The following is a 57,671-nucleotide window of genomic DNA, read 5'->3' as shown; positions in this document are numbered from 1 at the left end:
ACAGGATCGTCGAGGTCGACTACGGACAATGGACCGGTCGAACCATCAAGGAGCTGCTGGCCGAGCCGCTGTGGAAGGTCGTTCAGCAGCATCCGTCCGCGGCGGTGTTCCCCGAAGGCGAAGGCTTGGCTACGGTGCAGCAACGCGCGGTCCAGGCGATACGGGAGCACGATGCGCGGCTGGCCGCCCACCACGGCCGGGATGTGCTGTGGGTGGCCTGCTCTCACGGGGATGTGATCAAGTCGGTGCTGTCCGATGCGATGGGTGCCCATCTCGATTCTTTCCAGCGGATCGTTGCCGATCCGGCGTCGATCAGCGTCGTGCGCTACACCTCGACTCGGCCGTTCGTGTTGCGGACCAACGACACCGGATCCGACTTGAGCGTGTTCGTGCCGAAGGCGGAAGAGCCGACGTCCGACGAAGCAGGCGCGAAACCCGACGTTGCAGACTCGTCCGATGCAGTGGTGGGCGGCGGCGCGGGCACCTAGAGATGCCGGTTCGCCGCCGATCTCCCGATCGGTGGCAGGCTGGAGGGCGAGCAATACCGTCCACGGTCGATCTGTGGCCGATAATGGAAGTTCGCGATTCGTTTCGCGGAGCTTTTCGAGTCGTTAGGAGGTGCAATGCCGCGCGCCATACACGTTTTTCGCACCCCTGATCGTTTCGTCGCCGGGACCGTAGGTGAGCCGGGTGACCGAACGTTCTTTCTCCAGGCGGTGCACGATGCCCGAGTGGTCTCGGTCGCGTTGGAGAAGCAGCAGGTACAGGTGCTGGCCGATCGAATGGGACTGCTGCTCGAGGAGGTGCAGCGTCGCTTCGGTACCGATGTGCCGACCGAGGAGGCCGAGACACTCGACACCAGCCCGTTGGTGACCCCGATCGACACCGAATTCAGGGTCGGCACGATGGGGTTGGGTTGGGACGCCGACGCCAATGCCGTCGTGGTGGAGTTGTTGGCCGTCAGTGAGGTCGAGGTCGACGAATCCGTCGTGCTCGACGACACCGACGAGGGCCCCGACGCGGTTCGAGTGTTTCTGACACCCGTTCAGGCTCGCGAGTTCGCAGCGCGGTCCGAGCTGGTCGTGGCAGCCGGCCGAGCGCCGTGCCCGCTGTGCGGCCTGCCGCTCGCCCCCGAGGGACACGTCTGCATCAGGACGAACGGCTACCGCCGCGGTGCCACCTTCGGTCCGGTGACAGAGGTCGACGAGTCTTGACCGTCGAACTACCTCCCTTCGAGGGCCGCGAGACCATGGAGACCGGCGAGCTGACTGTCGTCGGCCGGGTGGTTTCGGCGTCCAACGCCACCCTCGTGTGCGAGGCGGGCGACGGCGACTCGGCAGTGCGGTGCGTGTACAAACCCGTGCGCGGAGAGGTGCCGCTCTGGGACTTTCCCGACGGCACCCTCGCCGGGCGGGAGGTGGCGTCGTACGAGATCTCCGAGGCGCTCGGGTGGGGCGTGATTCCGCCCACGGTGCTGCGCGACGGTCCGTTCGGTCCCGGCATGGTGCAGAAGTGGATAGATACTCCCGAGGAGCGGGTCGAGGGCCGCGTGGACCTGGTCGACATCTGCCGTCCCGATCTCGTTCCGGCGGGCTGGATTCCGGTGTTGCAGGCCTACGACGGCGATGGCGAAGAGATCGCTCTGATCCATGCCGACGATCCACGCCTGCAGCGGATGGCGGTTCTCGACGTCATTCTCAACAATGCAGATCGCAAGGGTGGGCATGCCCTCGAAGGTCTCGACGGTTATGTCTACGGGGTGGATCACGGCATCTGCCTGCACGCCGAGAACAAGCTGCGCACGGTTCTCTGGGGGTGGGCAGGTCAGGCGGTCGACGATGCTCTGATGGCCGACGTCGTGCGGTTCGTCGAGACCTTCGACACCGTCATCGCTCCACGGCTGGTCGGCAAGATAACGCTGGCCGAAACCATTGCGGTATTGGATCGGGCCCAGCAGCTGATCGCGCGCCCGGTCATGCCGGAACCTCGATCGAGCAGACCGATACCGTGGCCCGCCTTCTGAACGGGCTCGGATAGGCTCGGCTGCATGCATTCTTGGTCCAGCCCGGAGATCCCGACAATCCCAGGACAGGGTCCAGCGCTTCGGTTGTTCGATACCGCAGATCGCCAGGTCCGTCCGGTCACCCCCGGTTCGACCGCTCGCATGTACGTCTGCGGAATCACCCCGTACGACGCCACCCACCTGGGACATGCGGCAACGTATCTGACGTTCGATCTGATCAACCGCTTGTGGCGTGATGCGGGTATCGACGTGCACTACGTGCAGAACGTCACCGATGTCGACGACCCGCTGTTCGAGCGCGCGAATCGCGACGGTGAGGATTGGCGCGATCTCGGTGCGCGCGAGATCGAGCTGTTCCGCGCCGACATGGAGGCTCTGCGGGTCGTGCCTCCGCACGACTACATCGGTGCCGTCGAGTCGGTGGAGGAAGTCGTCGAACTGGTGGAGAAGCTGGTGGCGTCCGGCGCTGCCTACGTCGTCGACGACGCCGAGTACCCCGACGTGTACTTCCGTGCCGACGCCACCGAGCAGTTCGGCTACGAATCCGGCTACGACCGTCCCACCATGGACACGTTCTTCGCCGAACGCGGCGGAGATCCCGATCGTGCGGGCAAGCGCGATTCACTCGATGCGCTGCTCTGGCGCGCGGTACGTCCCGGCGAACCGTCGTGGCCGTCGCCGTGGGGCCCCGGCCGACCGGGCTGGCACATCGAATGCGCTGCCATTGCACTCAATCGCATCGGAACCGGTTTCGACATCCAGGGCGGCGGAAGCGATCTCATCTTCCCGCACCACGAGTTCTCGGCGGCACACGCCGAGGCGGCAACCGGTGACCCTCGGTTCGCCCGGCACTACGTGCACACGGGAATGATCGGTCTCGACGGCGAGAAGATGTCCAAGAGCCGCGGCAACCTGGTGTTCGTCTCGAAGCTCCGCGCAGAGAACGTCGATCCGGCCGCAGTGCGGCTGGGCCTGCTCGCGGGCCACTACCGGCAGGATCGGCCGTGGTCCGACGAGGTCCTCGAGCGAGCCCACACCCGCCTCGCGCTGTGGCGTCGAGCAGCGGCGCTCGAGTCCGCAGCGTCGGCCGACGACGTCGTCAATCGCCTGCGTCAGCATCTGGCCGATGACCTCGACACGCCCAAGGCTCTCGACGCCCTCGACGCGTGGGCGAGTTTCGCAGTCGAGCGCGGTGGATCGGATGCGAGCGCACCCGGCACTTTCGCCGATGCGGTCGATGCGCTGCTCGGAGTTCCGCTGCGTTAGTCCGCGGGCCCCAGGCGTAGATCCGCCAGCAGATCCGGGATCAGGCGTTCTTCCATGACCGCTCGTCCCGAATCTCGCAGTGCAGCAGCCAGTTCCGGGTCCCACGGAGTGTCCGTGGGATGCCCCTTCAGTGGTTCCGAGTTGCGCGCGTCCAGTGCGCGGCGGTACGAGTCGATGTCCATTCGCCACGGCACCGCGTCGTACCGGGTGAGTGCGCGGGTCACCATGTGCATTCCGGCCCAGTCGAAGTCGGCACGCCATTCGATCGTGGTGCCGGGGGCGCGCGCAGCCAGCAGCCGATGCACTGCGGCCGAGGGCTGACCGTCGGTGCAGATCAAGCTGGCACAATTCGAGCCGAGAGAGCGGGCTGCGGCCGCGAGCACAGCGACGTTCTCGCACACGAACACGGTCGACGAGCTGTTGGTGAGAGGGCCGCGCGCGAGCATGTCCACGGTGACAGGAAAGGGCACGCCCTCGTCGGCTGCTTCGTTGAGCCAGCGAGCCACCGTGTGGGTCTCTACGACGCGGTAGCCGAGAACCAGTACCCGGCTCGACACGGCGTCGACCGACACTCCTGCCGTTTCCCACAGCGCTCTGATCCCCACTGGATCGACGGGTCGAGGCACGTTCTCGCGCAACGACAATGCATCGAGGACGAGTTTCGCGGCACCGCCGCCCGTGAGGGCCTTGGTATCACCGGTGGCCAGTTCCGCCAGCTCGGTGAGCGACATCCCGTCCACCGGAAGCAGCGCCAGGACCTGTGTTGCGACCCCGAGTGCGTCGACGGCGACGCGGCCGCCGAGGGTGCCGTCCTGATTGAGCAACGACGCGATCCAGTGCTCGATCCACTCGCGATCGGTACCACCGCCGAGCGCCGCACGCGCCCGGTCGAGCGCATCGGCGCGCACCTGAGCCTTGTCGGCCGCAATGCGCTTCTTGTCCTGCAACGGGGCCTGACCGGCGAGGGTGTCGATCAGACCGATACCGCCGTTGAGCGGATGGCTCAGCCATGCGTCGAACCGCTCGAGATCGAGCCGGGTGCTCCGTGCCCGAGAGTGCAGGCTGGAGTTGGACTTCGAGATGGCACTGCACAGACGCCACAGTTCCGGCGCATCACTCAGGTCGACGGTGATGTTACCGCCGACACGAAGCCAGTTGGACTCCAACTTCTTTCGCGCAGCGTCCAACAGCGCCGCCAATTCGACGCTGCCTCGCCACTCACTGTTACCGGCCAAACTCCAGCCCACCTTCGGTTCGGGTCGGCACCCGGCGGGTCAACGGTGATCCGAGGGCTGCTGCGAGGTCGGTGCCGTCGTGTTCGGCGAACAATTCACCGTTCTCCCACACCAGAAGTGCTGCGCTGACGGTGTTCTCGGCGGTCGAGTGCGCCAAATCGTAGTGTGCGCAACCGGGGACGTCCGCGTAGGTGATCCACAGGTCGTAACCGGTCATGAACAGATCCAGGTCGAATTGCACACTCAGTCCGAGCAATTCGCTACGACCGTTGTCGTCGACACCGGCGAACGCCTCGTCCAGCGCCAGCAGCCGCGGCGAATGCGGATCGGCGGACGAGAGCATAACGTGCGCCGCGGCGAACAGCGGCAAATGCAGCGACACCGATTGCTCACCGCCCGAGAGTGCACTGTGACGAGCGACGGTCAGACGATCCTCGTTGCCGTCGCCGCTGATGAGCGTGAACGCGAATACCCGCCACCGGCGATAGTCCAGTGTTGCGGACAGGATCTCGGGATACGACCGTTCCGGATGTGCCGCCCGAGCGATCCTGATCTCCGATGCGAAGTGTGCGCGCATCGCGGCCAGATCGTCCTGGCTCAGCGCCGAGGCATCGCGGTCGAGCAGCTTGGACACTGCCCGCGCACCGTCGTCGAGGTTGTCCGCGAGCACCCAGTGCACGCCGATCGTGTTGCCCGAGGACATACGGCGTTGCTTCATCTCGGCGGACATCTGTGCGATCAGCTCACGCGCGTCGACGGTGCGCTCGTGAATCTGCTGCGCCAACCCGGTCAGCAGCGCGTCTTCGAGAATTCGGCGTTCCTGCTCGGTCAAGAGCAGTTCCTGGTCGGCCCTGGCGGCACCGATGCGGTCGGCGAAGTCTCCGACCGAGGAATAGCCCTGCTCGTCCTGCACGCGTACCACCGTCAACCCGTCCGGTGCGTCCCACTGCAGGCGGTAGTCCTGACCGGAAGCGGCCAGTTGCGAGTCGAACTCCTGCAGTGCGCTCGTCAGCGCCGTTCGTGTCGACTTCCGGCTCGAGTCGGTCACTTTCACCGACGCCGTCGCCGCGTCGAGTGCCGAATGCAGCGCGAGCACCACCGGTGGAAGTACCGGGACGTCGTCGTCGGGGCCGGCGGCCTGCTGAACCCGATACAGGATCTGTTCGACCGTCAGCCACGCCGAGTCGCTGGCCGGCCACGTGTACGTCTCGTGCACGCCGAGGATGTGCAGCAGATCCTTGCGGGCGTACGGTGCCAGTCGGACAGCATCACCCAGGGTCTCGGTCACGGCAGCGCGCAGGCTCTCGAGCGCCGTGTTGCATGCACCCTCGGCCTTGCCGATCGCCTCGCCGGCTTCCTTGTCCGCCTTTCGGGCTGCTCGCTGCTCGGCTCGGCACTTCTCGATGCGATCGCGCGCGTTGTCCAGGTCGGTGTTGATCTGTTCGGCCGTAGCACCGAGTTTCTCGCTCAGCAATTCCAGACGCTGCAGCTGTTGCCGATAGCTCTCGTCGGCTATCGCGGCTTCCTCGGCGAGTTCCTCGGCCAGTCCGGTGGCCTCCTCGAGGCGGTTGGTGGCCTCGCGCGCCCGCTCGGTCTCGCGTGCGTGGTCGCTGCGTTTACGGATGACCGCTGCGCCCTGATGCTCGAAATGGCGAATCGCTGCGGCGAGGGCATCGACATCGCGGCCCAGGTGCGGGGTGCGATGGGCCACGGCGACGGAGCGCAGTTGTTTCTCTTTCGCGGACAGGTCGGCGATCGCTTGGTCGAATTCTCGATCTGCCGCTGCAGACGCATCTTTCGAGGTGCGCAGCGCGCCTGCGGCTGCCGTGACGGCACGTTGCGCCTTCACGATGGCCGAGACTCGGGGGAGCTGCTTGGCGGCCGCGTTCAACGCCTGCACCAGCTCGCGTGCCGCCAGCTCGGCGGCGGTCGCGGTCGCGAGTTCGGCTGTCGCGGAATCGATCGCAGCACCGAGCTCGGCGATGCGCTGCTCTCGCCGACGCGCCCGCGCCGTGGCACCGATGTACTCGGCATCCGGTTTTGCGTGGCGACCCTGCTGCACTCCCTGCCAGTACCGACCGTCGACGCCTATCGAGACAGAACTGTCCGAGAGGTCGTTTCGATCCTGCTGCAATGCAATCGAATTCAGTACATCGAGGATTCGCGATTCCTGGACGGCAGTACCGGGCTCGGGTTCCAGCACGGACGCGAGCGTCGAACCGGTCGGCCTCGCGGCCACCGGTAGCGGCGACAGATATTGCTCCGACGTCGCGTCGACGGGGGAGTCTGCGGTCGGATGAATCCACCCGTCGAGCAGGTTCGCGGCCTGCAGGGCGGATTCGATCCCCGCCGCGTCGGCAGAGGAGACCGCATCGGCAAACCGAACCAGTTGCCACAGTGGTGCGCCCGAGAGATCGGCACGGCTGTCGGTGCGCGCTGCGAACGGTGGTGGGGCATCGTCGTGTTCGGCTCGCACCAGGGACAGTTCGCCCCGCAGCGCCTTCACCTCGGCCTCGCGCGCGGCCACGTCGACGCGTGCCTGTGCCTGCCGGGCGCGAATCGCGTCGATACCGTCCGAGGTCTGCTCGGCGAGCACGGATTCCAGGCTCGGGGCGTCGTCGTCGCCGATGCCTGCCAGGGCTGCGTCGAGGGCCTCGAACACAGCGGAGGTGATGCCTGCGGAGGAGTAGAGCGACGAGTTGCTCGACCACCAGGCCCGCAGACCCGAAGCGAACTGCGCCTTCTCCAGGTCCACCGTCGCCTCGGCCTCGGTGACGGCAGCCGCGGCTGCTTCGAGCAACTCGCGCGCCTTCGTTGCGGCCTTCTCCGCGCGAGCGCGTTCCGTCGACGCCTTCTCGACGGTGGCCAGCGCCTCACGCACTGCACGTACGTCGCCGTCCCGTTCCTCGGCGTGCCCACGAAGCGCGGTACTGATCTGATCACTGCGCGCCGTGCCGGGCAATGGGGTCCACACGATGCCGGCATCCTCGGCCGCAGTCTGCAGCTCGTCCTCCGCGCGAGTCACCCCGGCAACGGAGTCCCGGAGTGCGGCGTCCGCGCGGGCAGCCTCGGCCGTGCGCTGCTCCAGTTCTGCTTGCGCTTTGCGTGCGCGATCGGCCTGCTGCGCCGTCGAGACCTCCAGCTTCGCAGCGGATTCGGCGAGATCGTCCAGTTGCTGCTTGCCCTCGTACGCGCTCGAGCGCTGCAGGGTCTCCCGGTCCGCGACGGCCTGATCGAGCGCACGCTCGGCCTCGTCGAATCGAGTCTCTGCGGCCGCCCGTTCCAGCAGACGCCGGTCCTTCAGGGCGGCGGCGGCGAAGTGTGCGGTGGTCGCGTGCGTCACGGCTTCGAGCCGACGCGAGACTTGTTCGACGTCCGAACGGGTTTGTACGCGAAGGTATTTGGAGTAGACCGACACGAAGTTCCTGGCCGCCTGATCGGCTTGGGCCAGTCCCTCCAGCGCGCGTCCGACTTCCTCCATGTCGCTGAAGGAACGTGCCGCCTCGAGCACCAGTTGCTCGTCGAGGGGACGCAGACCGTCGGTCAGCGCCTGGGACAACCCTTTCGGATCGAGATTCTTGGCCAACTGCGGACGGCGAAGTGTCAGAATCAGATTGATCAACTGGTCGTACCGTTGCGCGCCGAGCCCGAACATCCGGGCATCGATCGCGGCGCGGTAGTCGACCGGACGATCGGTCAGGGCATCGCTGCCGAGTTGTTCGGCCAACTGCTTCTTCGTCAGCGGCCGGTCGTCGGAGCCCAACAACGAGAAGTCGACGCCCACTCGGCCTTCGGCCACGAAGTACCAGCGGGTCACCTTGTCGTTGTGGCGGCTCGCCCGCATACCGATTCCGACGGTCACCGATTCGGGGTCCTCGCGCGAGCCGCGGCCGAACTCCATCCACACGTACGAATGCGCGCTTTCCTGCCCTCGGTAGAGCAGGTTGGACTTCATCGTTCTTTCTTCACCGGCGAACGGGTTGAGTCGGCGCGGCTCGATCCGGCCGTCGAGGACGAAGGGAAACAGCACTTCGAGCGCTTTGGTCTTGCCGGATCCGTTGGGTCCACGCAGCACCAATCGACCGTCGGCGAAGGAGAACTCCTGATCCCGGTAATCCCACAGGTTGACGATTCCGGCGCGCGTGGGCCTAAAGCGATTCGAGTGTGCGGTCATCTACTCAGGCCTCTACTTCGGATGGATCGGTACTGGGGGCTTGTTCGGTGCCGAAGAGCGAGTCCTGCGGGGCTCGGTCACGCACGCTGACCATCACGTCTCGGTACCGAGCGATCACCGGTAGCACCAACACGCCGCCGGATACGCTGTGTATCAAGCGAAGTCGATGCAACAGCGCTATCGCACGGATGCGCAGACCGTCCCGGTCGGTCTGCCACTGCGCCGCGAACGTGCGACCGAATCGGTCCACGAGATCGTCGACGACCGAGACCAGCCAACTGTCCTCGATCAACGGATACTGTGTGCGCTCCGCCGAGTTCTCGACCGTCGTCGGATCGGCGGGCAATCCGAAGTCGGCCAGGTCGCCGAAGATTCCGCCGCCGGGGATCGCGTCGTCCAGCTGTTCGACGAGTAGGTCGCTCGCAGGTAGCGGATGCGTTGTGAGCGCCGGAGCGTCGGGATCCACGACCCTATCGGAGATTTCTCCCGCGATGAGCAACGCAACCTGGGCGATCGTTCCGGTGCTGGGAAAGCGGTGGTCGGACAACCGTCCCGAGGTGTCGATGAGGGCCACACCCTCGGCGCGACGCTCGGCAACGAGACCGGTGAGCAACTCGACGTCGGCGACGGTCCGCGAGGCGGTCAGGGCGGTGCGTGCGTCGCCGTCGAGATCGTCGAGATAGACGACGGGGTGTTCGACCAACGCTCGGCGTACCGCACGCAGCGTTTCCTTCGGGTCTGCCTCACGCCCGGACTCGATGTGTCCGAGATCGGAATCCTCGGGGTCGATCGGGGCATCCGAGCCGGCCAGCAGGCCACGAATCGAACGCAGGTGCTGCACGGCACGCGGCGGCCGAAACATCGCGACGACCACCGATCGGTCGATGTCGTACAGAGCCTCACCGGCCGTCGGATTGTTCGCCCAGCCCGTGGCGTCGCCGTCGGCCAGCGAGATCGCACCACGGGTGGCCAGCCATCCGATCGCGTCGACGAATGCGTCTCGATCGCTCGCGCGGTCGGTCGTGAGTTCGACGCCGTCCACCTGACTCGACTCCGTCGCCACGTGATCGGCGAGTTCGGACAGAGTGATCTGGTTTCCGGCCCGACCGAGCGCGGCAAGCGCCAGCGCCAGATACGCATACCTACGGCGGTCGAACACCCGCTCGGAAGGCGTTCGCGCGGGTTGACTGTCGTCGAGACGATCGATCACGGGGAACAGACGCGCGGTCGTCTCGGTGACCTCGAACCGGTAGCCGAACAGCTCGAGGAGATCCTCACGCAGTTCGGTTGCCCACCTGCGCAGCAGCGGTAACGCGATTCGATCGGGGTACGTCGCGGTGACCAGGTGATTGGACAATGCGACTCGGGCAGCCCGCTGGTAGGAATCCAGAGCGAGCGAGGAGATTTCACGTGCTCTCACCGGCGCGCCACCTCACTGACGTCGAGGGCGAGGCGGTCCAGATGCAATCGGCCACGGCTGGTGCGCACGATCGTCGAACGATCGCTGTCGCTCAGCGTCAGGCGCACGCCACTGTCCGATCCGGACGAGTCCGAGGTGCGTCCGCTCACGCGTACCCGGGCAGTCAACGCGGCGTTGAGCAGGCTCAACAACACTTCGGTTTCCTGCTCGTTCAGAATACGGTCGTGGATTCCGGCCGAGGCGAGCGACTGCGCGGCGGCACTGCGCGATCGCTGCGACTCGAGTTGCTGCTCGCGCAGTCGTCTGATGCCGCCGTCGTTGCGCTGTACCCGCCCTGGAACGCCGGGGGTCGGAGTACGTCCGGTCTCGGCCAGCGTGCGCGAGATCTCGACCGGCGGTGCCTCCCACCATGATCGGGACATGGGGATGATGTCGGCGTCGGGATGGACCATCGACAGGTGCCGGGGTCGGCCGAGGCCGAACACGGCGTGAAACAGAGCATGTGCGCTGTCCTCGGTGGGGGCAGCAGCGAACCAGCCGGCGAGGTGACGCAGTTGGCTCTCGCGACTCACACCGCCCTTCCGAGTTTCGGTGACGCGCCGCAGCAGTGACAGCACAGCAGCGATCGCGCTCATCGTGCCCTCGCGGAGGCGCTCGGATTCGCTGAGCTCGGATTCGGCCGCGACGAACCAGTGCGACAACCCGGCCCATCGGTCGGTCCAGTCCGCTCGCCGTTCGTCGACGGAGAGAAAGACTCGTTCGTCGCTGATCGCGGCACGGTCGACGAGTTCCTCGATGCCGGTGCTCTCGACGAGTGCGATCGCTTCCGCCAATTTGGGGGCATAGCGGGTGAGATCGGAGCTGAACTCACGCATGTGCGTGAGCAGTGCATCCTTGTGCGCCAAGAACGATTCGGGCGTGATCTCGGTGGTGCGCACCAGGTCGCCCAGCACCAGATAGAAGTGGGCGGCGCGGGTCGCCATCTCCGACAACGTCGAATCGAGTCTGCTGAGCTTGCGGTAGATGCGGTCGCCGTCGGCCTGACGGTTCGCCTCGGCCAGCTCGTGCATGTCGGCCAGCAGCTCGGGGAGCACCAGCCGGGACAGCGAGGCGTCGTCCAGGCGCGCACCGAGCACGTCCTCGACCGCGCGGTAGGCCTTGTAGCCGGCCTGACCGAACTGGTAGACGAAGTGCCGGTTGCGGTATTCGGCGAGGGTCGCGGCGCGGGTGCCGTCGTAGCTGCGTTCGAGCAGACCCCAGGTGTGGAGTTGATCGAGCAGGGGTGCGATGTCCAGTGTGGTCAGCGCGTCGTGACGCCCGGGGCTACGAGCGATGAGATCGGCGACGTCGCCCGAGTGCAGCAACACCACGTAGTTCGCGCGAGCGGTGTCGAACGCCCGCAGTACTGCCAGGTATTCGGATCTTTTCTCGGCGACGGCGAACGAGAAGAGACCGAGACGGTCTTCCTCCACGAACGCATTCGCGGCACCCAGCCGTGCGTCCTCACCTGAATCGCTCACTGGAACAGGGTAGGGGGTGGCCGGTGCTCCCGTTGAACCACGCTGGGTACCGGCCATCGACCACGACAACTTCTGCCGGTCCGGTAGGAAGACATTGTCGGCCCGGCTTCACCTACCAGCCAGTCGTTCCCCCGTATTCGGCTACGTCCGGTCAGGGCTCGACTCCCCGTTCGGTGTCACTGTCCCGCTCCTGCAGCTGCCTACCGAACGCCGAACATGTGCTGTTCGTGCTCGGTACGGCCGGTGACGGTATACGACAGGGCATCGGTAATGAGTTGGTGATCGGAGTCCGTCCACCGATCGCGGTGTTGGCGCTGGAAGTCCTGCCAGGACGCCGTGGTGAACTGCTCGATACGCAGATCGGGATCGACACTGTCGCGGTACAGGCCCCACGAATAGCCGCCGGTCCTCCGACGGGCTTTCCCGACCGCGGCCATCGAACGGTCGAAGTCCGCCTGCTCGGCAGAAGCGACCCGATAGGTGACACTGACAACGACGGGCCCGTCCTCCGGGGCAGGTCCGAAGATGACCGTCGGTGTCGGCCACGCCGTCGAGACTCCACGAGGCAAGGTCCCTGTCGCTGGGTGCAGGGGCAACACAACGACACTTGCGCCGGCAAGCATCAAGAGGACTGCCGAGATGAGCAGTGCAACGCCGAAACCGGCGTGGGATGCGATCAGGCCCCAGATGAACGAGCCGAGCGCTTGCGAGCCCATGAAGACCAGTAGATAGATCGACATCCCACGGGCCCGCACCCAGTGGGCCAGTGACAGTTGGATCGAGGCATTGAGCGTCGTGAGTGTCGCGATCCAGGCGGCCCCCGCCACGAGCAGCAGTGGCAGAACGAACCAGATCGGCAGGTATGCAACAGCGACGGCCCCCAACGCGTAGGAGACGGCCGAGATGGACAGCAACGCGTTGGCCCCGAACCTCCTTCGCAGGGTGGGGAAGAGTGCAACGCCCGCCAGGGCACCGACGCCGAGCATGCCGAGAATGAGGCCGTACCCGGAGGCACCGAAGCGCAGATGTTGCGACGACGCGAGGGGCAGTAGTGCCCACAACGCCGACGCGGGGAAGGCGAACAGGGCGGATCTGAGGAGGATTCGACGGACGATCGACGCCGACTGCATGTAGTGCAGCCCGGTCATCATCGACCGGCCGAGACGCTCGCGGTCGATTCCCGGATCGTCGGCCGGACGACGCCACCAGGCGAGCGCGCCGAGGATCACTACGAACGTGACAGCGTTGAGTGCGAAGACGGCCGCCGGACCCGCGGCGGCAACGATGACGCCGCCGATCGCGGGGCCGATGGCCCTGGCGCCGTTGACCGTCACTCCGCCCAGCGCGGACGCGGCGGGGATTTGTTCTGCTGGAACCAATTCCGGCTGGATCGCCTGCCAGGCAGGGGCAGACAGGGCCGATCCGCAGCCGAGGAGGAAGGTCATGCCCAGCAACATGATGGGGGACAACACGTCGGTGTAGGCGAGGAACGTCGTCGTAGCGGCGACGAGGGCGGTGTACGTGCTCACGACGATGAGTAGTCGACGGCGATCGATCAGGTCGGCCAGTCCGCCCGCGGGCAGCGCCAGAAAGAGCGTCGGGAGCAGGCTCGCGGTCTGGACCAGTGCAACGATCGTGGCGCTGCTGTTGTGCTCGACAAGGAACCACTGTGACCCGACGGTCTGCATCCACAGGCCGATGTTCGAGACGAGCTGAGCAAGGAACAACGTTCGGTAGATCTTGCTGCGTAAGGGTGCCCAGGCCGAGACCTGTGGTGGCGCAACAGTGGTCATGCGGCTGTCCTTTCACGTGCGATCGAGGCGAACACACCCGCGGCAGACAAGCCGACTCCGATGCCGATTGCGGTGTCCAGCAGTCGAAGTAGGGGCTGCATCCATGCAGTCGACGGATCGCCCAGATCGGCGACGACGAGGACCACCGTCGAAGTGATGCCGGTGAGTACGGCGTCTTCTGTGTGCCCGAGCAACGCGGCAAGCAGACACCCGGCCCCGATCACGGCACCGATTCCGATGGCGGTGACCGGGAAGATCAGCAGGTAGGTCAGGCACACCGCCAGGCTCATCGCGGTGGCAAAAAGACGTGTCCTGGTGTCGGCGAGCCGAGCGTCGAGCGTTCCGCGGAAGACGAAGATGGTGGAGACCACCGCCCACATCGCACCGATCTCCGCGGACTCGTCCGACTCGTTCAGCGCTGGCCCGACCACATCGACGAGTAGGAAGTACACGGCGGCACTGGTGACGGCAAGGACGATCGCGGACGCAACCTCACGTCCGTCGACCGCGGACAGCTTCACGGTTCCACGGGGTACTGGGCAGTCCACATGGCGTCTTGGATCGCTTGCACGACGTCGGTGGGCGTGTGGGTAGCGAGGCCTTCGAGCACGGCCTGGTCGTAAACGGCGTGCGCGACGATCGCCGAGATCTCGCGGAGGTTGGACACGTCGGGTAACAGTGACGATCCGCGCTCGGACGCGTCGGTGTGCGAGGCGAGGGCCTTGGCAGCCGCGGCGAGAATTCCGTCGGTGACCCGGGTCGCCCCGCTGACGATGATGCCGAGCCCGATGCCGGGGAAGACGAGAAAGTTGTTCGCTTGGCCGACGTGGTACGTCACACCGTCGAACTCGATGGGGTCGACGGGTATGCCGGTGGCGACGAGGGCGGCACCTTCGGTCCAGGTGATGACGTCCTTGGGGTCGGCCTCGATCTTCTCTGTCGGGTTCGAGATCGGGAGAATGATCGGCCGTGGCGTCGACGCTGCCATGGCCTCGATCACGTCCTGCGTGAACGCACCGTGAGCGGTGGAGGTGCCCAACAGCACCGTAGGTTTCGCCGTCCGGATCGTCTCGAGCAGGCTGACGGTGGAACCAGCACCGGCGACTGCGGATCGCGGTTTCGCGTACACCTGTTGGAAGTTGCGAAGATCGTTCATGTCTTCGAACAACAGGCCCTGTTTGTCGACGAGCCAGATGCGGGAGATGGCGTCGGCCTCCGCGGCGCCGTCGGCGATCATGGCGTCGCGCAGCTGATCTGCGATGCCGACTCCCGCAGTGCCCGAACCGAACACGACGAGTGTCTGCTCGCGCATCGGGATGCCGGTGGCTGGGACGGCAGCATGCATTGCGGCCATGACGACGGCACCGGTGCCCTGCACGTCGTCGTTGAAGATCCGGTAGTCGCCGGAGTAAGTGGCCAGAATGTCGCGGGCATGCTCGGGGCCGAAGTCTTCGAAGTGCAACAGTGCGCCGGGGAACAGCCGCGTCGCCGTCTCGATGTACTTCTGGATGAACGTGTCGTAATCGGCTCCGCGACGGCGCGAGTGGCGATTGCCCAGGTACAGCGGGTCGTTGAGCAGAGCTGGGTTGTCGGTGCCGACGTCGAGCGAGACGGCGATCGCGCGGTTCGGGTGAATGCCTGCGCCTGCGGTGTAGATGGCCAGCTTGCCGATCGAGATCTGTATTCCACCGACACCCCAGTCGCCGATTCCGAGGATTTCTTCGGCGTCGCTGCAGACGATCAGGTCGATGTCGTCCGGTCCGAGGCCCAATGTGGCGAAGGCGGCCTCGATGTCGTCGGGGGCGTCGATCGAGAGGTAGAGGCCACGCTGACCGCGGTATTCGTCCGAGTACTTCTCGATTGCCTCGCCGACGGTGGGGTCGTAGACGACCGGGAGCAGTTCGGGCAGGTGGTCGGTGAGTACCCGGTAGTACAGGGTCTCGTTGCGGTCGTGGATCTGCTCGAGCAACAGATTGCGCTGGAGATCGCTGGGAAGTTCCTGCAGTTGCCGGTACACGCGGTCGGCCTGCTGGGCGAGGTTCAGCACACCTGCGGGCAGTCGGCCCACCAGGCCGAGTTCGACGCGCTGCTCGGCGGTGAAGGCAGAGCCGCGGTTGACGATGGGATCGGTCAGGGCGGTCGGCATCGAGGGCGAAGGGGGGATGGACGTTGTCATGGTTCTACTCCTGATGTGATGGGGGGAGAGATCTACTCACGCTCCCCGGACTCCCTGTCCGACGAGGTTCTTCGGGACGACGATGTCGTCGAACTGCTTCTCCGTCACATGCCCGGAGTCAAGTGCAGCTTCTTTCAAGGTCTGATCGTTCGCCAGCGCGTTCTCGGCGATGTGCGCCGCGTTCTGGTAGCCGATGACCGGACTCAGCGCCGTCACGAGCATCAAGCTCTCGTCGACGTAGCCGGCGATCTTGGTCTCGTTCAACGTGGTTCCGCTGACCGAGTAGGTCACGAACTTCTCGATGCCGTCGCCCAGAATGCGGGCCGAGTGCAGGAAGTTGTCGATGACGATGGGCCGCATGGCGTTCAGTTCGAAGTTGCCCTGCGAGCCGGCGAACGCGATCGCGGCGTCGTCACCCAACACCTTGATGCTGATCATCACCATGGCCTCGCACTGCGTGGGATTCACCTTGCCCGGCATGATCGACGAACCCGGTTCGTTGGACGGCAGCACCAGCTCCGCGAAACCGGTGCGTGGTCCCGACGCGAGCCACCGCATGTCGTTGGCGACCTTCATGAGTGCGACGGCGAGGCCGCGGAGTGCCGCGTGGGCGCGGACCATGGCATCGAGCGAACCCTGCGCCATGAACTTGTTGGGCGCAGTGACGAACGGCTTGCCGGTGAGCTCGGCTATCTTCCTGGCGATGTCTTCGCTGAACCCGGCAGGCGCGTTCAACCCGGTGCCCACCGCCGTCCCGCCTGCGGCGAGTTCGTACAGACCCTCGCGACTGCGTTCTATTTCCTTTGCGGCGGAGCGGATCTGCGCTGCCCATCCCGACCACTCCTGGCCGACGGTCAGCGGCACGGCGTCCTCGAGATGGGTGCGCCCGATCTTCACGACGTCCATCCACTGCTCGGACTTACGGTCCAATTCGTCCGCGAGAGCGGTGACCTGGGGTAGCAGTCGTTCGTCGATTTCGATGATCGCGGCGATGTGCATCGCGGTCGGAAACGTGTCGTTGGACGATTGGCCCATGTTCACGTCATCGTTCGGTCCGATCGGTTCCTGCGAACCGAGCGTGCCACCGACCAGCTGAATTGCGCGGTTGGAGAGCACTTCGTTGACGTTCATGTTGCTCTGCGTGCCGGAACCGGTCTGCCAGACGAACAACGGAAAATGCTCGTCCAGCCGGCCGGCGATCGCCTCGTCGGCTGCCGCGACGATCGCATCGGCCTTCCAACCCTCCAGCCGACCTGCAGCCTGATTGACCAGTGCCGCAGCCTTCTTGACGTACCCGTAGGCGTGGTACACCGCCTTGGGCATCCGGTCGTCCCCGATCGAGAAGTGCTGGAGCGACCGCTGGGTCTGGGCACCCCAGTACTTCTCGGCGGGGACGTGCACGTTCCCCATGCTGTCGAACTCGACGCGCGTGCCGACCGCGTCGAGTCCGATCGGAACCATTTGCGAGGTCATGGCTGGCTTGTCAGGGACGGCGCGGGCGAGGTAACTGCCGCAAGTGCTTCTTCGATGACAGCAACGACCTCGTCGGGCTTGGCCAGCATCACCAGGTGTGGGGCATCGAGTTCGACGACGCTGCGCAGACCGGCGCGCTCGTAGCCGAAGCGCTCGACATCCGGGTTGATGGTGTGGTCCGCGCTGCTGACGATTCCCCAGCCGGGCTTGGTCTTCCAGGCTGCGGCCGGTGCTGCTTCGGCGAATGCGAGGCCGGCCAGCGGGCGCTGGGAGACGGCGAGGACCTCGGCGGTCGCGAGGTCGATGCCACCGGCGAACACTGCGGGGAAGGCGTCGAGCTTCACCGAGACGTCGGTGCCGTCGCCCGGGAAGGGGGTGTAGACGAGGTTCGCGGCGAGATCGGAATCGCGGAAGCGTCCCTGTAGTTCGCCGAGGCTCTCACCCTCTTCGAGTGCGTAACCGGAAACGTAGACCAGACCGACGACGTTGTCCGCCATGCCTGCAACCGTGATGACGGCTCCGCCGTAGGAGTGTCCGGCGAGGAGAACCGGACCGTCGATCTGCTCGACTACGGAGCGGATGTAGGCGGAGTCACCGATCAGGCTGCGATTGGGCACCGCGGGCACGACGACGGTGTGACCCTTGTCGAGCAGGCGGCGGGTGACCGGTGCCCAGCTGGCCGAGTCGGCGAAGGCACCGTGGATCAGGACGATGGTGGGTGTGGTGCTCATGAGAAGTCTCCTTGGAAGAAAAGTGGGGGTGGGGGAAGGGAGGAACTACTTGGCAAGGAATTCGAGAATGTCTGCGTCCAAAGCCTTTTGGTAGTCGCCGTAGATGCCGTGCGGGGCACCCGGGTAGACCTTGAGCGTGCCGTCCTTGACGAGGTCGATGGACTTCAGCGCAGCCGCGGCGATCGGCACGATCTGGTCGTCGTCGCCTTGGGCGATGAAGACGGGGACGGTGAGAGCCTTCAGATCTTCGGTGAAGTCGGTCTCGGAGAACGCCTTCACGCAGTCGTAGGCGGCAGCGAGGTTGACGAGCATCCCCTGACGCCAGAAGTCGTCGATGGCACCCTGGGATACCTGTGCGCCGTCGCGGTTCGCGCCAAAGAAGGCCTGGGCGAGGTCCTGATAGAACTGTGAGCGGTCAGTGAGGACGCCGTTGCGAATGTCGTCGAGTGCTTCGATCGGCGTGCCCTCTGGGTTGGCCTCGGACTTCAGCATGACCGGGGGAACGGCACCGGCAGTGATCACCCGAGCGACGCGGCTGCCACCGTGCTGCGCGGCGTACCGCACGACCTCGCCGCCACCGGTCGAGTGTCCGATGAGGGTGAGCTCCTGCAAGTCGAGGGCCTCCACCAGTTCGGCCAGATCCTTGGCGTAGGTGTCCATGTCGTTGCCGACGTAGGTCTTGGACGAGCGTCCGTGTCCGCGGCGGTCGTGGGCGATGGCGCGGTAGCCGGCGTCGGCGAGGAGCTTGAGCTCGGTCTGCCAGGCGTCCGAGGACAACGGCCAACCGTGACTGAGCAGAACTGGCTTCCCCGTGCCCTGCTCGGTGTAGTAGATATCGGTTCCGTCAGCGGTGTTGATGTACGGCATGGTGTCCTCCTGGTGCGAATGTTGTTCGGGTGTACCGAGAACATTCGTCCGTCGAGACGTTCGTGTCGTCGCTGCTGGCAGGCAAAGTGGGGGAGTGGTGCCCGGTGCAGTCCGCTACCTGGTAGCGGGTAGACAGGCTTCGAGAGTCGTGCCGACACCGGGTGGGCTCGATACCGTCAACGTGCCACCGACCGCCTGAATGCGGTCCTGTAGGCCGATCAACCCGGAGCCGTTCGCTGAATCGGCACCGCCTGCGCCGTTGTCCGTCACGGTCGATGTGAGCTCGCCTTCTCGCACAATTGCCGAAATGACTATCTCGGGAGAGTTCCTGGAGATCCCAATGCACCTGCGACAGCGTGTTCACGCTGCGGTTCGATCGATCTCGTAGATCTCCGGGTTCCTCGGGTACGGACGCCTGGGCCGCTCTCAGGTCCATCCCGAGGGGGACGATCCGCTGCTGCGCCCCGTCGTGCAAGTCTCCTTCGATGACGCGGCGCGCCTGGTCTGCGGCGGCCACGACTCGTGCTCGGGACTCCGTCAGACGGGTACGTGTCTCGCTGATGTCGTTGCGGGAATCATCGATCGACTTTTGGGTAGGAGAATCTACGGCTACCGGTAATGCCGGGCCCGACGAGATCTGACATTCTCGAAAAGGTGAACCGTTTCGATCGCCGTGCACTGATCGTCGACGACAGCGCCGCCTTCTGCGCCGCCGCGACGCGGCTGTTGGAATCTGCGGGTGTGACCGTCGTCGGTACGGCATCGACGACTGCCGCCGCGTTACGGTCGGCGAAAGAAAATTGCCCTGATCTGATCCTCGTCGACATCGATCTCGGTGCAGAAAGTGGCTTCGATGTTGTCGAAGCACTCCTGGCCGCTTCCCACCCAGCCCGTCCGGACGTAATTCTGGTGTCGACGCACGACGAGGACGACTTCGCGGACATGGTCGAATCCAGCTCCGCCATCGGGTTCCTTCCCAAGTTCGGGCTGTCTGCGGACGCCATCATGGATTTGTCGACGCCGGTTGAGCCACGCCGCAGGATCTTCGGTCAAGTCTGGGCATCGAGGAACATGATGACGGCCCGGACTCGCCGGTGGTCGTCAGCGGTCTCCGCGAGATCGAACTTGGTCAGAATGCTGCGTACGTGTTCTTCCACCGTGCCCTCGGTAATCCGTAGTCGACGTCCGATGCCTGCGTTGGAGAGACCCTCGGCCATCAAGGTCAGAACGTCGCACTCACGTGAGCTCAGCGCAGCCAGTGGATCGTCACGGCGTCTGGCGGCCACCAACTCGTACACCACCGCCGGGTCGATCACCGATGCGCCGCCGGCGACGCGGTCGATAGTTCCGACGAAATCGGCCATGTCGGTGACCCGAGTCGCGAGAAGGTAGCCGACGCCCTTGCCACCGTCGAGCAGTTGCAACGCGTGATCGATCTCGACGTGTGCGGACAGCAGCACCACCGCAATCTCCGTGAGTCCCATGCGGATTCGCAAAGCCGCATCCAAACCTTCGGAGTTCTGCGTCGGCGGCGTTCCGATGTCGATGATCGCCGACGCAGGGAGCTCGCGCGCGACGAGAGTCTCCAACTCCTCGGCGTCGCCCGCTTGACCGACGACCTCGAGACCGGCTTGATTCAGCAGACTGGCCAGGCCCTCACGGAGCAGAACGTCGTCGTCGGCGATCACTACTCGTAGCCCGGGAGTCACCACACTCCACCGGGGGCGACGGCCCGACGGAAGCCGGTCGGGTTCTCGAACGGATCGAGAACGCCAAAGCAAAAGACGTTGCCTACTCGGCGCACGACGTCACCCATCGGTGATTCCCTTCGTCTTGCTCAAAAGACGATAAGCCGAGAAAACGACGGGCGGGCGGTGGACAGGAGTGAAGACCACACCGGGACCGACTTACATATCGACGGTCACGTTGCCATCCACCACCGAGGCTGCGTAGACACGGACCGACGAGATTCCACTCGGGCAGGTGCCGTCGTCGAGGGAGAAGGCGTATTGATGAAGTGGGCAGACGACTACGGACCCGTCGATCTGGCCGTCGGCCAGTGGTCCGCCCCGGTGCGGACAGACGGCGTCCATCGCCCGCACCGAGCCGTCACTTAGCAGGAACACCGCGACCTGTTTGCCATCCACGACGTAGGCCCGTCCCTCGCCGGGAGTCAGGTCTTCCAACGCACCCACCGGGACGCTCATCGGACCGGCACCTGTGGCAGCGGGAGCAGTGGCAGCGAGGGTGCGAACTGCGCAGGCGATTTGGGTGCCGTGCGGTCCTGCCATGGGTCCACGTAGCCGTCGACCGATGTTTGCAGTCGCTCGTCGAGTCCGGCGACGATGCCGTCACGGTCGTCGATCAGAACGCTCTGCAGTTCCTCCAAGCCGACGCGCGGAACCCAGGCGTACGTCCGTTCGAGCCACTGCGCGTTCTCCCGATAGTGCTGGATGAATCTGCCTGCCACTGTCATCACCTCCTCGGCTCCCGTCACGGTGGCCAACAGATCTCCCTTGCGGATGTGAGCCCCGGCCGCGCCGCCGACGTAGATCTCCCACCTGTCCTCGCCGACCGAGACCACGCCGAAGTCCTTGCACAGCGCCTCCGAGCAGTTGCGCGGGCAGCCGGCGACCGCGAGTTTGAGTTTCGCGGGAGTCTCCAAGCCTTGGAACCGCTCTTCGAGCGCGATGCCGAGAGCCGTCGAGTCGCCGAGACCGAAGCGGCAGAAGTCGCTGCCCACACAGGTTTTCACCGTGCGCATGCTCTTGCCGTAGGCGAAGCCGGAGGGCATGTCCAGATCGCCCCACACCTTGGGTAGGTCTTCCTTCTTGATCCCGAGGAGGTCGATGCGCTGTCCGCCGGTGACCTTGACCAGCGGCACGTTGTACTTGTCGGCGACGTCGGCGATCTTGCGCAGTTGATCCGGGGTAGTGACGCCACCCTTCATCTGCGGTACCACCGAGAACGTGCCGTCCCGCTGAATGTTGGCGTGCACCCGGTCGTTGATGAACAGTGCGCCGCGCTCGTCCACCCAATCCGGACCCCAGACGGTGCGCAGCAGTGACGCCAGCGGCATCTTGGCGGCGGCGTCCTCGACGCCGTCGGTCGCAAGCGCCGTGAACACCTGCGAGACTGCCCGGAGGTCCCGCGATCTGATTGCTTCGATCAGTTCCGGCTTCGTCATCGGGATACACGGCACGTACCGGTCTGCGGTGGGGTCCGCTTCGACCGCGCCACCGGATGCGCACGCGATGATGTCTTTCACCAACCCCTTGCAGGACCCACATCCCTTGCCTGCTCGGGTCTTCGCGGTCACATCGCTCAGATTCTTGGCACCGGCGTGCACGCAGGCCACGATGGCGCCCTTGGTGACGCCGTTGCAGTTGCACACCTGAACGTCGTCTGCCAGTTCGGCGGCTCCTGTTGCCGCAGAGGGCGTTCCCATGTCGAAGAGCATGCTGATGCGCTCCTCGGGCAGCGGCACCCTCTCGTCGAACGCCTGGGTGAGAAAGTTGGCCTTGGAGATGTCGCCCAGCAGAGTGGCACCGACGAGCTTGTTGTTCCGCACGATGACCGATTTGTACGTGCCACTGCGTGGTTCGTAGAACTGAACGAATTCGTCGTCGTCGCGCTCGGGCGCGGTGATCCCCATCGACGCGACGTCGACGCCGGCCACCTTGAGCTTGGTCGTCAAACGCGAACCGTGATATGCGGCAGCGGGATCGGCACCGGTGAGTACATCGGCCAGGACAGCGGCCTGCTCCCAGAGGGGCGCGACGAGGCCGTACACCTCACCGCGGTGCTGACAGCATTCGCCGACGGCATAGATGGAACCTTCGTCCTCGCAGCGCAATTGGTCGTCGACGACGATTCCGCGTTCGATGACCAGGCCGCCGGCGCGGGCGAAATCGACACTGGGCCGAATTCCGGCGGTCACGACGACCATGTCGGCGTCCAGCGAGGTGCCGTCGTTGAAACCGACGCCAATGACGGTACCGTCGTCCGACCGCAACACCGAGGTGGTCCTCTTCGAGGTGTGGACACCGACGCCCAGCGACTCGATCTTGTTGCGCAACACTCGTCCACCGCGCTCGTCGAGCTGCTGGTTCATCAGGTGCCCGGGGGAGTGCACCACGTTCACGTCCAGCCCCTGCGTCCGCAGTCCGTACGCTGCTTCGAGACCGAGCAGTCCGCCGCCGATCACCACCGCCGACACGTCGTCGCCTGACTGCGCCATCTGCAACATGCCGTTGGTGTCGGCGATCGTGCGGAATCCGAACACCCCACGTGCCAGCCTGCCGTCGGACTCGCGCAGACCGTCCATGTTCGGGAAGAACGTGTTGCTACCGGTGGCAATGATCAGTACGTCGTAGTCGACGGACCGACCGCTTTCGCAGACAACCGTTTTGGAGAACCGGTCGAGCGACACCGCTCGATCGCCCACGTGCAACGTCACGCCGTTCTCGCTGTACCAACTCATGGGGTTGAGAACGAGATCCTCGTCGTCGACGGTGGCCTCACCGGACAGCACGTGGGAGAGCATGATGCGGTTGTAATTGCCGTACGGTTCGTCGCCGATCATCGTGATGTCGAACAGCGAGCTGCCGTCTCGCTCGAGGATCTGCTCGACCGTCCGGGCACCGGCCATTCCGTTGCCGATCACCAGCAATCGCTGTTTTCCCGCAGGCATCAGACCAGCACCAGACCGAAGTCGACGACGACCTCTCCGTTGGTTCCGGCGGGGGCCGCGATCACCAGCTCGAGCACGGTATCGGGATCGACGTCCTCGACGACCCGCAACGGAATGTTGACGCCGCTCTTGGCCCCCATCGGGAACATACGCATCGGGCTGCCGTCGCGCAGCAAGGTCACGACCACCAGTTCATCGCTCGAATTACCGCCCCGGAAGTACAGCGGCTGAGCCGTCACCCCCTCGGGGACGACGAAACTCAGGCTGGGATCGATCAACTCGGGCTTGTCCAGACCGTTGCCGGTGAAGGAGAAGACGCCTTGCAGAAATCGCGGTGTGCTGGCCATACCCACGAGGCTCCGGTGTCGGGGTGACGCCACCGCTGCGGTGACGTTACGTCGGCATCAGAAAGACCTCACCGGCTCCCGGCTCCTCGTGTGCGTTCGGGTCAGAGCCCGAAGTTGCCCGGGCCGCGCCGCCGGAGGTACTTCTCGAACTCGGCGGCGATGGCGTCGCCGTCGATCTTGGCGATCGCATCGGACATGTCCACCTCGGCGTCACCACGCTCCTCGAGGCTGCGCACGTACTCGCTGATCTCCTCGTCCTCTTTGGTCATCTCGTTGACCGCCTCCTCCCACTCCTCGGCCTGCGTGGGCAGCTCGCCGAGCGGCACCTCGATGTCGAGTACGTCTTCGACCCGCTGCAGCAACGCCACGGTGGCCTTCGGATTCGGTGGCTGTGAGACGTAATGGGGGACAGCAGCCCAGAACGACACGGCCGGCACACCTGCCTTGACACATTCGTCCTGCAGAACGCCGGTGATACCGGTGGGCCCCTCGTAGCGGGTCTGCTCCAGGTTGAACTGTTCGGCCGACTCGGTGCTGTAGGCGGTGCCGGTCACCGGAACCGGCCTGGTGTGCGGGGTGTCCGCCAGCAGCGCGCCGAGAATGACGACGGTTTCGACGCCCAGCTGCTCGACGAACTCGAGCAGGTCGTCGCAGAAGCTGCGCCACCGCATGTTGGGCTCGATACCGCGCAACAGGACCACGTCACGGTCGCTGCCGGGCGGTGAACACACCGACAATCGGGTCGACGGCCACTCGATCTCGCGGGTGACCCCGTCGACCTGACGAACGGTCGGCCGATTGACCTGGTAGTCGTAGTAGTCCTCGGAGTCCAGCTCGGCCAGTGGGCTGGCGTCCCAGATCAGCTCCAGATGTTCGACCGCGCCGCTCGCCGCATCGCCTGCGTCGTTCCAGCCCTCGAAAGCGGCGACCAGTATGGGGGAGCGCAGCTCGGGAATGTCGTCGTTCAGATCGTCCTCGTCGTAGTCGGCGTCGGCGTCTGTGGCGTTCGCCACTGCATCCTGCACGGCCTCGATCAGCGCGGCGTCCAAGGGGATGTCCGCGTCGGCACCTGATTTGTCCATTTTGTCGGTACCGTCGTCGGGCGGGGACTGATCATCGAGGTTTCGGGGACTCACCACGACAGCCTACGACTCGAGGTAACCGTGGTGCCCACTACTCTGTAGTGATGCCCGATCAACACAAGCCCGGTCTGCTCGATGCGATTTCACGTCGCGTTGTCATCGGCGACGGAGCAATGGGCACGATGCTCCAGGACGCCGACCTCACTCTCGACGACTTTCTCGGCCTCGAGGGATGCAACGAGATTCTGAACCACACCAGGCCCGACGTGCTGCGCGAGATTCATCGCGAGTACTTTGCGGCCGGCGCAGACGCCGTGGAAACGAACACGTTCGGATGCAACCTGCCCAACCTGGCCGATTACGACATCGAGGATCGAATCCGCGAGTTGGCCGAGAAAGGCACCCGGCTCGCCCGCGAGACTGCGGACGAAATGGGACCCGGCCGCGACGGGATGGATCGGTACGTCCTGGGTTCCATGGGCCCCGGAACCAAGCTCCCCACACTCGGCCACGCCCCGTTCGCACGGCTGCGCGATGCGTATACCGAGGCTGCGCTCGGAATGATCGACGGCGGTGCCGACGCCATTCTGGTCGAGACGTGCCAGGACCTGCTGCAGGTCAAGGCCGCGATCATCGGTAGCCAGCACGCCATGGACAAGCTCGGCGTCCGAATCCCGATCATCACCCATGTGACGGTCGAGACGACGGGCGCGATGCTGGTCGGCAGCGAGATCGGTGCAGCCCTCACTGCGCTCGAGCCGCTGGGCATCGACATGATCGGGCTGAACTGCGCCACCGGCCCCGCCGAGATGAGCGAACACCTGCGCCACCTGTCGAAGCATTCACGTCTTCCGGTATCGGTGATGCCCAATGCCGGACTGCCCACGTTGGGCGCGAAGGGTGCCGAATACCCACTGACCGCCCCCGAATTGGCCGACGCTCTGAGCGGTTTCGTCCGCGAGTACGGGCTGGCACTCGTCGGCGGATGCTGCGGCACCACCCCCGAGCACATTCGTCAGGTTGCCGACATGGTGCACGGGGCGACGAAGCTGGAACGGCAGCCGGCCCCGGAGCCAGGGGTCTCCTCGCTCTACACCGCAGTGCCGTTCGAGCAGGACGCCAGCATCCTGATGATCGGCGAGCGCACCAACTCCAACGGCTCCAAGGCATTTCGTGACGCGATGCTCGCCGAGGACTACGAGAAGTGCCTCGATATCGCCAAGGATCAGACGCGCGACGGTGCGCACATGTTGGACCTCAACGTCGACTACGTCGGCCGCGACGGTGCCGCCGACATGGCGGCACTGGCCAGCAGATTGGCGACTGCGTCGACGCTGCCGATCATGCTCGACTCCACCGAACCGGCCGTGCTCGAGGCCGGCCTCGAGCACCTCGGTGGACGTAGCGCCGTCAACTCGGTCAACTACGAGGACGGCGACGGTCCCGACTCGCGGTTCCAGAAGATCATGCGTCTGGTCAAGGAACACGGTGCCGCCGTGGTCGCTCTGACCATCGACGAGGAGGGGCAGGCGCGTACTGCCGAATGGAAGGTGCGTGTCGCAGATCGCCTGATCACCGACATCACCGAGAACTGGGGCCTGCGCCACGAGGACATCATCGTCGACACCCTCACCTTCCCGATCTCCACCGGCCAGGAAGAGGTTCGACGCGACGGCATCGAGACCATCGAGGCCATTCGGCAGCTCAAGGAGAAGTATCCGAAGGTGCACACCACCCTCGGGTTGTCGAACATCTCGTTCGGCCTCAATCCTGCTGCCCGGCAGGTGCTGAACTCGGTCTTTCTGCACGAGTGCACCCAGGCCGGCCTCGACACCGCCATTGTGCACGCGTCGAAGATCCTGCCGATGAACAAGATTCCCGACGAGCAACGCGAGACCGCTCTGGATCTGGTGTACGACCGCCGCCGCGAAGGCTACGACCCGCTGCAGAAGCTCATGCAGCTCTTCGAAGGCGTGTCGGCGGCATCGGCCCGGGAGTCGCGTGCCGAGGAACTGGGTCGGCTGCCGTTGTTCGAGCGGCTCGAACGCCGCATCGTCGACGGCGAACGCAACGGCCTCGACACAGATCTGGACGCCGCGATGGCCGAGAAGCCGCCTCTCGAAATCATCAACGAGACGTTGCTGTCGGGCATGAAGACCGTCGGCGAGCTGTTCGGTTCCGGCCAGATGCAGTTGCCGTTCGTGCTCGCGTCCGCCGAGGTGATGAAGGCTGCCGTGGCGTACTTGGAGCCACACATGGAGGCCACCGACGACGACGGCAAAGGTCGGATCGTGCTCGGCACCGTCAAGGGCGACGTGCACGACATCGGCAAGAACCTCGTCGACATCATCCTGAGCAACAACGGCTACGAGGTGGTCAATCTCGGTATCAAGCAACCGATTTCGACCATTCTCGAAGCCGCGTTGGACAAACGAGCCGACGTCATCGGCATGTCCGGGCTGCTGGTGAAGTCGACGGTCGTCATGAAGGACAACCTGATCGAGCTCAACTCCCGCGGCGTGGCAGAGCAATTTCCGGTGCTCCTCGGCGGCGCCGCGTTGACGCGGTCGTACGTCGAGAACGATCTGCAGGACGTGTACGAAGGCGACGTGCACTATGCGCGGGACGCGTTCGAAGGCCTGCGTTTGATGGACACCATCATGACCACCAAGCGCGGTGGCGGCCCGGCCCCTGACAGCCCCGAGGCGCTCGCCGCGAAGGCCAAGGCCGCCGAACGCAAGGAGCGCCACGAACGGTCCAAGCGCATCGCGGAGAAGCGCAAGGCCGCCGAGGCTCCGGTCGTGGTACCCGAGCGATCCGACGTCGCTGCGGACATCGACATTCCGGTACCACCGTTCTGGGGCACCCGCATCGTCCGAGGCGTGTCCCTCGCCGACTACTCGGGCCTGCTCGACGAACGTGCACTGTTCCTGGGGCAGTGGGGCCTACGAGGAGCCCGCAAGGGCGAGGGCGCCACCTACGAGGATCTGGTGGAGTCGGAAGGCAAACCGCGCCTTCGGTATTGGCTGGATCGGCTCAGTACGGACGGCATTCTCGCGCACGCCGCTTTGGTGTACGGATACTTCCCGGCCGTTTCGGAGGGCGACGACGTCGTCGTACTCACCGAGCCCGAACCCGATGCGCCCGAACGCTTTCGGTTCACCTTCCCGCGTCAGCACCGCGACCGCTTCCTCTGCATCGCGGACTTCGTCCGATCACGCACTGCGGCAAGGGAATCCGGGCAAGTCGACGTGCTGCCGATGAACCTGGTCACCATGGGGCAGCCCATCGCGGACTTCGCGAACGAATTGTTCGCAGCCGACGCGTACCGCGACTACCTCGAGGTACACGGGATCGGAGTTCAGCTGACCGAGGCTCTCGCCGAATACTGGCATCGTCGAGTGCGCGAGGAACTGAAACTGTCCGACGGCAAATCGGTCGCCGCGGAGGATCCCACCGAGGCCGAGGGGTACTTCAAACTCGAATACCGCGGAGCTCGTTACTCGTTCGGCTACGGGGCATGCCCCGATCTCGAGGACCGGATCAAGCTCGCCGCACTCCTCGAACCCGAGCGAATCGGCGTCAAGCTCTCCGAGGAACTGCAGCTGCACCCCGAACAGTCGACCGATGCGTTCGTACTTCACCACCCGGAGGCCAAGTACTTCAATGTCTAGAACCCACCTGCACGGTGTCCTGTGGGACATGGACGGCACACTGCTCGACTCGGAGAAGATCTGGGACGTGGCCATCGGTGAGTACTCCCGCATACTGGGAACCGAACTCAGCGCGGAAGTACGCGAGAGCACCCTCGGCAATTCGATGCAAGACGCCTTGCGCAAAGTGCTCGCCAATGCGTCGGTTGCGGTCACCGACGACAACCTGGCCGAGGGCCGCGAGTGGTTGACCACGCGCGTCGGCGACATGTTCGCCGAGGGTATTCCGTGGCGGCCCGGTGCCAAGGATGCTCTTGCACTCGTACGCGACATGGGCCTGGCGACCGGATTGGTCACCAACACCGAACGTGGGCTCGTCGAGCGTGCACTGGAGACACTCGGGCGCGACTACTTCGACATCACCGTCAGCGGCGACGAGGTCGAGTTCGGGAAACCGCACCCGGCGCCGTACCTGCGGGGTGCCGCGCTGCTCGGCGTCGACGTCGGCGCCTGCCTTGCAGTGGAGGATTCTCCGACAGGCTCCCTGTCCGCACATACTGCAGGCTGCCCGGTACTGGTCGTCCCGTCTGAGGTGGCTGTTCCGGCAGCGCCGGGATACACCATCCGCGACGGTCTGGTCGGACTGACCGCCGACGACGTCCGGCGGGCCTGGGCGGCCTGACTCCTCGAATCTCGACCGAATTGATTCCGCTGGATACCGACGTGAAAGAATACGAATCCGTGAAGACTTTCGATTCCCTGTTCGCCGAGCTCACCGACCGCGCGAAAACCCGCCCCGAGGGCTCGGGCACCGTCGCTGCGTTGGACGCAGGTGTTCATTTCCAGGGAAAGAAGGTCCTCGAAGAGGCCGGCGAGGTGTGGATCGCCGCCGAACACGAGAGCGACGCTGCACTCGCCGAAGAAATTTCGCAGCTGCTGTACTGGGTTCAGGTCATGATGGTGGGTAGGGGAATCGAGCTCGAGGACGTCTACCGACATCTGTGAGGCAAGGCCCGAACGTCTCCTGTGAACTCACCGATGAAGGAAAACTCCATGCTGCGTGTAGCCGTACCCAACAAGGGCGCGTTGTCCGAATCCGCCGCCGAGATCCTGAGCGAGGCCGGCTACCGGCGTCGGAGCGACTCCAAGGATCTGACCGTCCTCGACCCGGCCAACGGGGTCGAATTCTTCTTTCTCCGTCCCAAGGACATTGCCATCTACGTCGGGTCGGGCCAGCTCGATCTGGGCATCACCGGACGAGACCTGGCTCTCGATTCCGGGGCAGCGGTCGAAGAGCGCCTGGCGCTCGGATTCGGCCGGTCGACGTTCCGTTACGCGGCACCCGCGGGCAAGGAATGGGCACCCGAGGACCTGGGCGGACTGCGCATCGCCACCTCGTACCCCAATCTCGTGCGTAAGGACCTGGCCGAGCGCGGCTTGGAGGCCACGGTGATCCGTCTCGACGGGGCCGTGGAAATTTCCATTCAACTCGGTGTCGCCGACGCCATCGCGGACGTGGTCGAATCGGGCCGATCACTGCGCCAGAACAATCTCGTCGCGTTCGGCGAATCGCTCTGCGATTCGGAGGGCGTACTTATCGAGCGCGCAGGCGCCCCGGGAACTGACTCCGCACGCAAGCAACTCATCGCCCGCGTACAGGGCGTCGTCTTCGCCCAGCAGTACCTGATGCTCGATTACGACTGCCCCAAGTCGATCCTCGACGAAGCCGTCAAGATCACCCCCGGCATCGAATCACCTACGCTCGCACCGATGGTCGACGACAACTGGGTTGCCGTGCGCGCCATGGTCTCTCGCAAGGTCCACAACAACGTGATGGACGAGCTCGCGGAACTGGGCGCGAAAGCCATTCTCGCCTCCGACATCAGGTCCTGCCGAGCGTTCTGAGTGCGTGGCGGAACGCCCGTCGTTCCGCCACGATCACGCGCGTCGGCGAACCAGCACAGTTTGGGCGATGCGCCCGACCGGCCCCCGTTCGTCACTGAGGGTGCCTGCGCACATGGCGATGCCGTCCGGACCCGTCGACGTCTCGGCCGATACTCCGATCCAGTCGCCCTGGGGTTCACGGAAGACGTGCACCGTCAGATCGGTGTTCAGGAACGTCCACTGCTCGATCGGCAATTTCGCACCCACACCGTTGGCGATGTCGGCAATCGAGAACAGCCGTTCGAGTGGCGTCATCAACTCACCCTGCACCAGAACAGGAGTCGGCTTCGCCCACACTTCACCGGGCCCCGCTGCGCCGAGCTCGGTGAGGAACTTGAACTCGACCGCGTCGAGGTATCCGGAGGTCCAGAGTCCGCCGAAGGTGCTGTCGACGCCGGCGCTCACCGGTCGCATCACCGGATCGCCCACGTGCACGACGTCGTCGGTGGGCTCGGTACGCATACGCCATGCGCTGCCCCGCGCCACCGCTCGCGCCGGCCCCGCTGATCCTCGAGCCCAGAGTTCGGCGACGACGAGTTCGACATTTGCGCCCGGCCGCGCCGTCCATGCGCGAATCGTGATGTCCGACACCGGAACAGGTCCGAGAATGTCGACGACCACCCGGCTGATTCGAGTATCGGGTCTGGCGTCGACCCGCTCGAGTGCGCGGACCAACAACGCGGACGGCGGAGCGCCGTGCTGCATCGTCGGTGCCCACAGGCTGACGGTGTGCTCGGTGGCGGTGACGATCTCGTAACCGTCGTCGTCGACACCGGCAGGAACGAAGAAGGCGTCCGGACTCGTCACAGCTCCGTCTCCTCCTGCTCCGCAGCCGCCTGCGGCCAACCGGGGTACGGCGGGGGAGTGCCGCCGAACTCGGGGCACAGTGCCCGGTGATCGCACCACTTGCACAGTGCGCCTTTCTTGGCGCGGAAGTCGCCGGTCTCACCGGCCGCCAGAATCGCCTTCCAGATGGCCGAGAGCATGCGCTCGAAGCGCAGCAGCTCACCCTCGTCCGGGGCGTACGTCAGCTCCTGCTTGTCGGCGAGGTACATCAACTTCAGTTGCGCGGGAACGACTCCGCGCATGCGCATGATCATCAGCGCATAGAACTTCATCTGGAACAGAGCTTTGGATTCGGTGAACTCGCGCGGCGCACGTCCGGTCTTGTAATCGACGACGCGAATCATTCCGTTGGGTGCAACGTCGATCCGGTCGATGAATCCGCGCAGCGGCGTTCCGTCGTCCAACGCGATCTCGACGCGCTGTTCGCAGGACTCGGGATCGAAGTGCGTGGGATCTTCGAGTTCGTAGTACCCGTCCACCAGGGCACGAGCCCGGTCGAGAAACGCCGGACGGTCGTCCGCCGGAACCAGCGATGCGATGTCGGGTGACTCGGCCACGACCCGATCCCAAGCCGGGTCCACCAATTCGCGGGCTGTGGTGGGCACTCGATCACGGGCAGGGAGTGCGTACAGGGCCTCGAGTGCGGCATGCACCACAGTTCCCTTCACCTGTGCCTCGGTGGAGACCTCGGGAAGCCGGTCCACGGCACGGAAGCGATACAACAGTGGGCACTGCTTGAAATCACCTGCGCGAGAAGGAGACAGAGCCGGGGTACTGCGGTTGCCGGACCTCGAACGCGGTACGCCGGCGCTGTCACCGACATCGAGAAGAGGTAAGTCGATGGGGCTCGACACGGAAATACTCACGACTGCGAGACTATGCCGCTGGTCCGACATCTTCGGTGAAGGCCGTAGTCTGGCACGTCGAGTCGTCCCCCGACGCCTGCCGATCGAGGCCGAGCGTCACATCGCAACGAAAGCAGGTCCGCTGTGTCCTCCGGTGATTCCACATCCGCGTCGACCGACGGATTCGAGGCCGACGCCGCGTTCGACGCCACTGTCGACGCATCGCTGCCCAGTGCGGACGACGTGGTCACTGCCACGACCGACGAGATCGAACTCGACCCGAATGTCACGTCCGGCGCGGAGGTCAGTCCAGCTGCCGACGCCACAGCTGCCGACGCACCGGCGGAGACCGGTCCCGCCCGCAGCGGGCCGTTTCGAGTGGGCGATCGAGTTCAGCTCACGGACGGCAAGGGTCGTCACTACACGGTGGTACTGGAAGCCGGTAAGGAGTTCCATACTCACCGCGGCGGCATCACTCACGACAAACTGCTCGGTGCCGACGAGGGCAGCGTCGTCACCTCCGTCAACGGCACCCCCTACCTCGCGCTGCGGCCGCTGCTGACCGACTACGTGCTCTCGATGCCCCGCGGCGCCCAGGTGATCTACCCCAAGGACGCGGCGCAGATCGTGCACGAGGGTGACATGTTCCCCGGCGCACGGGTGCTCGAAGCCGGTGCAGGATCCGGCGCTCTGACGTGCTCACTGCTGCGTGCAGTCGGTACAGAAGGAACGGTCATCTCCTACGAGATCCGGCAGGACCACGCCGACTATGCCGTGAAGAACGTCGAGACGTTCTTCGGCGAGCGCCCGTCGAACTGGCACCTGACCGTGGCAGACGTCGACCAGTTCGGTGTCGATCGTCCGGGTGAGCAGGTCGATCGGGTGGTCCTGGACATGCTCGCGCCGTGGGACGCGTTGCCCGCGGTGTCCAAGGCCCTCGTCCCCGGTGGGGTGCTGCTGGTCTACGTGGCCACGGTGACGCAGCTGTCCAAGGTCGTCGAGGCGCTGCGCGCACAGGAGTGCTGGACCGAACCTCGATCGTGGGAGTCGATGGTTCGCGGCTGGCACGTGGTGGGTCTCGCAGTTCGCCCCGAGCACCGCATGCAGGGTCACACGGCATTCCTCGTCAGCGTTCGACGCCTCGCCGAGGGCACCGTGACCCCGAAACCGCAGCGTCGTTCCGGTAAGGGCTGACGCTGCAGGCTCGGCTGTCGACTCAGACGCAGGGTGCCTGGCCCATGGCCAGGATCTGGCACGTGCTTGCGTCCGACAGCTTCCAGGTGCCATCGATCAGCACCCAGGTCTGCGGTGCCGGAGCCGCGGTCCCGCGTGGGGTGGCGATGGCGACGTCCGCGGTGGACGTCTCGCCTGCGACGGTCGGTTCCGACACCTCGAAGGTGATCGCTCCGTAGTTCGCCAGTGCGGCGGTCATCGTCTCCAGGTTCGTCAGGCGCGCCTGACCGTTCTCCACCGCCGCCGCCTTGGTCGCTGCGTCCACGTCCGGTGCGACCAGCTGCTGCAGCGAGGTCTGCAACTCGGCGACGGTAGGTGCTGTGACAGCCGGCCCGGCGGTGGTCGTCGGCATGGAGTCGCTGGTCGACGCGGAATTGTGATCGGCGTGATCGGATTCATCGCTCGAACTGCATCCTGCACCCACCAGAGCCACCGCGGCTACTGCGACGCTTGCCGAGAGAATACGCATTTTCACTGGTGAGGCCCCTGATTCCGTCGTCTGTCGATCGATTGGTCAGGTGAGGCTAACATGAACTGGGATGGCCTTTCGGGGCCGCCGAGCAGAGTGGATGCCGACCCCGTTCGAGGTGTCGGTCCGCATCTCCGCGCCGCTGCCGGTAGCGTTGATAGATCGTCACTGGGAGGAGTCGCTCATGAGCTCAACAGACAATCCGGATGTGGCCGCGGCCAGAGCCGAACTGGACGCCGTGCGAGCCGAAGTCGCGTCGCTACGGCGCCAACTGGGGGAGTCCCCCGAGCAGGTACGCGAGCTCGAGGGCCGGGTCGATTCCTTGTCGCTGCGCAACACGAAGTTGCTCGACACTCTCAAGGAGGCCCGACAACAGCTCATCGCGCTGCGCGAGGAGGTGGACCGTCTCGGTCAACCGCCGAGCGGATACGGCGTCCTGCTGAGCGTGTTCGAGGACGGCACAGTCGACGTGTTCACGTCCGGTCGGAAGATGCGACTGACGTGCTCACCCAACATCGAGGCCGACACGCTCGCTCCGGGACAGACCGTGCGGTTGAACGAGGCGTTGACCATCGTCGAGGCGTGCACCTTCGATCAGGTCGGCGAGATCAGCACTCTCCGAGAGCTTCTGGGGGATGGATCGCGCGCTCTCGTCGTCGGACATGCCGACGAGGAACGGGTGGTCTGGCTGGCCAAACCGTTGATCGACATGGTCAACGACGACGGACCGGTCGACCCGGACGAGCCGTCACGGAAGCTCCGTCCCGGGGATTCGCTGCTGGTCGACACCAAGGCCGGCTACGCGTTCGAGCGCGTTCCCAAGGCCGAGGTGGAGGATCTCGTTCTCGAGGAGGTTCCGGACGTCGGATACGAGGACATCGGCGGTCTCGGTCGACAGATCGAGCAGATTCGGGACGCCGTAGAGCTGCCGTTCCTGCACAAGGATCTGTTCCGAGAGTACTCACTGCGTCCGCCGAAGGGCGTGCTGCTGTACGGCCCTCCCGGGTGTGGAAAGACGTTGATCGCCAAGGCCGTTGCCAACTCGCTGGCCAAGAAGATCGCCGAGGCACGTGGCCAGGATGCGCGGGAGGCGAAGTCGTTCTTCCTCAACATCAAGGGCCCCGAGCTGCTCAACAAGTTCGTCGGTGAGACCGAGCGTCACATCCGCATGATCTTTCAGCGGGCACGAGAGAAGGCGTCCGAGGGCACCCCGGTCATCGTGTTCTTCGACGAGATGGACTCGATCTTCCGTACCCGCGGCTCCGGCGTCTCGTCCGACGTGGAGACGACGGTCGTTCCGCAGCTGCTCGCCGAGATCGACGGTGTCGAAGGCCTAGAGAACGTCATCGTGATCGGTGCGTCCAATCGCGAGGACATGATCGACCCGGCGATCCTGCGACCCGGCCGACTCGACGTGAAGATCAAGATCGAGCGTCCCGACGCCGAATCGGCACAGGACATCTTCTCGAAGTACCTGACCGATTCGCTTCCGGTCAACGCCGACGACGTCGCCGAGTTCGGCGGCGATCGCGCGGCGTGCATCCGGGGCATGATCGATCGCGTCGTCGAGCGCATGTACGCCGAGAGTGACGACAATCGGTTCCTCGAGGTCACCTACGCCAACGGGGACAAGGAAGTTCTGTATTTCAAGGACTTCAACTCCGGGGCCATGATCCAGAACATCGTCGACCGGGCAAAGAAGTACGCCATCAAGTCGGTTCTCGAAACCGGAAACGCCGGACTGCGGATTCAGCACCTTTTCGATTCCATCGTCGACGAGTTCGCGGAGAACGAAGATCTGCCGAACACCACGAATCCGGACGACTGGGCTCGGATCTCGGGCAAGAAGGGCGAGCGAATCGTCTACATTCGCACGTTGGTCACCGGCAAGAACGCCAGCGCGAGCCGGGCGATCGACACCGAGGCCAATACCGGTCAGTACCTGTAGATCCACCGCTGGGCAGTTTTCGGGGCGCGTCCGCACAGGGCGCGCCCCGAACTGCATCCGTCGGCCGTCTAGGCTCGACTTATGCAGCGCATCATCGGTATCGAGGTCGAGTACGGCATTTCTTCACCGACCGAACCCACCGCCAACCCGATCCTGACGTCCACCCAGGCGGTGTTGGCGTACGCGGCAGCCGCAGGAGTGCCCCGCGCCAAGCGCACCCGCTGGGACTACGAGGTGGAATCACCGCTGCGCGATGCACGAGGCTTCGATCTCGGACGGTTCAGCGGACCGGCTCCGGTCATCGATGCCGACGAAATCGGTGCGGCGAACATGATTCTCACCAACGGTGCCCGCCTGTACGTCGATCACGCGCACCCCGAGTACTCGGCCCCGGAGGTGCGGGACCCACTGGACGCGGTGATCTGGGACAAGGCAGGCGAACGCGTCATGGAAGCGGCCGCACGGCACGCGTCGAGCGTCCCAGGGGCTCCGCGCCTGCAGCTGTACAAGAACAACGTCGACGGCAAGGGCGCGTCGTACGGCACGCACGAGAACTATCTGATGTCGCGTGAGACACCGTTCTCGGCGGTGATCGCGGGGCTCTCGCCGTTCTTCGCCTCCAGGCAAGTCATCACCGGCTCCGGGCGAGTCGGTATCGGCCAGTCGGGCGACGAGGCCGGGTTCCAGCTCTCGCAGCGAGCGGACTACATCGAGGTGGAGGTCGGACTGGAGACCACCCTCAAGCGCGGCATCATCAACACCCGGGACGAACCGCACGCAGACGCAGACAAGTACCGACGTCTGCACTGCATCATCGGCGACGCCAACCTGGCGGAGATGTCGACCTACCTCAAGGTGGGAACCACGGCCCTCGTGCTCGACCTCATCGAGGCGGGCGTCGACCTGTCGGATCTGCAGCTGGCCAGGCCGGTCACGGCTGTCCATCAGATCAGCCACGATCCCACCCTGCGCAAGGCCGTGGCACTCGCCGACGGCCGCGAACTGACGGGCCTTGCGCTGCAGCGGATCTACCACCAGCGGGCGGCGAAGTTCGTGGCTGCCGAGGGCAGCGACGACGCACGAGCACTGGACGTGCTCGACAAGTGGGCGATGGTGCTGGACCTGCTCGAGCGCGATCCCATGGAGTGCGCGCATCTGCTGGACTGGCCGGCGAAATTGCGACTGCTCGAAGGGTTCCGACAGCGTGAGGGCCTCGGCTGGTCCGCTCCGCGGCTGCACCTGGTGGACCTGCAGTATTCCGATGTTCGCCTCGACAAGGGGCTCTACAACAGGTTGGTCGCCCGCGGTTCGATGGATCGTCTCGTCACCGAGCAGCAAGTTCTCGATGCGGTCGGCACACCGCCCGACGACACGAGGGCCTACTTCCGCGGCGAATGCCTGCGCAAATTCGGTGCTGACATCGCCGCGGCGAGCTGGGACTCGGTCATCTTCGATCTCGGTGGCGATTCGCTGGTACGGATTCCGACGCTCGAGCCGTTGCGGGGAACGAAATCCCACGTCGGTGCCCTGCTGGAGTCCGTGGACAGTGCAGCGGAACTGGTCGACCAGCTCACCACCTGATCGTCCAGGGCATTCGAATGGGTCGTTCGGCGGTGTCTTGCCAACCGGCGAGGTCGGACTGTCGGTAGGGTAAAGGTCCGTGCACTTTCGGCGGAACGTTCGGTAGCACTTGCACATCCACGCCGGTGCGCCTCGGATGACCCGGCGACCGTGCAGTAGATCTGTTTTCTCGATACACAGAGGAGGTCGGCGACTATGGCTCAGGAGCAGACACGGCGCTCGGGCGGCGGCGGCGGCGACGACGAGGTCCCAGGCGACACGGGGGCCGGTGGCCAGGAACGGCGCGAGAAGTTGGCCGAGGAGACCGACGATCTTCTCGACGAGATCGACGACGTTCTCGAGGAGAATGCCGAGGACTTCGTCCGCGCCTACGTTCAGAAGGGCGGCCAGTGACGGTGGATCGTTCGGACCCACGGTCGGCAGGCGACGGACCGGCGATTCCGCTGGGGTCCAGTAGCTCGTCCTTCTCCGACTACCTCCGTCAGCACGCCCCGCACCTGCTGCCGGAGAGCGGCCTCGCCGCGGACCTGGCGTCCCACGCCGCCAACGGCACCACCGACAAGTCCGGCATCGCTCCGCACGGTACGACGATCGTCGCCCTCACCTACGCGGGCGGGGTGCTGATCGCCGGTGATCGGCGCGCCACTCAGGGCAATCTGATCGCCAACCGTGACATGCAGAAGGTCTACGTCACCGACGAGTACTCCGCTGCGGGCATTGCCGGAACTGCGGGTATCGCAATCGAATTGGTTCGTCTGTTCGCTGTCGAACTCGAGCACTACGAGAAGATCGAGGGCGTGCCGCTCACCTTCAACGGCAAGGCCAACAAGTTGTCGTCGATGGTTCGGAGCAATCTGGGTGCGGCGATGCAGGGACTGGCTGCGGTGCCGTTGCTGGTCGGATTCGACATCGACATCTCCGATCCCGACAGAGCCGGACGCATCGTGTCGTACGACGTGGTCGGCGGGCGTTACGAGGAGCGGTCGGGCTATCACGCAGTGGGTTCGGGCTCGTTGTTCGCCAAATCCGCGCTCAAGAAGTTGTACCGCCCCGGAATGTCCGAGGACGAGGCGCTTCGGGCTGCAGTCGAGTCGCTGTACGACGCCGCCGACGACGACTCGGCCACCGGTGGTCCCGATGTCACCCGCGGCATCTACCCGACGGCAGTTGCCATCACGAGCGTCGGTGCGGACGACGTCGCGCACGATCGCATATCGGCTGCGGCCCGATCGGTTCTGGCAGAACGAACCGAGAGCGCAGCACACACCGGCGGCACGGACCACCACACCCGAGCAGGCCAGGAAGTCAGCGAAGGGGGTAGCGCGCTATGACGATGCCGTATTACGCATCTGCCGAACAGATCATGCGCGATCGTTCGGAATTGGCGCGCAAGGGAATCGGCCGCGGCCGCAGCGTCATCGTGCTGGCGTATGCCGACGGGGTCCTGTTCGTCGCCGAGAATCGCTCGACCGCGCTGCACAAGGTCAGTGAGCTCTACGACCGCATCGGTTTCGCTGCCGTCGGCAAGTACAACGAGTTCGAGAACCTACGCAAGGCCGGCATCCAGCACGCAGACATCAAGGGATACACCTACGATCGACGCGATGTCACCGGCCGGTCGTTGGCGAAGACCTACGCCCAGGCACTGGGCACCATCTTCACCGAGCAGCTCAAGCCGTACGAGGTCGAGATCTGCGTCGCCGAGGTGTCCCATCAGGACGAGCCGATGGCCACGCAGCTGTACCGCATCACGTACGACGGCTCCATCGTCGACGAACAGGATTTCGTCGTCATGGGCGGTACCACCGAGCCCATCGTGGCCGCGCTGAAGGATACGTACCGGTCCGGCCTCGGGTTGGCGGACGCAGTTCGTATCGCCGTCGACGCGCTCACCGCCGGTCCGACGTCGCCTGCGACTGCCGGTGCCGAGCCCGAGAAGAAGGTTCTCGAGGTGTCGGCCCTGGAGGTGGCCGTCCTGGATCAGGGGCGACCGCGTCGAGCGTTCCGGCGTATCGCCGGAGCTGCTCTGGCGGATATGTTGCCCGCATCGGCACCGTCCGCGACCGGCGACGGCTCCTCGGAGCCGGAGACTCCGCAGTAGTCCCCACACTTCGGATCGAGGTCGACGGCCTCGTGCTCTATCGCTTCCGGTAGAGCACGAGGCCGTTCTTGTCGCTGCTGAACTGGAATGTCGTGCCGTCTCCGACGACCTCGCCGTCGGCCGCGAGGGCAACCGGGGCACCGTCCACCTCGACGGTCAAGCGTTGCGCCACACTGCGCACGTAGGCAGGCGACGAGCCGAGCGTTCCTGTGATCGTCGCCCACAGCAGTCGTGTTCTCGATGCCTTGGGTTCCGACGGGAGAAAGCGAACATCGAGGGTGCCGGTATGAATGCTGCTGCGCGACATGGGAACTTGATCGATCGGATCGTAGGTACCGTTGCCGACGAAGAGCATCCACACCGAGTGCGGCACCCCGTCGAGTCGAATGTTCAGTGGCTCTGCAGCCGCGAGCACTCGTGTCATCGCAACCGCAGCGGCCGGCCACTTACCGATTCGCTTCTGCAGCTTCTGCCGTAACCGCACCGAGTCGGGGTAACCCCCGAACGTCGCGGTGTTGACGAACGACACACTGCGGCCGTCGACGTCCACCTCGGCGATGTCGACCAGTTCGGCGGTGCCCGCCTCGACGGCGGCGGCGGTGTCCTCGACTGCGGTCAGACCGGTGTCGCGAGCGAAGTGGTTGAGAGTGCCACCCGGAAACGCGGCGAGTGGCAGGCCGTTACGGGCGGCCGAGGCGGCGACGCTGACGACCGTGCCGTCGCCTCCACACACTCCGAGAGCACGCGGCGTCGTGTTCCGAATTCTCTCTTCCAGTTGCTCGTTGAAGTCCCTCTCGGGATCGGGTACGAAGAGGTCGGCGTCGGGGAGCTCGCGACGGATGGCGTCCGGTACCGCCTCCGAACCGTCACCGGATCCGGGATTGACCAGCACCAACAGTCCCCGTCCGCCCGGCAGTGGCTCGACCTCGACCGGCGAGCCGAGATCGGCGGGCTTCGCCGAACGCACGGCCCACCAGCGGCGGGTCGACAGCGCGACCGCCGAACCGAGCGCCGCTCCGGCGACGACATCGGTGGGCCAGTGGACGCCGACGTGAACCCGGGAATAGCAGACTGCTGCGGCGACCGGAGCCAACAGCAATCCTGCCTTCGGTGATTCGATGGCGACCGCGGTGACGAAGGCGGCCGCGGACGCCGAGTGACCGGAGGGAAACGACGAGGACACCGGCGGGGCGAGCACCCGGCGCAGTACGGGAACCAGCTCGGTATCCGGCCTCGACCTCGGGAACACCGGCTTGAGCAGACCGTTCGCCACGGCGCTCGCACCCGCCACGGCGATCAGCCCCCGCACGCCGCCGCGTCGGGCCGAGCCACCGGCCGCGCCGAGAAGTGCGGCAGCTCCGAGCCACAGGCGACTGTGATCGGCGGCCGTGCTCAACGCGCGGAGCCCTGCATCCGCCCTGCTCGAGCGCAATGCCGCGCTTCGTGAAACCAGGGACAGGTCCCACGCGTGAACCGAGGCCGCAACAGACGTTGGCGTGGAAGTCATAGGGCCCAGCCTAGGCATGGACGCCATCGAGGCGCTCCGACACATCCATCGGTGGCTTGCGTTGTAGTGTCGAAGTGTGCAGCGACGAATTATGGGCATCGAGACCGAGTTCGGTGTCACATGTACCTTTCACGGACACCGACGCCTGAGTCCGGACGAGGTGGCCCGCTACCTCTTCCGTCGCGTGGTCTCGTGGGGCCGCAGCTCGAATGTGTTCCTCCGCAACGGCGCTCGCCTCTATCTCGACGTCGGTTCGCATCCCGAGTACGCCACTGCCGAATGCGACAGCCTGCTGCAATTGGTCACCCATGATCGCGCAGGCGAGCGAGTACTCGAGGATTTGCTGATCGACGCCGAGCAGCGTCTCGCCGAGGAGGGCATCGGCGGAGACATATACCTGTTCAAGAACAACACCGATTCGGCGGGCAACTCCTACGGTTGCCACGAGAATTTCCTCGTCCAGCGAGCGGGCGAATTCTCGCGCATCTCGGATGTACTCCTACCGTTCCTGGTCACCCGCCAATTGATCTGTGGCGCAGGCAAGGTGCTGCAGACACCCAAGGCCGCGACGTTCTGCCTCTCGCAGCGCGCCGAGCACATCTGGGAAGGCGTGTCGTCGGCCACCACTCGTTCGCGGCCGATCATCAACACCCGCGACGAACCGCACGCCGATGCCGAGAAGTATCGCCGGCTCCACGTCATCGTCGGCGATTCCAACATGGCCGAGACCTCGACCATGCTCAAGGTGGGGACGGCCGCACTCGTACTCGAGATGATCGAGGCAGGCGTCTCGTTCCGAGACTTCGCGCTGGACAATCCGATTCGAGCCATTCGCGAGGTCAGCCACGATCTGACCGGTCGCAGGCCGGTCCGCCTCGCCGGTGGCCGCCAGGCCAGTGCACTCGAAATCCAGCGTGAGTACTACTCCCGGGCCGTCGAGCATCTCCAGACGCGGGAGCCCAATGCTCAGGTGACCCAGGTGGTGGACCTGTGGGGACGCACACTCGATGCCATCGAGTCGCAGGACTTCGCCAAGGTGGACACCGAAATCGACTGGGTCATCAAACGCAAGCTGTTCGAGCGGTATCAGGACCGCTACTCGATGGAACTTTCCGATCCCAAGATCGCTCAGCTCGATCTTGCGTACCACGACATCAAGCGTGGACGGGGAGTGTTCGACGTGCTGCAGCGCAAGGGTCTGGTCAAGCGAGTCACCGAGGACGAGCAGATCGACGAAGCGGTGAATCTGCCGCCGCAGACGACACGCGCGAAGCTGCGCGGTGAGTTCATCACCGCGGCCCAGGAAGCCGGACGCGACTTCACCGTCGACTGGGTACACCTGAAACTCAACGATCAGGCGCAGCGAACGGTGTTGTGCAAGGACCCGTTCCGTTCGGTCGACGAGCGCGTCGAGCGACTCATCGCATCGATGTAGTCCGGACGCGACTCGGCTGGAGGTCGGGTAGCGATCCAGGCAACTCGGGTCGCTACAGCTCCGGCGGGCGGTGAACAACTAGGCTCGACTGTCGTGGCCACCACCAAAGTCGAACGCCTGATGAACCTGGTCATCTGTCTGTTGTCGACGCGTCAGTTCCTGACCGCGGAGTGGATCCGCGAGAGCGTTGCCGGGTACGACGACTCGACGAGCCTCGAAGCGTTCAGCAGGATGTTCGAGCGTGACAAGAACGAACTGCGCGATCTCGGGGTGCCCCTCGAGACCGGCATCGCCACGCGGTTCGGTGGTGTCGAGGGTTATCGCATCAACCGAGATGCCTACGAGCTGCCGGACATCGATCTCACCAGCGAGGAATCGGCTGCGGTCGCGGTGGCCGTCAAATTGTGGGAATCGCCGGAACTGACGTCTGCGGCCCAGAGTGCGCTGCTGAAGCTCCGCGCCGCAGGTATTCAGGTCGACCAGAACGAGTCGGCCGCTGCCGTCACGGCCGTTCCGGCGCGAACCCGAGGGTCCGAGCCCGCACTGGGTGCCCTGCTCGCGGCGATCGACGAGGGTAAGTCGGTGCGGTTCGAGCATCGACCCTCGTTGACCGAGCCGTTCGTCACCCGAACCGTCCAGCCGTGGGGCGTTGTGACGTTCCGGGGACGGTGGTACCTCGTGGGACACGACGTGGACCGAGACGACACCCGAACCTTCCGACTGTCCCGGATCGGCGACGACGTCAAAGCCTTCGGATCACCTCAGAGTGTCCGCAAGCCCGACGGTATCGATCTTCAGGACATCGTCCGCCGCGTCGCGGGCACGTCCTCGGTATCGGGTACCGCGCGAGTGTGGCTCCAGGACGGTCGGGCGACGGAGCTGCGGAGGATGGGCACCGTGGTGGGGGAGCAGACGGTGGGCTCGCGTACCGGAACGGTCGTCGAGGTTCCGGTACGGTCCTGGGATTGGATTTCGCGGCTCATCGCCGGTCACGGTCCCGACGCGATGGTGTTGGCCCCGGCAGAGCTGCGGGCCGATGTCATCTCGACATTGCAGACTGCTGCCGAACTGGAGAACGAACGATGAGCGCGCGTCTGTCGGTGCGGTTGGCCCGCCTGCTCAACATGGTGCCCTTCTTCATGGCCAATCCGGGCTTGAGCGCCGAGGAGGCCGCTCGGGAACTGGGCGTGACCACCGCGACGCTGATGGCCGATCTCAATCAGCTCTGGATGTGCGGTCTGCCCGGGTACGGACCGGGTGACCTCATCGATCTGTCGTTCTCGGAGGAGAGCATCGACGTCACCTTCTCCGCCGGGATCGACCGGCCGCTGCGGTTGACGTCCACCGAGGCCACCGCACTGCTGGTCGCACTTCGGTCGTTGACCTCGATGCCGGGGATGGTCGATCCGTCGGCCGCTCAGCGGGCAATAGCGAAGATCGAGACCGCGGCCGGGTCGGCGGCGGCGAATGTGCCGCTCTCGTCCGACCACGACACGGCCGACGCGGAGGAGGGTCCGGTGTCGAGCACCGTACGGTCTGCGCTCCGAGCCCGGCACGCACTCGAACTCACCTACTACTCGGCGTCGCGAGACGTGCTCACCGAGCGCATCGTCGATCCGATCAGGACCGTGGTGGTCGACGACAACAGCTATCTGCAGGCATGGTGTCGCGGTGCGGAGGGCGTTCGGCTGTTCAGATTCGATCGCATCGATTCGGCCACCGAACTCGACGAACCGTCGTCTCCGCCGGAGTCGGTGCAGGACGAGGACGCGTTCGAGATCTTCAACGACGACCCCTCTCTGTCCCAAGCGCGGTTACGCGTCTCACCTGCGTTCACCTGGATTCTGGACTACTACCCGATGACGCAGGTAGCCGCCGATTCGGACGGGTCCATCGAGGTGACCATGCGTTTCGCGACGCTGCAGTGGATGACCCGGCTGACCCTCGGGTTCGGCGGTGGCGTCACCGTACTGGGACCTGAATCCTTGGTGAATTCCGTCCGCGATCGTGCGCGGTCCGCCCTGAATGCCTACGCGGAGCTCGACGCCACCGACACCGGCGGCGCCGTCGCAACATGAACGTGAGGTGAAGCGGTGCGCTCCGTTGCCGAGCGCATCGCCCGCCGTCGGGTAGGCTCGATTCATCTGATCTCAGGAGGTTCACATGGGATTCACCAGTCCCTGGCACTGGGCCATCGTCGCGGTGGTCGTCATCATTCTGTTCGGTTCCAAGAAGCTGCCCGAGGCTGCGCGTGGACTCGGACGCTCGTTGCGCATCTTCAAGAGCGAGGTCAAGGAGATGCAGAACGACGGCAAATCCGACACCGATACCGCGACTGCACAGCAGCCGGCCGCACCCGCTCAGCTGCCCTCACCGGCACCCGTGGCGCAGACCGAGACCACACCCCAGCACGACGCGAAGTCTGCCTGAGCGACGCCGCTCAGCACACCTTCGGTGCCGCGTCGGCACCGAAGGTTCACTGCTGTCGGTGACGGCCTCGTGCCGCCTGCCGACCGAAGAAGGCTGACCGTAGAACACCATGCGCATTCCGTTCGATCCACGGCGCAGTAAGCGTCGAGTCAATCCCGACGGCACGATGTCGTTGGTCGATCACCTGTACGAGCTGCGAACCCGGCTGCTCTGGTCGCTGCTGGCCATCGCGGTGACCACTGCATTCGGATTCTTCTGGTACTCACACACGATCTTCGGCGTCGAAAGCCTCGGCGATCTGCTCCGAGGCCCGTACTGCACCCTGGACCCGAGCCTGCGTGCGGATCTGAGCAACGACGATCAGTGCCGCCTGCTCGCCACCGGCCCGTTCGACCAGTTCCTGTTGCGCTTCAAGGTGGCGTTCACCGCAGGCGTCGTGCTCGCCTGCCCCATCTGGCTGTACCAGATCTGGGCGTTCATCACTCCCGGCCTGTACGCCAACGAACGCCGTTACGCAGTCTCCTTCGTCACCGGTGCCGCTGCGCTGTTCGTGACCGGAGCGGTTCTGGCGTACTTCGTCGTCGCCAAGGGCTTGCACTTTCTGCTGTCGATCGGTGACAACGTCCAGATCACGGCACTGAGCGGCGATCAGTACTTCGGTTTTCTGATCAATCTTCTGATCATCTTCGGTGTCAGCTTCGAAATACCGCTGCTGGTCGTCGGGTTGAATTTCGTCGGTGTTCTCACCTACGAACGCCTGAAGGCGTGGCGTCGCGGGTTGATCTTCGGACTGTTCGTGTTCGCGGCGATCGCGACGCCCGGACAGGATCCCTTCTCGATGCTGGCCTTGGCGTTGGCTCTGACGGTGCTCTTCGAGATGGCAGTGCAGATTGCGCGGATTCACGACAAGCGTAAGTTGCGCAAGAGAAGAGACGAATGGGGTGATGTGTCAGATGACGAAGCAACACGCATCGAAGGCGCAAGTTCTATCCAGGCCCCACACGCTGTCGCACCGACACCGCCGGCGGGCGGTATCGGCACTGCGACCCGAACACAGGCCCAGTACGACGACACGATCTGATGTGAGTCCCAGCGACGGGGCGCGACCATGAGCGAGGCTGTTGTCGACACCCGGTCCAGGCCAGAACCCACTGAACTGCAACGATTTTCCGCGGAGTTGAGTTTTCCGTTGGACCGCTTCCAGGTGGATGCGTGCACTGCGTTGGAGAACGGTCACGGGGTGTTGGTCTGCGCCCCGACCGGCGCGGGCAAGACGGTGATCGGCGAGTTCGCGGTGCACCTGGCCCTCGCCGCCGGTCGCAAATGCTTCTACACCACCCCCATCAAGGCGCTCAGCAACCAGAAGTTCGCCGAGTTGACCGCGCGATACGGACGCGAGACGGTCGGTCTGTTGACCGGTGATTCGTCCATCAATCCGGATGCACCCATCGTCATCATGACGACCGAGGTGCTGCGCAACATGCTCTACGCATCCTCCGACGCACTGCGCGGGCTCTCGCACGTGGTGATGGACGAGGTGCACTACCTGGCGGATCGGTTCCGAGGTGCGGTGTGGGAAGAAGTGATCCTGCACCTGTCCGACGACGTGCGTCTGGTGAGCCTGTCCGCAACGGTCAGCAACGCCGAGGAGTTCGGCGCGTGGATGAGTACCGTTCGCGGCGACACCTCGGTCGTCGTGGACGAGAACCGTCCCGTTCCGCTCTCGCAGCACATCATGGTGGGCCGTCGGTTGTTCGATCTCTTCGACACCCGAGCACAGTCACCGGACGGCCACCAGAAGGTCGTCGTGGACCGAGACCTGGTGCGTCACGTCAAGCAGCGTCAGTCGCTGGACTCCATGGATCGGTGGCACGCACCGCACAGTCGAGGACGCGGAGGTCGAAGCGGGGGCGGCGGACGCGGCGGCCACCAGGGAGGCGGAGGTGCCAACCGTCCGCTGGCTCGTCCCGACGTGATCGCCAAGCTGGACGAGGAAGGTCTGCTCCCGGCCATCACGTTCATCTTCAGTCGTGCAGGCTGCGACGGGGCCCTGACTCAGTGCATGCGTTCGCGGCTGGTTCTGACGACGCCTGAGCAGGCCGAGGAGATCAGGTACATCGTCGAGAAGCACACCTCCGAACTTCCGCGCGAGGATCTGGAAGTGCTCGGCTTCTGGGAATGGCGAGATGCGCTCGAACGCGGGTTCGCCGCGCACCACGCCGGAATGCTGCCGGTCTTCCGCCACACCGTCGAGGAGCTGTTCGTCAAGGGATTGGTCAGAGCGGTGTTCGCCACCGAAACTCTGGCCCTCGGAATCAATATGCCTGCCCGAACCGTGGTGCTCGAAAAACTGGTCAAGTTCAACGGTGAGACGCACGCGGAGCTGACACCGGGGGAGTACACCCAGCTGACCGGCCGGGCCGGGCGACGCGGCATCGACGTCGAGGGTCACGCGGTTGTGCTGTGGCAGCCCGGTACCGAACCGACCGAGGTGGCCGGACTCGCGTCGACGCGAACGTTTCCCCTCCGGAGCTCTTTCGCGCCCGCCTACAACATGTCGATCAATCTGATCGAACAGTTCGGGGCAGCGGATTCACGGCAGTTGCTCGAGCGGTCCTTCGCTCAGTTCCAGGCCGACCGATCCGTCGTCGGCATGGTCCGCGGTATCGAGAAGAACATGAAGACGTTGGAGGCGCTCGGCGCAACGCTCGGTGGCCCCGACGGGGAGTACTTCGAGTACGCGCGACTGCGCGAGCGTCTGAAGGATCGAGAGAAGACCCTCGAGCGTCAGAACAGGTCCGATCGGCGGGACAAAGCCGTCGACTCGTTGCGTGCGTTGCGCCGCGGCGACGTGATCTCGGTGCCGTCCGGACGGCGCAGCGGACTGGCAGTGGTACTCGAACCGGACGACGATCGCGGCGATCCGCGGCCGCTCGTGCTGACCGAGGACAAATGGGCAGGCCGTCTGTCCGCTGCCGATTTCCCTACGCCGGCAACACCTCTCGGCTCCATGCGATTGCCACGGTTCGTCGATCACCGCACCGCCAAGACCCGTCGGGATCTGGCGGCGGCGTTGGTCACCCGCGGCATATCCCAGCCCTCGGATCGAGTGGGACGAAAGTCGACCGCTGCCGACGACAAGGAGTTGGCAACCCTGCGTCGGGCCATCCGCTCACATCCGGTGCACAGCCGGCCGGATCGTGAGGAACTCTCTCGAACCGGCGAACGCTACAACCGGCTGGCCCGGGAAACCGAGTCGATGCGGCAGAAGGTGTCGGCCACGACGAACTCGTTGGCCCGAACGTTCGACCGCATTCTGGCTTTGCTGGCGGACCGCGGCTACGTGACCCCGGGCAAGGATCCCAAGGTGACCGACGACGGTGCTCGATTGAGCCGGATCTATTCCGAATCCGATCTTCTGGTCGCGGAATGCCTGCGAGGCGGACTGTGGCAGGGATTGTCGGCCGCAGAGTTGGCCGCAGTGGTCTCGGCCGTGGTCTACGAGTCCCGCTCCGAGGGAGACATCACCCCACACGGCCCGACCGGACCCATCAGGCACGCGTTGACCGAGACCGTGCGGGTGTGGCACGAGCTGCGGGCCGACGAGGTTCGGCACAAACTGCCACCGACCAGAGAGCCGGACATGGGCTTCGTCAAAGCGATCTACAAGTGGGCTTCCGACCATTCGCTCGTCGACGCACTGGTCGCGGCAGGCGACAACGGCAAGGCGCTGTCCGGTGGCGACTTCGTCCGTTGGTGTCGGCAGGTCATCGACCTGCTCGACCAGGTCCGGCTCGCCGCTCCCGAACCCGAGCTGTCGCGAACCGCCGCCCGTGCCGTCGCCGCGCTGCGACAAGGAGTGGTGGCCGTCGATGCCGCGTGACCGATGCTGCGTGATTGGCGCTGCGTGACGGGCCGAAACCGGACTGCCGGGTCGGTACAGCGGACGCAGCGACAAGCGGGATACTGTACCCCCGACGGATTCGAGATTTCAGTGGAGGCGAGATGAGCGGCCCATACGGTCCGACCGACCCCGACAACAGTTGGTCACGAACGCCGGACCAGGACGGTGCCGCAAAGGACGGGCAGGAAGCATCCACCGGCGAAGCTGCGGCGACGTCCGAATCGCAGACTCCGAGTCCGTCGGCGTGGGGACAGTACGCGCCGCCCACCGGCACCCCGACCACGCAGTACGGCGAACCTTCCGGAGGCGCATACGGCCAGTCTCCGCAGGGGCAAACTCCCCAGGGGCACTACCCACAGGGTGGGTATCCCCAGGGGCAATACCCCCAGGGCGCGTATCCGGCCGGGCCATACCCGCAGCAGGGTCAGAATCCTCAGGTTCAGGGTCCGCAGGGGCAGTACCCGCAGGGCTACAACCCGCAGAATCCCACCGCACAGAACCCGACCGCGCAATACCCGGCGGGACAGCCGTACGGGGCACCGTATCCGGGGACCGGACAGCAGCCTGCCGGTGACGCCGCCTACCAAAACTCCTACGCACCACAACAATTCGGTGGCAGTGGGCAGTACGGTGCCGGCCAGTACGGTCAGCAGCCTCCCTTCGCGGGCGGGCAGAATCCGAATCAGCAGTATCCCGGTCAGCACTATCCCGGACAGCAGTATCCGGGCCAGTACCCCGGGCAGTACCCGGGCCAGCAGCCAGGTCCCGGTCGCAGTGGCGCGCAGTCCAAGAAGCCGCTGATCATCGCGGGCTCCGTCATCGCCGTCGTGGCCGTGGTCGCGGCAGTGCTGTACTTCGCGTTCGGGCGCACGACCACCCTCGATACGACGGCCGCTCAGGACGGTATTCGCACGGTGTTGACCGAGTCCTACGGTGCCACGAACGTCTCGGGGGTGTCGTGCCCGCAGAACATCGAAGTCAAGGCCGGCACCAGCGTCGATTGCACGCTGACGGTCGACGGGGCGTTCAAGAAGGTGACGTTGACGTTCCTCAACGACGACGCCGACTACGAGGTCTCACTCCCGAAATAGCCCCGGTCAATTCTGCGACGCCGTGGCCGCCATCGCCGAGACGAGGCGGTCCACGGCGTTTCTGATTCCCAGGGTCTCCGCGAGCTTGTCGAGTGCCTCGAGATCTGCCGGTTCAGCCGGAATCTCGTCCGACCTCGACAGGACGACGTCGGCATCGGTGACGACCCGCACCACCGGCAGTGCCGCATCGAGGTAGTCGCTGGCGTTGGCCAGCTTCGCCCGAATTCCCTTGGCCATGTCCGACTCCGGATCGAGTGCCGCTGCACGCAGGGCCGCGACGGACTCGTACTGCAGCATGAGTGTGGAGGCCGTCTTCTCACCGACACCCTTGACACCCGGTAGCCCGTCCGACGCATCGCCGCGCAGAAGCGCCAACTCCGCGTAGGCCGCTCCCGCGCGGTGCAGCGGGACGCCGTACCGCTCGGCCACCTCGACCGGGCCGAAGAGTTCTGCCTTGGCCAAGCCACGACCCACGTACAGCACCCGTACCTCGTTCGGTTCGTCCGCCGCCACCTGCAACAGATCTCGGTCGCCGCTGACCACGACGACGGGATCGCGTCGTTCCTGTGCAGCCAAGGTTCCGAGCACGTCGTCGGCCTCGAGGCCGTCGGCCCCCGCGGTGGCAATTCCCAACGCCGCCAGGACGTCCATGATCATGTCCACCTGTGGCGTCAGGGTCTCGGGAACCTCTTCGCTCTCGGCCACATCCGGCGCGGCGTCGGCAACCCGGTGCGCCTTGTACGAAGGAACGAGGTCCACTCGGAACTGTGGACGCCAGTCGAGGTCGAGGCACACAGCCAATCGGCTCGGTTCGGTTCGCGTGATCAGGGCCGAGATCATGTCGAGGAAACCTCGCACGGCATTGACGGGACGGCCGTCGGGCGCCGTAATCGACTCGGGCAGAGCGTAGTAGGCCCTGAACCACAGGCTCGCGCCGTCGAGGAGCAGCAACGGCGACTTTCCGGGGGTGGTCATGGGGCTCATCTTGCCGTACGGCACTAGCCTGGAGGTATGAGTGTCGATTCTTCTCGTTTTCCCAGCGATGTCTACGCCTCCAGGCTCGCGCGCGCGGCCCGCCTGACGTCGGACGCAGGCTTGGACGCCCTGCTGATCACTCCGGGCCCGGATCTGCAGTATCTGATCGGGTCCACGGCCAGCTCGTTCGAGCGTCTCATCGCGTTGGTGGTGCCGGCCGACGGCAGCACTCCCAGCATCGTCGTGCCGCGGCTCGAACTCGCCGCGCTGGGTGACTCCGCCGCCGAGGACCTGTCACTGACGCTCGTCGATTGGGTGGACGGCGTCGATCCGTACGCGCTCGTGGCTGCGGCCGTGCCGGCCGGTAGCAAGACCGCTGTCGCCGACGCGATGCCCGCCCTGCACTTCGTGCCGCTGGCAACGATTTTCGGGACCGTGCCGGTGCTGGCGACAGACGTTCTGCGCCAGCTGCGGATGATCAAGGACGACGCCGAGATCGATGCTCTTCGTCGAGCCGGTCATGCCATCGACCGGGTTCACGCCCGGATGGGCGAGTGGCTCCGAGTGGGCCGAACCGAAGCCCAGATCGCGGCAGACATCGCGACGGCGATCGTCGAGGAAGGCCACACCGCACCGGAATTCATCATCGTCGGCTCCGGTCCGCACGGTGCCGATCCGCACCACGAGGTCTCCGATCGTGTCGTCGAGGCCGGCGACGTGGTCGTCGTCGACATCGGTGGACCCGTTGCGCCGGGATACAACTCGGACTCCACTCGCACCTACAGTCTCGGCGAGCCTTCGGCCGAGGTCGCTACCCGGTACGCGGTACTGGAGCGAGCTCAGCAGGCCGCCGTCGACGCTGTGTCGCCGGGAGTCAGCGCGGAGTCCATCGACGCAGCCGCACGCGAGGTGTTGGTCGAAGCCGGTCTGGGAGAGGCGTTCCTGCACCGCACCGGACACGGTATCGGCCTGTCGGTGCACGAGGAGCCGTACATCGTGGCGGGCAACGACATCACTCTCACCGAGGGAATGGCGTTCAGCATCGAACCGGGCATCTATTTCCGGGGGCAGTGGGGTGCCAGGATCGAGGACATCGTCGTCGTGACGGCGAACGGGTGCGAATCGGTCAACCTCCGCCCCCACGGTCTCGCCGTGCTGCCGGTGTGACCGACGGCCGCCGAGCCGAGTTCGTCTCCGTCGTCAGGACGAATCCGATTGTGGCCGAGGTACTTCGGCGTGCGCCGCAGCTCGGGCTTTCGAATTGGTACCTGACGGCGGGCGGTCTGTTCCAAACCGTGTGGAATCACCTCGCCGACCGAGATCTCGGGGCCGGAATTCGCGACTACGACTTCTTCTATTTCGACGACACGGATCTGTCGTACGCCGCCGAGAACGACGTGATCGAGACCGCGGCCGACGTGTTCGCCGACCTCGGGGTCGACGTCGAAGTGCGTAATCAAGCGCGTGTACACCTGTGGTACGAGCAGCATTTCGGAGCGACGTTGGCTCCGTACCGAAGCTCCGAGGATGCCATCGACCACTTCGTGTCGACCACGTGCTGTTTCGGAATCACCGTGGACTCCCACGGTACGGACCGCGTCTATGCCCCACACGGATTCGAAGACCTGTTCGCCGGGATCGTCCGTCCGAATCCGCGATTACCGATGCGGCACGTCTACGAGGCGAAGGCCGCGCGGTGGACCACCGAATGGCCGAACCTGACCGTTCTACCCTGGCCGACGGACGACTAGCGTCGCAGCAGCGAGCGGCTGCCCAGTACCCGCCGCACCGCTATCTCGACGACGACGCGGGTCGGATTCTCCCGCGGCACTCGATAGCGTCGGGCATAGCGGTTCTCCGCATCGGCGACCGACTCGTGGTCGTCACGAACGGTGGCCGGACCCTCCAACGTCAGCCAGCGGGCACCGTCGATCTGGGTGACGGCGGCGTAGGCACCGCGGCCGGCGTTGATCGCCTTCTGCGACACGTTGTTGGTGATGACACGGGCGACGTGGGCGTCCGCGTCGTAGGTGAACCCGACGGCGACGACATGGGGCGTGCCGTCCGGACGCAACGTCGTCAGCGTGGCGAGGTGCCGTTCGGTGAGGAATTCGATCGCCTCGTCGGTGAGGGCAGTCGCGTCAGCGGGGGTAGCGGCCATGACTCGACTGTAGTGACGTGCCCCGACTGCCACGAGCGGGGCTCGATCGGAGAGACTGTTCGGCGTGAGCAGACGATCTGAACCCGCCTCGGGAACGTTGTTGTTGCTCGGCGGCCGAAGCGAGATCGGTCTCGAGGTCGCCACTCGGCTGGCACCGGGACGAACCGTCGTACTGGCCGCTCGGCGCAGTTCCGACCTGGCGACGCAACGGTCACGTGTGCTGCAGGCAGGCGCGACGACCGTCGATGCGGTCGAGTTCGACGCGAACGCCATGGACACCCACGAGGAACTCCTGCGCTCCGTCGTGGAACGGCACGGACCCATCGGAATCGTGGTGTTGGCGTTCGGGATTCTGGGGGATCAGACGCGCGCCGAGGACGACGCCGGGCATGCGCTGGAGGTGATCACGACCGACTTCCTGGCCCAGGTTTCCGTCCTCACCCACGCCGCGAAGGTACTGCGGGCGCAGAAGAGCGGCGATCTGGTGGTCTTTTCGTCCGTCGCGGGTGTCCGGGTGAGGCGGGCCAACTACGTCTACGGCTCGGCCAAAGCGGGTCTGGACGGCTTCGCCAGCGGACTGAGCGATTCCCTGCACGGCAGCGGCGTTCATTTGTTGCTCGCGCGCCCGGGGTTCGTCATCGGTTCGATGACCGAGGGCATGGACCCGGCGCCGATGTCCAGCACACCCGATCAGGTGGCCGCCGCGGTGGTGGCTGCGCTGCGCAGCCGGAAGTCGACGGTGTGGATCCCCGGCACTCTTCGGCCGGTGTTCTTCGCGATGCGACTGCTTCCGCAATGGCTGTGGCGCAGGATGCCGCGCTGATGGCGGAGCCCAACCCTCATCCCATCGCAGTGGTGGGAATCGGCGCGGACGGTTGGGACGGACTGTCTGCTGTCGCACGTGTCGTGGTCGAGCAGGCAGATGTCGTCTTCGGGTCGGCGAGGCAGCTTGCCGGCGTGGGGGACAGGTGCGCTGACGCTCGTGCGTGGCCCAGTCCGTTGCTGCCGAGCCTGCGGCCGATGATCGACTCCTGTGACGGCCGGACCGTGTGTGTGTTGGCCAGTGGCGACCCGATGTTTCACGGTATCGGTGTGAGCCTGGCTCGCGAATTCGGTGCCGAACGTCTGAGGGTGTATCCCGCACCGTCGTCGGTTTCGCTTGCCTGTGCGCGTCTGGGCTGGTCGCTCGCGCACACCACGACGGTGTCGCTGGTGAACAGCCCGGTCGAGACCGTCCTCCCGGAACTCGGCCACGGTCGTCGACTTCTCGTACTGAGCCGAGGCAGCTCGACACCGAGTGACGTGTGTGCGCTCTTGCGTGACAACGGTTTCGGTGCCAGTACGGTGAGCGTGCTCGAACAACTCGGCGGCCCGGCCGAACGCGTCACCCGGGGGACGGCGACGGACTCGACGTTCGCCGACGCCGACCCGCTCAACGTTGTCGCGCTCGAATGCGTTCGAGATCGCGGCGCCACCAGACTCACTCGCGTTCCGGGCCTGCCCGATTCGCAGTACACCGGCGACGGTCAGATGACCAAGCAGGAAGTGCGCGCACTGACGCTGTGCGCGTTGGCGCCCGGAGCCGGCGAGGTCCTGTGGGACGTCGGCGGAGGCTCGGGGACGATCGCCATCGAATGGATGCGCACCGATCCATCGTGTCGCGCAGTGACATTCGAGTCGTCCGGGGATCGTCGACACCAGATCACGACCAACGCACAACGGCTCGGGGTGCCCGGGCTGGCCGTGCTCGGCACTGCGCCCGGGGCTTTCGAAGAGGTCCCCGGCAGTGCAGGCGTTCCGGACGCGGTGTTCGTCGGCGGCGGGGCGACCGAGCCGGGCATGATCGAGCGGTGCTGGGCGGCCGTGCGTCCCGGTGGCCGATTGGTCGCCAATTCGGTGACCGCAGAATCGGATTCACTGCTGCTCTCGGCAGCTGCACGATACGGCGGTAGGCTGCGCCGGTTCCAGATCTACCGGGGTGAGCCGTTGGGGTCCTTCACCACCTGGCGACCACAACTGCCGGTCACCCAGTGGTGCGTGACGAAACCCTGGGGTGCGCCCGACGGGGCGGATGCGGACGAGCAGTGAAGGTCCTACTCCTGGGCGGCACGTCCGAATCCAGGCAACTCGCGGCCGCCGTGGCCGGCGTGCCCGGGATCGAGTTGATCACCTCGCTGGCCGGGCGCGTCGCCGAGCCGGCGCCGGTGTCGGGCCATACCAGGATCGGCGGTTTCGGCGGTGCCGACGCATTGGCACAGTGGATTCGAGACAACGCCGTCGATGCACTGGTCGACGCGACGCACCCGTTTGCCGCCACCATCACCGCGCATGCCGACTACGCTGCTCGGACAACCGGTGTCGCTCATCTCGTGCTGACCCGGCCACCGTGGATCGCGTCGGCGGACGACCAGTGGACCACCGTGGCATCCCTACCCGAGGCGGCCGCATCGATAGAACCGGGTAGTCGGGTGTTCCTCACCATCGGCAGGCAAGGCGTTCACCATTTCGCCGGAGTCGCCGATGCGTGGTTCCTGATTCGTTCGATAGATCCACCGACCGGTGCCGTTCCCCCTCGCGCCACCCTCGAGCTCGGCCGCGGGCCGTTCGACCTCGCGCACGAGTCGGCAATGCTCGCCGACAACCGAATAGACCTGCTGGTCACCAAGAACAGCGGCGGCACGATGACCCGCGCCAAGCTCGACGCGGCGCGATCGGCCTCGATTCCCGTTCTGATGATCTCGCGACCCACCGTCGACATCTCGGCATCGACGGTCGACGAGGTCGATGCCGCCGCTCGGTGGTTGATCGAACGCCTACGCGTCACTCCCTGACGGGTAGCGCCGCGACGTGAACACTTTCGGACCGCTTCCGGTCTCCACCACCATCGTCATCGAGGAGCCGATGATGAGCAGGCACCGCATGTCGATCGACTCGGGATCGAGTTCGCCGAGGGTCACGGTGCGCACCGATTCCTGCGCACTGCCTACCGCCCGCCCGATCACCACCGGCGTCTCCGATGAACGATGTTCGAGCAGAACATCTTTCATGGCCGCGACCTGCCAGGTGCGGGTCTTCGACGCCGGGTTGTAGATCGCGATCGCCATGTCGGCTTCGGCCACTGCCGAGAGCCGTCGGGCCACCACGTCCCAGGGCTTGAGTCGATCGGAGAGGGAGATGACGGCGTAGTCGTGTCCGAGCGGCGCGCCGACGCGGCTGGCAACAGCATTGGCTGCCGTCATTCCCGGGACCACGCGTACCGGTACCGAACTCCACTGCTGTTCTGCTGCAACCTCGATGACCGCTGTCGCCATCGCGAACACGCCCGGATCACCCGAGGACACCACAGCGACGCGGCGACCCTGTTTGGCGAGGTCGAGGGCGAATGCCGCGCGCTCGGATTCGACCTTGTTGTCGCTTGCATGCCGAATCTGGCCGGGTCGCTGAGGAACTCGATCGATGTAAGTGATGTATCCGACCAGATCGGTCGCCGCCGCGAGTTCGGCTCGCACTTCGTCCGTCGTCCACACGTCGTCGCCCGGACCGAGACCGACGACGACCACTTCGCCGGTGCTGGTGGGCATGTCGGTTCGATTCGACGGACTCGGCACGACGATCATCGAGAAGTACGGCACGTTGTCCGCGTCGGCTGCATCGAGGACGCGTTGCTCGGCTGTACTGGCCCGCTCGACGTACCGCGCTTCGTCGAGCCTGCCGGATCGTTCCAATGCATCGAGCACGGTCGGATAGGTTCGACCGAGTTTCATGATGACCGCGGCGTCGGTGCCCCGGAGTCGGCGAGTGAGTTCGTTCACCGGCAAGGTGCCGGGGAGGACGGTGAAAACCTCGTCGCGCTCCACCAATGGAGTCGCCAGGGCGGCCGATGCAGCACTCACCGAGGTCACGCCGGGAACCACCTCGACCTCGAACCGGTGTGCCAGGCGTTTGTGCATGTGCATGTACGAGCTGTAGAACAGTGGATCGCCCTCGGCCAGAAGCACAACCGATCGGCCGGCGTCGAGATGAGCGGCGAGCCGTGCGGCAGCGGACTCGTAGAACTCGTCGATGGCCCCCTGATACCCACCGGGATGAGCCGTCGCCTCGGTGGTCACCGGATACACCAGGTGTTCTTCGATCTGCCCGTCGCGCATGTAACCGGCCGCGAGGGCGCGCGAGATGCTGCGACCGTGCCGAGCACTGTGGAACGCGACGACATCGGCCTCGCCGATCACGCGAGCGGCCTTGACGGTCAACAACTCCGGGTCGCCCGGGCCGACGCCCACTCCCCACAACTTTCCGCTGGAGCTCATTCTTGTTCGCTCGCAATGGCATTGACCGCGGCGACGGTGATGGGGCTGCCACCGCGTCTGCCCCGGACGACCAGATATTCCACGCCGAGGTCGGCGGCTATCAGGTCTTCCTTCGACTCCGCAGCGCCGATGAATCCGACCGGGCCGCCGACGATGGCTGCGGGCTTCGGAGCTCCGGCCGCGAGCATTTCCATGAGGTGGAACAGGGCGGTCGGCGCGTTTCCGATCGCGACGACGGCACCGCCCAGCTTGTCACCCCACAACTCCAGCGCGGCAGCGGTTCTCGTGGTGCCCATACTCCGAGCCAAATCCGGCACCCGAGGATCGGACAGGGTGCACAGCACCTCGTTGTCGGCCGGCAGACGGCGACGAGTGATACCGGCGGCAACCATGTTGGCGTCGCACAACACGGGTGCCCCTGCGCGCAGGGCAGTTCGGGCG

General features: G+C 65.3%; 49 protein-coding genes and 1 pseudogene (2 of these 50 cut by a window edge). 27 read left to right on the top strand and 23 right to left on the bottom strand.

What is annotated here, in order from left to right:
• The 4 genes from JLZ96_RS00900 to mshC all read left to right on the top strand — a co-directional run.
• Positions 1–488 carry the 3' portion of a histidine phosphatase family protein gene (locus JLZ96_RS00900; protein WP_027497066.1) on the top strand. The gene continues 232 nt to the left of window position 1, outside the view, so the window shows 488 of its 720 coding nt (coding positions 233–720); the start codon falls outside the window, past its left edge; its stop codon occupies positions 486–488.
• 135 nt (positions 489–623) lie between these two features.
• On the top strand, positions 624–1,214 hold the full coding sequence (locus JLZ96_RS00895) for a DUF3090 domain-containing protein (RefSeq protein ID WP_027497067.1): 591 nt from the start codon (positions 624–626) through the stop codon (positions 1,212–1,214).
• Between the two features lie 35 nt (positions 1,215–1,249).
• Complete coding sequence (locus JLZ96_RS00890) at positions 1,250–2,023, top strand: SCO1664 family protein (RefSeq protein WP_167325822.1); 774 nt, start codon at positions 1,250–1,252, stop codon at positions 2,021–2,023.
• A gap of 24 nt (positions 2,024–2,047) precedes the next feature.
• Entirely contained in the window at positions 2,048–3,289 is a 1,242-nt protein-coding gene (mshC, locus tag JLZ96_RS00885) for a cysteine--1-D-myo-inosityl 2-amino-2-deoxy-alpha-D-glucopyranoside ligase (RefSeq protein ID WP_027497069.1), read from the top strand.
• Here mshC and JLZ96_RS00880 read toward each other — a convergent pair.
• From JLZ96_RS00880 to JLZ96_RS00835, 10 genes are all read right to left on the bottom strand, one after another.
• Positions 3,286–4,524 carry a DUF2399 domain-containing protein gene (locus JLZ96_RS00880; RefSeq protein WP_201009360.1) on the bottom strand — a complete coding sequence of 413 codons (1,239 nt, stop codon included), beginning with the start codon at positions 4,522–4,524 and terminating at the stop codon, positions 3,286–3,288. The two genes, mshC and JLZ96_RS00880, sit on opposite strands and share 4 nt — an antisense overlap.
• Positions 4,514–8,698, bottom strand: a complete 4,185-nt coding sequence (locus tag JLZ96_RS00875) for a TIGR02680 family protein (RefSeq protein WP_201009359.1) — start codon at positions 8,696–8,698, stop codon at positions 4,514–4,516. Before JLZ96_RS00875 ends, JLZ96_RS00880 begins: the two co-directional genes overlap by 11 nt.
• 4 nt (positions 8,699–8,702) lie before the next feature.
• Complete coding sequence (locus JLZ96_RS00870) at positions 8,703–10,118, bottom strand: DUF2398 family protein (RefSeq protein WP_201009358.1); 1,416 nt, start codon at positions 10,116–10,118, stop codon at positions 8,703–8,705.
• Entirely contained in the window at positions 10,115–11,695 is a 1,581-nt protein-coding gene (locus tag JLZ96_RS00865) for a TIGR02677 family protein (protein WP_201009357.1), read from the bottom strand. The genes JLZ96_RS00870 and JLZ96_RS00865 overlap by 4 nt, the downstream gene beginning before the upstream one ends.
• A gap of 143 nt (positions 11,696–11,838) precedes the next feature.
• Positions 11,839–13,431 (bottom strand): MFS transporter, encoded by a 1,593-nt coding sequence (locus tag JLZ96_RS00860; RefSeq protein ID WP_201009356.1) that lies wholly within the window; start codon positions 13,429–13,431, stop codon positions 11,839–11,841.
• Positions 13,428–13,952 (bottom strand): FUSC family protein, encoded by a 525-nt coding sequence (locus JLZ96_RS00855; RefSeq protein WP_032387368.1) that lies wholly within the window; start codon positions 13,950–13,952, stop codon positions 13,428–13,430. Before JLZ96_RS00855 ends, JLZ96_RS00860 begins: the two co-directional genes overlap by 4 nt.
• On the bottom strand, positions 13,949–15,607 hold the full coding sequence (locus JLZ96_RS00850; protein WP_201009355.1) for an NAD-dependent malic enzyme: 1,659 nt from the start codon (positions 15,605–15,607) through the stop codon (positions 13,949–13,951). Before JLZ96_RS00850 ends, JLZ96_RS00855 begins: the two co-directional genes overlap by 4 nt.
• 36 nt (positions 15,608–15,643) lie before the next feature.
• The gene (gene fumC, locus JLZ96_RS00845) at positions 15,644–17,080 is read right to left on the bottom strand and encodes a class II fumarate hydratase (RefSeq protein ID WP_236253799.1); all 1,437 of its coding nucleotides are present in this window, start codon (positions 17,078–17,080) and stop codon (positions 15,644–15,646) included.
• On the bottom strand, positions 17,077–17,811 hold the full coding sequence (locus JLZ96_RS00840; RefSeq protein WP_201009354.1) for an alpha/beta fold hydrolase: 735 nt from the start codon (positions 17,809–17,811) through the stop codon (positions 17,077–17,079). Before JLZ96_RS00840 ends, fumC begins: the two co-directional genes overlap by 4 nt.
• Positions 17,812–17,856: 45 nt before the next feature.
• Positions 17,857–18,678, bottom strand: a complete 822-nt coding sequence (locus JLZ96_RS00835) for an alpha/beta fold hydrolase (RefSeq protein ID WP_201009353.1) — start codon at positions 18,676–18,678, stop codon at positions 17,857–17,859.
• A 618-nt stretch (positions 18,679–19,296) separates the two neighbouring features.
• Here JLZ96_RS00835 and JLZ96_RS00825 point away from each other — a divergent pair.
• Positions 19,297–19,647 (top strand): annotated as a pseudogene (locus tag JLZ96_RS00825) (response regulator); the annotation flags it as partial.
• An 80-nt stretch (positions 19,648–19,727) separates the two neighbouring features.
• Here the strand turns inward: JLZ96_RS00825 and JLZ96_RS00820 are convergent.
• The 5 genes from JLZ96_RS00820 to JLZ96_RS00800 all read right to left on the bottom strand — a co-directional run bounded on the left by JLZ96_RS00820 (position 19,728) and on the right by JLZ96_RS00800 (position 24,800).
• Positions 19,728–20,387: a response regulator transcription factor gene (locus tag JLZ96_RS00820; protein ID WP_201009352.1), complete on the bottom strand. Its 660-nt coding sequence runs from the start codon at positions 20,385–20,387 to the stop codon at positions 19,728–19,730.
• A 198-nt stretch (positions 20,388–20,585) separates the two neighbouring features.
• Positions 20,586–20,885 carry a Rieske (2Fe-2S) protein gene (locus JLZ96_RS00815; protein WP_201009351.1) on the bottom strand — a complete coding sequence of 100 codons (300 nt, stop codon included), beginning with the start codon at positions 20,883–20,885 and terminating at the stop codon, positions 20,586–20,588.
• Positions 20,882–23,371, bottom strand: a complete 2,490-nt coding sequence (gene nirB, locus JLZ96_RS00810; protein ID WP_032408262.1) for a nitrite reductase large subunit NirB — start codon at positions 23,369–23,371, stop codon at positions 20,882–20,884. Before nirB ends, JLZ96_RS00815 begins: the two co-directional genes overlap by 4 nt.
• Positions 23,371–23,718, bottom strand: coding sequence for a hypothetical protein (locus JLZ96_RS00805; RefSeq protein WP_032365800.1), 348 nt, complete (start codon positions 23,716–23,718; stop codon positions 23,371–23,373). Before JLZ96_RS00805 ends, nirB begins: the two co-directional genes overlap by 1 nt.
• Positions 23,719–23,819: 101 nt before the next feature.
• Positions 23,820–24,800: a PAC2 family protein gene (locus JLZ96_RS00800; protein WP_230073645.1), complete on the bottom strand. Its 981-nt coding sequence runs from the start codon at positions 24,798–24,800 to the stop codon at positions 23,820–23,822.
• Positions 24,801–24,904: 104 nt separating this feature from the next.
• Between JLZ96_RS00800 and metH the strand changes: the two genes are divergently transcribed.
• The 4 genes from metH to hisG are packed head-to-tail and all read left to right on the top strand — an operon-like array spanning position 24,905 to position 30,358.
• A complete protein-coding gene (gene metH, locus JLZ96_RS00795) occupies positions 24,905–28,474 on the top strand; it encodes a methionine synthase (protein WP_032365802.1) in 3,570 nt (1,189 codons plus the stop codon).
• Complete coding sequence (locus JLZ96_RS00790) at positions 28,467–29,135, top strand: HAD family phosphatase (RefSeq protein WP_201009350.1); 669 nt, start codon at positions 28,467–28,469, stop codon at positions 29,133–29,135. Before metH ends, JLZ96_RS00790 begins: the two co-directional genes overlap by 8 nt.
• A gap of 59 nt (positions 29,136–29,194) precedes the next feature.
• Entirely contained in the window at positions 29,195–29,458 is a 264-nt protein-coding gene (locus tag JLZ96_RS00785; RefSeq protein WP_027497080.1) for a phosphoribosyl-ATP diphosphatase, read from the top strand.
• Between the two features lie 48 nt (positions 29,459–29,506).
• On the top strand, positions 29,507–30,358 hold the full coding sequence (hisG, locus tag JLZ96_RS00780; RefSeq protein WP_027497081.1) for an ATP phosphoribosyltransferase: 852 nt from the start codon (positions 29,507–29,509) through the stop codon (positions 30,356–30,358).
• Between the two features lie 33 nt (positions 30,359–30,391).
• Here hisG and JLZ96_RS00775 read toward each other — a convergent pair whose 3' ends face one another.
• Positions 30,392–31,204 (bottom strand): thioesterase family protein, encoded by an 813-nt coding sequence (locus JLZ96_RS00775; protein ID WP_094643197.1) that lies wholly within the window; start codon positions 31,202–31,204, stop codon positions 30,392–30,394.
• Entirely contained in the window at positions 31,201–32,007 is an 807-nt protein-coding gene (locus tag JLZ96_RS00770) for a RecB family exonuclease (RefSeq protein ID WP_236254033.1), read from the bottom strand. Before JLZ96_RS00770 ends, JLZ96_RS00775 begins: the two co-directional genes overlap by 4 nt.
• Before the next feature lie 459 nt (positions 32,008–32,466).
• On the opposite strand from JLZ96_RS00770, the gene JLZ96_RS00765 reads away from it, so the two are divergent.
• Positions 32,467–33,282, top strand: coding sequence for a tRNA (adenine-N1)-methyltransferase (locus tag JLZ96_RS00765; RefSeq protein ID WP_048318521.1), 816 nt, complete (start codon positions 32,467–32,469; stop codon positions 33,280–33,282).
• Between the two features lie 22 nt (positions 33,283–33,304).
• Here JLZ96_RS00765 and JLZ96_RS00760 read toward each other — a convergent pair whose 3' ends face one another.
• Positions 33,305–33,790 (bottom strand): hypothetical protein, encoded by a 486-nt coding sequence (locus tag JLZ96_RS00760; RefSeq protein ID WP_032365805.1) that lies wholly within the window; start codon positions 33,788–33,790, stop codon positions 33,305–33,307.
• A 184-nt stretch (positions 33,791–33,974) separates the two neighbouring features.
• On the opposite strand from JLZ96_RS00760, the gene arc reads away from it, so the two are divergent.
• From arc to prcA, 5 genes are all read left to right on the top strand, one after another.
• On the top strand, positions 33,975–35,738 hold the full coding sequence (gene arc, locus JLZ96_RS00755) for a proteasome ATPase (RefSeq protein WP_032365854.1): 1,764 nt from the start codon (positions 33,975–33,977) through the stop codon (positions 35,736–35,738).
• An 81-nt stretch (positions 35,739–35,819) separates the two neighbouring features.
• The gene (gene dop, locus JLZ96_RS00750; protein ID WP_027497085.1) at positions 35,820–37,319 is read left to right on the top strand and encodes a depupylase/deamidase Dop; all 1,500 of its coding nucleotides are present in this window, start codon (positions 35,820–35,822) and stop codon (positions 37,317–37,319) included.
• A 195-nt stretch (positions 37,320–37,514) separates the two neighbouring features.
• Positions 37,515–37,712, top strand: coding sequence for a ubiquitin-like protein Pup (locus tag JLZ96_RS00745; protein WP_032365806.1), 198 nt, complete (start codon positions 37,515–37,517; stop codon positions 37,710–37,712).
• Positions 37,709–38,650, top strand: coding sequence for a proteasome subunit beta (gene prcB / locus JLZ96_RS00740; RefSeq protein ID WP_027497087.1), 942 nt, complete (start codon positions 37,709–37,711; stop codon positions 38,648–38,650). The genes JLZ96_RS00745 and prcB overlap by 4 nt, the downstream gene beginning before the upstream one ends.
• Entirely contained in the window at positions 38,647–39,420 is a 774-nt protein-coding gene (gene prcA / locus JLZ96_RS00735) for a proteasome subunit alpha (protein ID WP_027497088.1), read from the top strand. Before prcB ends, prcA begins: the two co-directional genes overlap by 4 nt.
• A 37-nt stretch (positions 39,421–39,457) precedes the next feature.
• On the opposite strand, the gene JLZ96_RS00730 is transcribed toward prcA, so the two are convergent.
• The gene (locus JLZ96_RS00730) at positions 39,458–40,927 is read right to left on the bottom strand and encodes a bifunctional phosphatase PAP2/diacylglycerol kinase family protein (RefSeq protein ID WP_201009348.1); all 1,470 of its coding nucleotides are present in this window, start codon (positions 40,925–40,927) and stop codon (positions 39,458–39,460) included.
• A gap of 76 nt (positions 40,928–41,003) precedes the next feature.
• On the opposite strand from JLZ96_RS00730, the gene pafA reads away from it, so the two are divergent.
• The 7 genes from pafA to JLZ96_RS00695 all read left to right on the top strand — a co-directional run bounded on the left by pafA (position 41,004) and on the right by JLZ96_RS00695 (position 49,787).
• The gene (pafA, locus tag JLZ96_RS00725; protein ID WP_174557245.1) at positions 41,004–42,362 is read left to right on the top strand and encodes a Pup--protein ligase; all 1,359 of its coding nucleotides are present in this window, start codon (positions 41,004–41,006) and stop codon (positions 42,360–42,362) included.
• Positions 42,363–42,455: 93 nt separating this feature from the next.
• Complete coding sequence (locus JLZ96_RS00720) at positions 42,456–43,448, top strand: YafY family protein (protein WP_027497091.1); 993 nt, start codon at positions 42,456–42,458, stop codon at positions 43,446–43,448.
• Positions 43,445–44,440 carry a YafY family protein gene (locus JLZ96_RS00715; protein ID WP_032388387.1) on the top strand — a complete coding sequence of 332 codons (996 nt, stop codon included), beginning with the start codon at positions 43,445–43,447 and terminating at the stop codon, positions 44,438–44,440. The genes JLZ96_RS00720 and JLZ96_RS00715 overlap by 4 nt, the downstream gene beginning before the upstream one ends.
• Positions 44,441–44,525: 85 nt before the next feature.
• Positions 44,526–44,792: a Sec-independent protein translocase subunit TatA gene (tatA, locus tag JLZ96_RS00710; RefSeq protein ID WP_027497093.1), complete on the top strand. Its 267-nt coding sequence runs from the start codon at positions 44,526–44,528 to the stop codon at positions 44,790–44,792.
• A gap of 109 nt (positions 44,793–44,901) precedes the next feature.
• On the top strand, positions 44,902–45,873 hold the full coding sequence (gene tatC / locus JLZ96_RS00705) for a twin-arginine translocase subunit TatC (RefSeq protein WP_032388386.1): 972 nt from the start codon (positions 44,902–44,904) through the stop codon (positions 45,871–45,873).
• 27 nt (positions 45,874–45,900) lie between these two features.
• A complete protein-coding gene (locus JLZ96_RS00700) occupies positions 45,901–48,675 on the top strand; it encodes an RNA helicase (protein ID WP_051365148.1) in 2,775 nt (924 codons plus the stop codon).
• A gap of 122 nt (positions 48,676–48,797) precedes the next feature.
• A complete protein-coding gene (locus JLZ96_RS00695) occupies positions 48,798–49,787 on the top strand; it encodes a DUF4333 domain-containing protein (protein WP_201009347.1) in 990 nt (329 codons plus the stop codon).
• A 6-nt stretch (positions 49,788–49,793) separates the two neighbouring features.
• On the opposite strand, the gene JLZ96_RS00690 is transcribed toward JLZ96_RS00695, so the two are convergent.
• Complete coding sequence (locus tag JLZ96_RS00690) at positions 49,794–50,771, bottom strand: 5'-3' exonuclease (RefSeq protein ID WP_027497097.1); 978 nt, start codon at positions 50,769–50,771, stop codon at positions 49,794–49,796.
• 27 nt (positions 50,772–50,798) lie between these two features.
• Between JLZ96_RS00690 and JLZ96_RS00685 the strand changes: the two genes are divergently transcribed.
• Both JLZ96_RS00685 and JLZ96_RS00680 read left to right on the top strand, forming a co-directional pair.
• Positions 50,799–51,929, top strand: a complete 1,131-nt coding sequence (locus JLZ96_RS00685) for a Xaa-Pro peptidase family protein (protein ID WP_032387434.1) — start codon at positions 50,799–50,801, stop codon at positions 51,927–51,929.
• Entirely contained in the window at positions 51,926–52,513 is a 588-nt protein-coding gene (locus JLZ96_RS00680; RefSeq protein ID WP_201009346.1) for a nucleotidyltransferase family protein, read from the top strand. The genes JLZ96_RS00685 and JLZ96_RS00680 overlap by 4 nt, the downstream gene beginning before the upstream one ends.
• Here JLZ96_RS00680 and JLZ96_RS00675 read toward each other — a convergent pair.
• Entirely contained in the window at positions 52,510–52,923 is a 414-nt protein-coding gene (locus JLZ96_RS00675) for a TIGR03618 family F420-dependent PPOX class oxidoreductase (protein ID WP_032365855.1), read from the bottom strand. The genes JLZ96_RS00680 and JLZ96_RS00675 overlap by 4 nt on opposite strands.
• Positions 52,924–52,987: 64 nt before the next feature.
• Here JLZ96_RS00675 and JLZ96_RS00670 point away from each other — a divergent pair, with 64 nt between their 5' ends.
• Genes JLZ96_RS00670 through JLZ96_RS00660 form a run of 3 tightly spaced genes read left to right on the top strand, consistent with a single transcriptional unit; the run spans position 52,988 to position 55,754 of the window.
• Positions 52,988–53,746 (top strand): SDR family NAD(P)-dependent oxidoreductase, encoded by a 759-nt coding sequence (locus JLZ96_RS00670; RefSeq protein ID WP_094622160.1) that lies wholly within the window; start codon positions 52,988–52,990, stop codon positions 53,744–53,746.
• Entirely contained in the window at positions 53,719–55,011 is a 1,293-nt protein-coding gene (gene cbiE, locus JLZ96_RS00665; protein ID WP_230591942.1) for a precorrin-6y C5,15-methyltransferase (decarboxylating) subunit CbiE, read from the top strand. The genes JLZ96_RS00670 and cbiE overlap by 28 nt, the downstream gene beginning before the upstream one ends.
• The gene (locus JLZ96_RS00660; RefSeq protein ID WP_032365812.1) at positions 55,008–55,754 is read left to right on the top strand and encodes a cobalt-precorrin-6A reductase; all 747 of its coding nucleotides are present in this window, start codon (positions 55,008–55,010) and stop codon (positions 55,752–55,754) included. The genes cbiE and JLZ96_RS00660 overlap by 4 nt, the downstream gene beginning before the upstream one ends.
• Here the strand turns inward: JLZ96_RS00660 and JLZ96_RS00655 are convergent.
• Both JLZ96_RS00655 and JLZ96_RS00650 read right to left on the bottom strand, forming a co-directional pair.
• Positions 55,737–57,230: a precorrin-2 C(20)-methyltransferase gene (locus JLZ96_RS00655; protein WP_027497103.1), complete on the bottom strand. Its 1,494-nt coding sequence runs from the start codon at positions 57,228–57,230 to the stop codon at positions 55,737–55,739. The genes JLZ96_RS00660 and JLZ96_RS00655 overlap by 18 nt on opposite strands.
• On the bottom strand, positions 57,227–57,671 hold the 3' portion of the coding sequence (locus JLZ96_RS00650) for a precorrin-8X methylmutase (protein WP_027497104.1). The gene runs 182 nt beyond the window's last position; 445 of the gene's 627 nt are visible here — the last part of the coding sequence; its start codon lies beyond the right edge, outside the window; the stop codon is at positions 57,227–57,229. Before JLZ96_RS00650 ends, JLZ96_RS00655 begins: the two co-directional genes overlap by 4 nt.

The organism is Rhodococcus sp. NKCM2511, from assembly GCF_014905595.1.
GTDB lineage: Bacteria > Actinomycetota > Actinomycetes > Mycobacteriales > Mycobacteriaceae > Rhodococcoides > Rhodococcoides fascians.
The sequence above is the reverse complement of the archived record's forward strand: the minus strand, read 5'-3'. Positions and strand labels throughout refer to the sequence as shown.

Excerpts from the sequence above, each read along its gene's own strand:
- JLZ96_RS00760 (WP_032365805.1), bottom strand. The coding sequence starts at position 33,790 with ATGCGTATTCTCTCGGCAAGCGTCGCAGTAGCCGCGGTGGCTCTGGTG.
- JLZ96_RS00840 (WP_201009354.1), bottom strand. The coding sequence starts at position 17,811 with ATGAGCACCACACCCACCATCGTCCTGATCCACGGTGCCTTCGCCGAC.
- JLZ96_RS00730 (WP_201009348.1), bottom strand. The coding sequence starts at position 40,927 with ATGACTTCCACGCCAACGTCTGTTGCGGCCTCGGTTCACGCGTGGGAC.
- JLZ96_RS00875 (WP_201009359.1), bottom strand. The coding sequence starts at position 8,698 with ATGACCGCACACTCGAATCGCTTTAGGCCCACGCGCGCCGGAATCGTC.
- JLZ96_RS00890 (WP_167325822.1), top strand. The coding sequence starts at position 1,250 with ATGGAGACCGGCGAGCTGACTGTCGTCGGCCGGGTGGTTTCGGCGTCC.
- JLZ96_RS00745 (WP_032365806.1), top strand. The coding sequence starts at position 37,515 with ATGGCTCAGGAGCAGACACGGCGCTCGGGCGGCGGCGGCGGCGACGAC.
- JLZ96_RS00655 (WP_027497103.1), bottom strand. The coding sequence starts at position 57,230 with ATGAGCTCCAGCGGAAAGTTGTGGGGAGTGGGCGTCGGCCCGGGCGAC.
- JLZ96_RS00850 (WP_201009355.1), bottom strand. The coding sequence starts at position 15,607 with ATGACAACGTCCATCCCCCCTTCGCCCTCGATGCCGACCGCCCTGACC.
- JLZ96_RS00865 (WP_201009357.1), bottom strand. The coding sequence starts at position 11,695 with ATGGCCGGTACCCAGCGTGGTTCAACGGGAGCACCGGCCACCCCCTAC.
- JLZ96_RS00715 (WP_032388387.1), top strand. The coding sequence starts at position 43,445 with ATGAGCGCGCGTCTGTCGGTGCGGTTGGCCCGCCTGCTCAACATGGTG.
- JLZ96_RS00690 (WP_027497097.1), bottom strand. The coding sequence starts at position 50,771 with ATGAGCCCCATGACCACCCCCGGAAAGTCGCCGTTGCTGCTCCTCGAC.
- tatC (WP_032388386.1), top strand. The coding sequence starts at position 44,902 with ATGCGCATTCCGTTCGATCCACGGCGCAGTAAGCGTCGAGTCAATCCC.
- metH (WP_032365802.1), top strand. The coding sequence starts at position 24,905 with ATGCCCGATCAACACAAGCCCGGTCTGCTCGATGCGATTTCACGTCGC.
- cbiE (WP_230591942.1), top strand. The coding sequence starts at position 53,719 with ATGGCTGTGGCGCAGGATGCCGCGCTGATGGCGGAGCCCAACCCTCAT.
- dop (WP_027497085.1), top strand. The coding sequence starts at position 35,820 with ATGCAGCGCATCATCGGTATCGAGGTCGAGTACGGCATTTCTTCACCG.
- JLZ96_RS00700 (WP_051365148.1), top strand. The coding sequence starts at position 45,901 with ATGAGCGAGGCTGTTGTCGACACCCGGTCCAGGCCAGAACCCACTGAA.
- tatA (WP_027497093.1), top strand. The coding sequence starts at position 44,526 with ATGGGATTCACCAGTCCCTGGCACTGGGCCATCGTCGCGGTGGTCGTC.
- fumC (WP_236253799.1), bottom strand. The coding sequence starts at position 17,080 with ATGACCTCGCAAATGGTTCCGATCGGACTCGACGCGGTCGGCACGCGC.
- JLZ96_RS00685 (WP_032387434.1), top strand. The coding sequence starts at position 50,799 with ATGAGTGTCGATTCTTCTCGTTTTCCCAGCGATGTCTACGCCTCCAGG.
- nirB (WP_032408262.1), bottom strand. The coding sequence starts at position 23,371 with ATGCCTGCGGGAAAACAGCGATTGCTGGTGATCGGCAACGGAATGGCC.
- JLZ96_RS00805 (WP_032365800.1), bottom strand. The coding sequence starts at position 23,718 with ATGGCCAGCACACCGCGATTTCTGCAAGGCGTCTTCTCCTTCACCGGC.
- JLZ96_RS00675 (WP_032365855.1), bottom strand. The coding sequence starts at position 52,923 with ATGGCCGCTACCCCCGCTGACGCGACTGCCCTCACCGACGAGGCGATC.
- JLZ96_RS00800 (WP_230073645.1), bottom strand. The coding sequence starts at position 24,800 with ATGGACAAATCAGGTGCCGACGCGGACATCCCCTTGGACGCCGCGCTG.
- prcA (WP_027497088.1), top strand. The coding sequence starts at position 38,647 with ATGACGATGCCGTATTACGCATCTGCCGAACAGATCATGCGCGATCGT.
- arc (WP_032365854.1), top strand. The coding sequence starts at position 33,975 with ATGAGCTCAACAGACAATCCGGATGTGGCCGCGGCCAGAGCCGAACTG.
- JLZ96_RS00815 (WP_201009351.1), bottom strand. The coding sequence starts at position 20,885 with ATGAGCGTCCCGGTGGGTGCGTTGGAAGACCTGACTCCCGGCGAGGGA.
- JLZ96_RS00790 (WP_201009350.1), top strand. The coding sequence starts at position 28,467 with ATGTCTAGAACCCACCTGCACGGTGTCCTGTGGGACATGGACGGCACA.
- JLZ96_RS00835 (WP_201009353.1), bottom strand. The coding sequence starts at position 18,678 with ATGCCGTACATCAACACCGCTGACGGAACCGATATCTACTACACCGAG.
- JLZ96_RS00895 (WP_027497067.1), top strand. The coding sequence starts at position 624 with ATGCCGCGCGCCATACACGTTTTTCGCACCCCTGATCGTTTCGTCGCC.
- hisG (WP_027497081.1), top strand. The coding sequence starts at position 29,507 with ATGCTGCGTGTAGCCGTACCCAACAAGGGCGCGTTGTCCGAATCCGCC.
- mshC (WP_027497069.1), top strand. The coding sequence starts at position 2,048 with ATGCATTCTTGGTCCAGCCCGGAGATCCCGACAATCCCAGGACAGGGT.
- JLZ96_RS00695 (WP_201009347.1), top strand. The coding sequence starts at position 48,798 with ATGAGCGGCCCATACGGTCCGACCGACCCCGACAACAGTTGGTCACGA.
- JLZ96_RS00860 (WP_201009356.1), bottom strand. The coding sequence starts at position 13,431 with ATGACCACTGTTGCGCCACCACAGGTCTCGGCCTGGGCACCCTTACGC.